Annotated in this window: 55 protein-coding genes and 1 tRNA gene (1 of these 56 running past the window's edge); 6 read left to right on the forward strand and 50 right to left on the reverse strand. The window is 60.6% G+C overall.

The annotated features are described in order from the left end of the window. The 4 genes from BMX62_RS08715 to BMX62_RS12665 form a co-directional block, all read right to left on the reverse strand. A partial coding sequence (locus BMX62_RS08715) for a helix-turn-helix domain-containing protein (protein WP_202906236.1) occupies window positions 1-147 on the reverse strand: 147 nt, incomplete at its 3' end. Window positions 148-568: 421 nt separating this feature from the next. Next, a complete protein-coding gene (gene orn / locus BMX62_RS08720) occupies window positions 569-1114 on the reverse strand; it encodes an oligoribonuclease (RefSeq protein ID WP_090207677.1) in 546 nt (181 codons plus the stop codon). A 62-nt stretch (window positions 1115-1176) separates the two neighbouring features. Further along, window positions 1177-1353, reverse strand: coding sequence for a hypothetical protein (locus BMX62_RS12845; protein ID WP_156055386.1), 177 nt, complete (start codon window positions 1351-1353; stop codon window positions 1177-1179). After that, complete coding sequence (locus tag BMX62_RS12665; RefSeq protein ID WP_143339719.1) at window positions 1350-1580, reverse strand: RRXRR domain-containing protein; 231 nt, start codon at window positions 1578-1580, stop codon at window positions 1350-1352. The genes BMX62_RS12845 and BMX62_RS12665 overlap by 4 nt, the downstream gene beginning before the upstream one ends. Before the next feature lie 483 nt (window positions 1581-2063). Between BMX62_RS12665 and BMX62_RS08730 the strand changes: the two genes are divergently transcribed. Continuing rightward, window positions 2064-2138: transfer RNA gene (locus BMX62_RS08730), tRNA-Val, on the forward strand. Window positions 2139-2268: 130 nt separating this feature from the next. On the opposite strand, the gene BMX62_RS08735 is transcribed toward BMX62_RS08730, so the two are convergent. Then, complete coding sequence (locus BMX62_RS08735) at window positions 2269-6057, reverse strand: magnesium chelatase subunit H (protein WP_090207497.1); 3789 nt, start codon at window positions 6055-6057, stop codon at window positions 2269-2271. Between the two features lie 174 nt (window positions 6058-6231). Here BMX62_RS08735 and BMX62_RS08745 point away from each other — a divergent pair, with 174 nt between their 5' ends. Beyond that, on the forward strand, window positions 6232-6828 hold the full coding sequence (locus tag BMX62_RS08745; RefSeq protein ID WP_090207503.1) for a DUF502 domain-containing protein: 597 nt from the start codon (window positions 6232-6234) through the stop codon (window positions 6826-6828). Between the two features lie 10 nt (window positions 6829-6838). On the opposite strand, the gene BMX62_RS08750 is transcribed toward BMX62_RS08745, so the two are convergent. From BMX62_RS08750 to BMX62_RS08760, 3 genes are read right to left on the reverse strand one after another with little or no spacing between them, the layout of a single operon-like run. Next, window positions 6839-7816 carry a S49 family peptidase gene (locus BMX62_RS08750; protein ID WP_090207680.1) on the reverse strand — a complete coding sequence of 326 codons (978 nt, stop codon included), beginning with the start codon at window positions 7814-7816 and terminating at the stop codon, window positions 6839-6841. Window positions 7817-7874: 58 nt separating this feature from the next. Continuing rightward, window positions 7875-8558: an HAD-IA family hydrolase gene (locus BMX62_RS08755; protein ID WP_090207506.1), complete on the reverse strand. Its 684-nt coding sequence runs from the start codon at window positions 8556-8558 to the stop codon at window positions 7875-7877. Between the two features lie 12 nt (window positions 8559-8570). Continuing rightward, a complete protein-coding gene (locus tag BMX62_RS08760; RefSeq protein WP_090207511.1) occupies window positions 8571-9539 on the reverse strand; it encodes an RluA family pseudouridine synthase in 969 nt (322 codons plus the stop codon). 428 nt (window positions 9540-9967) lie between these two features. Between BMX62_RS08760 and BMX62_RS08765 the strand changes: the two genes are divergently transcribed. Then, window positions 9968-12919 (forward strand): Rne/Rng family ribonuclease, encoded by a 2952-nt coding sequence (locus BMX62_RS08765; RefSeq protein ID WP_090207514.1) that lies wholly within the window; start codon window positions 9968-9970, stop codon window positions 12917-12919. 45 nt (window positions 12920-12964) lie between these two features. Here the strand turns inward: BMX62_RS08765 and BMX62_RS08770 are convergent, their stop codons facing one another. Next, a complete protein-coding gene (locus BMX62_RS08770) occupies window positions 12965-13450 on the reverse strand; it encodes a low molecular weight protein-tyrosine-phosphatase (RefSeq protein WP_090207517.1) in 486 nt (161 codons plus the stop codon). Between the two features lie 103 nt (window positions 13451-13553). Here BMX62_RS08770 and fliK point away from each other — a divergent pair, with 103 nt between their 5' ends. After that, entirely contained in the window at window positions 13554-15236 is a 1683-nt protein-coding gene (gene fliK, locus BMX62_RS08775) for a flagellar hook-length control protein FliK (protein ID WP_143339721.1), read from the forward strand. Then, complete coding sequence (locus tag BMX62_RS08780) at window positions 15236-15550, forward strand: EscU/YscU/HrcU family type III secretion system export apparatus switch protein (protein WP_090207522.1); 315 nt, start codon at window positions 15236-15238, stop codon at window positions 15548-15550. The genes fliK and BMX62_RS08780 overlap by 1 nt, the downstream gene beginning before the upstream one ends. Here BMX62_RS08780 and BMX62_RS08785 read toward each other — a convergent pair. The 34 genes from BMX62_RS08785 to BMX62_RS08950 all read right to left on the reverse strand — a co-directional run bounded on the left by BMX62_RS08785 (window position 15535) and on the right by BMX62_RS08950 (window position 48361). Then, complete coding sequence (locus BMX62_RS08785) at window positions 15535-15927, reverse strand: DUF2802 domain-containing protein (RefSeq protein WP_090207525.1); 393 nt, start codon at window positions 15925-15927, stop codon at window positions 15535-15537. The genes BMX62_RS08780 and BMX62_RS08785 overlap by 16 nt on opposite strands. Window positions 15928-16175: 248 nt before the next feature. Then, window positions 16176-16646, reverse strand: coding sequence for a chemotaxis protein CheW (locus BMX62_RS08790; protein ID WP_090207528.1), 471 nt, complete (start codon window positions 16644-16646; stop codon window positions 16176-16178). A gap of 85 nt (window positions 16647-16731) precedes the next feature. Next, on the reverse strand, window positions 16732-17433 hold the full coding sequence (locus tag BMX62_RS08795) for a chemotaxis protein CheW (protein ID WP_090207531.1): 702 nt from the start codon (window positions 17431-17433) through the stop codon (window positions 16732-16734). Further along, window positions 17430-18227 carry a ParA family protein gene (locus BMX62_RS08800; protein ID WP_090207533.1) on the reverse strand — a complete coding sequence of 266 codons (798 nt, stop codon included), beginning with the start codon at window positions 18225-18227 and terminating at the stop codon, window positions 17430-17432. The genes BMX62_RS08795 and BMX62_RS08800 overlap by 4 nt, the downstream gene beginning before the upstream one ends. Continuing rightward, a complete protein-coding gene (gene motD, locus BMX62_RS08805) occupies window positions 18224-19117 on the reverse strand; it encodes a flagellar motor protein MotD (protein WP_090207536.1) in 894 nt (297 codons plus the stop codon). The genes BMX62_RS08800 and motD overlap by 4 nt, the downstream gene beginning before the upstream one ends. 54 nt (window positions 19118-19171) lie before the next feature. Continuing rightward, complete coding sequence (locus tag BMX62_RS08810; protein ID WP_090207539.1) at window positions 19172-19912, reverse strand: flagellar motor protein; 741 nt, start codon at window positions 19910-19912, stop codon at window positions 19172-19174. Between the two features lie 3 nt (window positions 19913-19915). After that, window positions 19916-21067: a protein-glutamate methylesterase/protein-glutamine glutaminase gene (locus BMX62_RS08815; protein WP_090207541.1), complete on the reverse strand. Its 1152-nt coding sequence runs from the start codon at window positions 21065-21067 to the stop codon at window positions 19916-19918. 65 nt (window positions 21068-21132) lie between these two features. Next, window positions 21133-23217 (reverse strand): chemotaxis protein CheA, encoded by a 2085-nt coding sequence (locus BMX62_RS08820; RefSeq protein WP_090207544.1) that lies wholly within the window; start codon window positions 23215-23217, stop codon window positions 21133-21135. 105 nt (window positions 23218-23322) lie between these two features. Continuing rightward, entirely contained in the window at window positions 23323-24078 is a 756-nt protein-coding gene (locus BMX62_RS08825; protein ID WP_090207546.1) for a protein phosphatase CheZ, read from the reverse strand. Between the two features lie 7 nt (window positions 24079-24085). Next, on the reverse strand, window positions 24086-24466 hold the full coding sequence (locus BMX62_RS08830; protein WP_090207683.1) for a chemotaxis response regulator CheY: 381 nt from the start codon (window positions 24464-24466) through the stop codon (window positions 24086-24088). Window positions 24467-24573: 107 nt separating this feature from the next. Further along, window positions 24574-25296, reverse strand: coding sequence for an RNA polymerase sigma factor FliA (locus tag BMX62_RS08835; RefSeq protein ID WP_090207548.1), 723 nt, complete (start codon window positions 25294-25296; stop codon window positions 24574-24576). A gap of 11 nt (window positions 25297-25307) precedes the next feature. Beyond that, window positions 25308-26201 (reverse strand): MinD/ParA family protein, encoded by an 894-nt coding sequence (locus tag BMX62_RS08840; protein ID WP_162273524.1) that lies wholly within the window; start codon window positions 26199-26201, stop codon window positions 25308-25310. Continuing rightward, entirely contained in the window at window positions 26185-27657 is a 1473-nt protein-coding gene (flhF, locus tag BMX62_RS08845) for a flagellar biosynthesis GTPase FlhF (RefSeq protein ID WP_090207553.1), read from the reverse strand. Before flhF ends, BMX62_RS08840 begins: the two co-directional genes overlap by 17 nt. Window positions 27658-27735: 78 nt before the next feature. Beyond that, window positions 27736-29829, reverse strand: coding sequence for a flagellar biosynthesis protein FlhA (gene flhA, locus BMX62_RS08850; RefSeq protein WP_090207556.1), 2094 nt, complete (start codon window positions 29827-29829; stop codon window positions 27736-27738). Beyond that, the gene (gene flhB, locus BMX62_RS08855; protein WP_090207558.1) at window positions 29830-30987 is read right to left on the reverse strand and encodes a flagellar biosynthesis protein FlhB; all 1158 of its coding nucleotides are present in this window, start codon (window positions 30985-30987) and stop codon (window positions 29830-29832) included. Window positions 30988-30990: 3 nt separating this feature from the next. Then, window positions 30991-31767, reverse strand: a complete 777-nt coding sequence (gene fliR / locus BMX62_RS08860) for a flagellar biosynthetic protein FliR (RefSeq protein WP_090207688.1) — start codon at window positions 31765-31767, stop codon at window positions 30991-30993. An 11-nt stretch (window positions 31768-31778) separates the two neighbouring features. Next, entirely contained in the window at window positions 31779-32048 is a 270-nt protein-coding gene (gene fliQ / locus BMX62_RS08865; protein ID WP_090207562.1) for a flagellar biosynthesis protein FliQ, read from the reverse strand. A gap of 16 nt (window positions 32049-32064) precedes the next feature. After that, the gene (gene fliP, locus BMX62_RS08870) at window positions 32065-32814 is read right to left on the reverse strand and encodes a flagellar type III secretion system pore protein FliP (RefSeq protein WP_090207566.1); all 750 of its coding nucleotides are present in this window, start codon (window positions 32812-32814) and stop codon (window positions 32065-32067) included. Beyond that, complete coding sequence (fliO, locus tag BMX62_RS08875) at window positions 32811-33179, reverse strand: flagellar biosynthetic protein FliO (RefSeq protein ID WP_238375923.1); 369 nt, start codon at window positions 33177-33179, stop codon at window positions 32811-32813. Before fliO ends, fliP begins: the two co-directional genes overlap by 4 nt. Before the next feature lie 74 nt (window positions 33180-33253). Beyond that, window positions 33254-33814 (reverse strand): flagellar motor switch protein FliN, encoded by a 561-nt coding sequence (fliN, locus tag BMX62_RS08880; RefSeq protein WP_090207573.1) that lies wholly within the window; start codon window positions 33812-33814, stop codon window positions 33254-33256. 160 nt (window positions 33815-33974) lie between these two features. Next, window positions 33975-34955, reverse strand: a complete 981-nt coding sequence (gene fliM, locus BMX62_RS08885; RefSeq protein WP_090207578.1) for a flagellar motor switch protein FliM — start codon at window positions 34953-34955, stop codon at window positions 33975-33977. Window positions 34956-34964: 9 nt separating this feature from the next. Continuing rightward, window positions 34965-35462, reverse strand: a complete 498-nt coding sequence (locus BMX62_RS08890; protein WP_090207581.1) for a flagellar basal body-associated FliL family protein — start codon at window positions 35460-35462, stop codon at window positions 34965-34967. A 425-nt stretch (window positions 35463-35887) separates the two neighbouring features. Further along, window positions 35888-37207, reverse strand: a complete 1320-nt coding sequence (locus BMX62_RS08895) for a flagellar hook-length control protein FliK (protein WP_090207584.1) — start codon at window positions 37205-37207, stop codon at window positions 35888-35890. A gap of 80 nt (window positions 37208-37287) precedes the next feature. Beyond that, entirely contained in the window at window positions 37288-37731 is a 444-nt protein-coding gene (gene fliJ, locus BMX62_RS08900) for a flagellar export protein FliJ (protein ID WP_238375924.1), read from the reverse strand. Window positions 37732-37733: 2 nt separating this feature from the next. Beyond that, the gene (gene fliI / locus BMX62_RS08905; RefSeq protein WP_090207590.1) at window positions 37734-39152 is read right to left on the reverse strand and encodes a flagellar protein export ATPase FliI; all 1419 of its coding nucleotides are present in this window, start codon (window positions 39150-39152) and stop codon (window positions 37734-37736) included. After that, window positions 39145-39948 carry a flagellar assembly protein FliH gene (locus BMX62_RS08910; protein WP_090207593.1) on the reverse strand — a complete coding sequence of 268 codons (804 nt, stop codon included), beginning with the start codon at window positions 39946-39948 and terminating at the stop codon, window positions 39145-39147. The genes fliI and BMX62_RS08910 overlap by 8 nt, the downstream gene beginning before the upstream one ends. 67 nt (window positions 39949-40015) lie before the next feature. Further along, complete coding sequence (gene fliG / locus BMX62_RS08915) at window positions 40016-41029, reverse strand: flagellar motor switch protein FliG (protein ID WP_420795819.1); 1014 nt, start codon at window positions 41027-41029, stop codon at window positions 40016-40018. Next, entirely contained in the window at window positions 41013-42677 is a 1665-nt protein-coding gene (fliF, locus tag BMX62_RS08920; RefSeq protein ID WP_090207600.1) for a flagellar basal-body MS-ring/collar protein FliF, read from the reverse strand. The genes fliG and fliF overlap by 17 nt, the downstream gene beginning before the upstream one ends. Before the next feature lie 19 nt (window positions 42678-42696). After that, the gene (gene fliE / locus BMX62_RS08925; RefSeq protein ID WP_090207603.1) at window positions 42697-43020 is read right to left on the reverse strand and encodes a flagellar hook-basal body complex protein FliE; all 324 of its coding nucleotides are present in this window, start codon (window positions 43018-43020) and stop codon (window positions 42697-42699) included. Between the two features lie 50 nt (window positions 43021-43070). Beyond that, window positions 43071-44084 (reverse strand): sigma-54 interaction domain-containing protein, encoded by a 1014-nt coding sequence (locus BMX62_RS08930; protein WP_090207607.1) that lies wholly within the window; start codon window positions 44082-44084, stop codon window positions 43071-43073. A gap of 168 nt (window positions 44085-44252) precedes the next feature. Further along, entirely contained in the window at window positions 44253-45713 is a 1461-nt protein-coding gene (locus tag BMX62_RS08935; protein WP_476588299.1) for a sigma-54 dependent transcriptional regulator, read from the reverse strand. A 138-nt stretch (window positions 45714-45851) separates the two neighbouring features. Then, window positions 45852-46427 carry a PilZ domain-containing protein gene (locus tag BMX62_RS08940; protein ID WP_090207612.1) on the reverse strand — a complete coding sequence of 192 codons (576 nt, stop codon included), beginning with the start codon at window positions 46425-46427 and terminating at the stop codon, window positions 45852-45854. A 12-nt stretch (window positions 46428-46439) separates the two neighbouring features. Beyond that, window positions 46440-47840, reverse strand: coding sequence for a UDP-N-acetylmuramate:L-alanyl-gamma-D-glutamyl-meso-diaminopimelate ligase (gene mpl, locus BMX62_RS08945; protein ID WP_090207615.1), 1401 nt, complete (start codon window positions 47838-47840; stop codon window positions 46440-46442). Beyond that, window positions 47837-48361 (reverse strand): hypothetical protein, encoded by a 525-nt coding sequence (locus BMX62_RS08950; protein WP_090207618.1) that lies wholly within the window; start codon window positions 48359-48361, stop codon window positions 47837-47839. Before BMX62_RS08950 ends, mpl begins: the two co-directional genes overlap by 4 nt. Before the next feature lie 95 nt (window positions 48362-48456). On the opposite strand from BMX62_RS08950, the gene BMX62_RS08955 reads away from it, so the two are divergent. Further along, window positions 48457-49677, forward strand: coding sequence for a phospholipase D-like domain-containing protein (locus BMX62_RS08955; RefSeq protein WP_090207621.1), 1221 nt, complete (start codon window positions 48457-48459; stop codon window positions 49675-49677). A 4-nt stretch (window positions 49678-49681) separates the two neighbouring features. Here BMX62_RS08955 and BMX62_RS08960 read toward each other — a convergent pair whose 3' ends face one another. The 7 genes from BMX62_RS08960 to aceE all read right to left on the reverse strand — a co-directional run. Further along, window positions 49682-50437 (reverse strand): MlaA family lipoprotein, encoded by a 756-nt coding sequence (locus tag BMX62_RS08960; RefSeq protein WP_090207625.1) that lies wholly within the window; start codon window positions 50435-50437, stop codon window positions 49682-49684. A 93-nt stretch (window positions 50438-50530) separates the two neighbouring features. Further along, complete coding sequence (locus tag BMX62_RS08965) at window positions 50531-51745, reverse strand: argininosuccinate synthase (RefSeq protein ID WP_090207629.1); 1215 nt, start codon at window positions 51743-51745, stop codon at window positions 50531-50533. 91 nt (window positions 51746-51836) lie between these two features. Continuing rightward, window positions 51837-52511, reverse strand: coding sequence for a methyl-accepting chemotaxis protein (locus tag BMX62_RS13275; protein WP_090207634.1), 675 nt, complete (start codon window positions 52509-52511; stop codon window positions 51837-51839). A 49-nt stretch (window positions 52512-52560) separates the two neighbouring features. Then, entirely contained in the window at window positions 52561-53409 is an 849-nt protein-coding gene (locus BMX62_RS08975) for an OmpA family protein (RefSeq protein WP_162273525.1), read from the reverse strand. Between the two features lie 56 nt (window positions 53410-53465). After that, window positions 53466-55217 (reverse strand): dihydrolipoyl dehydrogenase, encoded by a 1752-nt coding sequence (gene lpdA / locus BMX62_RS08980; protein WP_090207645.1) that lies wholly within the window; start codon window positions 55215-55217, stop codon window positions 53466-53468. Window positions 55218-55256: 39 nt separating this feature from the next. After that, window positions 55257-56588, reverse strand: a complete 1332-nt coding sequence (gene aceF, locus BMX62_RS08985) for a dihydrolipoyllysine-residue acetyltransferase (protein WP_090207649.1) — start codon at window positions 56586-56588, stop codon at window positions 55257-55259. Window positions 56589-56672: 84 nt separating this feature from the next. Continuing rightward, window positions 56673-57671, reverse strand: partial view of a pyruvate dehydrogenase (acetyl-transferring), homodimeric type gene (gene aceE, locus BMX62_RS08990; protein ID WP_090207653.1) — the 3' end only. It continues 1665 nt past the right edge of the window; 999 of the gene's 2664 nt are visible here — the last part of the coding sequence; its start codon lies off the right edge, out of view; the stop codon is at window positions 56673-56675.

Raw genomic sequence — 57671 nt, forward strand, 5'->3', positions numbered from 1 at the left:
CAGCTTCTTGATGTCGTGTTTGGCGCTCAACGACTGGCCGTGGTGTTGGTAGCGATGGGATATGATGCGAAGGCCGGTGTTATAGACAAAGCGCACCGCGCCGAACTGGCAGTTCAGAAATGCCGCCTGTTCGGTCGTGGGGTAGATGCGTAATCTTTGTGGCCTTCAGCATGTCAGTGCTCGCTGCTACAATAGCCATAGATTAACAGCTATAATGGGGTATTTCAAGTGAGTGCGGATGCAGTCTACCGACGAGGGCGGCACAGCGTCACAACGTTGAAAGCCTATGTTCAGGGGCAGAAGACACAAAAATAGGGCCGCCTGCGCGGCCCCCGCTGACCTCCCCGCCCGAGTGGGCGAGGGTTCACGCGGGTTTTTGCTGAATCTGGATGCCAACATCGTGCAGGACATCATCCGGCAGCGTCACTACCAGCAGCTCGTCGATTTTGCCTCTGCACAACTGGGACAACATTGAACATTCCCCTGCGCATTTCACCTGCCAGGGGAATTTATTAACCCGGCAATCAAATAGGTCCATATTGTGCCGTTTTAGGAGATGCCCAATTGATCACACCTTGAGCATATGCTCCCGGTAATGGCGTAATTCGGTGATGGAATCGCGGATATCCTGTAATGCCTGATGAGTGGCGTCTTTGGACAGACTGTTGAGCACCCCTGGCGCCCAGCGTCGGGCCAGTTCCTTGAGGGTGCTGACATCCAGATTGCGGTAATGAAAAAATGCCTCCAGGTCCGGCATACAGCGAAACAGGAAACGTCGGTCCTGACAGATGCTGTTGCCGCACATGGGGGATGCACGGGGCGGCACATATTGTCTTAAAAAGCGCAGGGTTTCTTCCTCGGCCTCAACCTCGTTATACAGGCTCATTTTCACCCGCTCCACCAGCCCGGAGCGACCGTGGGTGGTGCGGTTCCAGTCATCCATCCGACTGAGGATTTCCTCGGTCTGATGAATGGCGATCACCGGGCCTTCTGCCAGGACGTTTAGCTCCTTGTCCGTGACAATAGTAGCAATTTCAATAATGTAATCAGACTGTGGGTCCAGGCCTGTCATTTCCAGATCGATCCAGACCAAGTTCTCCGGATTGGGATTCATCATTTTGCGCGAGAAACCCCGTCCTTCAGGGCGGGAGGGATAGCGCATCGTGCGCAGCACGATCACGCGGCCCTGGTCGCGTCCTCCTGTATGGGTTTGGGTTGAAAGGCATAGCCATCGGCCCTTTGCAGCAGACGGCAATGGCGGTGTGAAATCCCCTGAACCACACCCTTTCGGGTCTGGATATTGAAACTGCCGGTGGCGCGAATGGCTACCCGACCCATGGCTCGTACCGTCAAGGAGGGCACATTCCAGGGGTGGTGGCAGTGACTGGCCCGACACAAGCTGCATCCAGGGCGTGGGTCTTGGGAATGCCCAGCCGCTGTCGATTGTATTTGGTGCGGCCACCGCTACTGGTGATCACCGGCAGGCCCGTGGCCCGGTCCCGCTCCAGCAGCAACCGTGCCCGCTTCTCCGAGCAGGGCATCAGGGGCTTTTTCCTCTTGTCCAGTACCAGAATCGCCATTTCAAATCTCCTAAAACAGAACCCTTACGGGTCCAGTGACGCAGGGCTTGCGCCTCATCTCCCCTCGGGAATGTCTGCAACCGGCTCCCGCTGACGCGGCGGCTGGAACCTTCGGCGCTTTACCTTTCGCCAGCATGATCCTAACCTTCCAGAGCGGCAGACTGAGGCAGCATCCGCCGGTGGGTCTTGACGACCTGTTGCAAACGTAGCGGGTTTTCACCGCTGACCCTGGTCAACCCGGCTTGCTTTCACAAGCTCCGGCCTTCAGGGCGGGGTAGTTGACAAGATAGTCCTTTTTTGTGCCGTGGGGCACGATCTGGGCACGGGAAACCACGGGGCGCTGCCAATGGCAAGGTGATAGTCTACACCGAAAACGGGGACCCGATCGAAGCGCGGGCGCGAGTAGAAGACGGTGCTGGCCGGCGGGCAGAAACACTTGACTTACCTGCCCGCGCCCCATAAAATGCGCCCTTCTTCGCATTTGGGCGGTTAGCTCAGCGGTAGAGCACTGCCTTCACACGGCAGGGGTCAGTGGTTCGATCCCACTACCGCCCACCAAATTTAGCGACAAAAAAAGCGACTTACGGGAAACCGGAGTCGCTTTTTTTGTGCCTGATTTCTCAATGAATCAGGGAAAGGACACAGGGAGGGCGGCGGCTCTGTGGCCGCCGCACCTCCGCCACCCTTATCATGCCGCGGGCGGCTGCTCGTAGGTCCCTTCCAGACGGTCCTCCAGTTCCTCGCCGGCACGGCGCAGGGCCTCCAGGGTCTCCTCGTCGGGCTGCCAGTAGTTGCGCTCCGAAGCCTCCAGCAAACGATTGGCCATCTTGGCCGAGGCAGTGGGGTTGAGGGCGGCCAGACGCTCACGCATCTCCGGGTCCAGCATGAAGGTTTCCGACAACTGCTGGTAGACCCAGGGCTGTACCTGACCGGTGGTGGCGGACCATCCCATGGTGTTGGTGATATGCACCTCGATCTGGCGCACGCCCTCGTAGCCATGCTTGAGAGCCCCTTCGTACCATTTGGGGTTGAGCATCCGGGTCCGGGTTTCCAGGGCCACCTGCTCCGACAGGGTGCGGACGGTCCCGTCACCCTTGGTCTGGTCCCCAATGTAGACCGGGGTATCCTGGCCGCCCCGGGCCTGACGCACGGCCCGGCTAATACCGCCCAGGGTATCGAAGTAATTGTCCACCGTGGTGATGCCCAGCTCCACCGAATCCAGGTTCTGGTAGGTGAGCTGCACGTCCGCCAGCATGCTCTTGAGCAGGGCGTCCTGCTTCACCGGACGGCCGGACAGGCCGTAGGCAAAGCCCTTGCGCTGGGTGTAGGTGTCGGCCAGTTCGTCCTCGTCGTTCCAGCGGCCATTTTCCACCAGGTTGTTGACGTTGGAGCCGTAGGCGCCATCAGCGTTGCCGTAAACCCGCAGGGCGGCGGTTTCCAGATCGCAGCCGTGCTTCTCCTGGTAGGCCAGGGCATGGGCACGGACGAAGTTCTGATCCAGCGGTTCATCGGCGCTGGCGGCCAGGAAGGTGGCCTCGGCCAACAGCTTGATCTGCAACGGCAGCAGGTCGCGGAAGATGCCCGACAGGGTGATCACCACGTCGACCCGGGGACGCCCCAGCTCCTCCAGGGGAATCAGGGTGGCGCCGGCCAGGCGACCATAGTTGTCGAACCGGGGTCTGGCACCCACCAGGGCCAGGGCCTGACCGATCTGGCTGCCCTCGGTCTTGAGGTTGTCACTGCCCCACAGCACCAGGGCGATGGACTCCGGCAACGGGTTGCCTTCTTCCACATGGCGGGCCAGCAGGCGTTCCGCCTGGCGGGCGCCATCCTTGAGGGCATAGGCACTGGGGATCCGGAAGGGATCGAAGCCGTGCAGGTTGCGGCCGGTGGGCAGCACCTCGGGGGTACGCATGACGTCACCGCCCGGGGCCGGGCGCAGGTAGCGTCCGTCCAGGGCCTTGAGGATGCCTTCCAGCTCAGTTTCCTGGGCCAGCAGATGGTCGGCGTTGGCCAGTTCACGCAGGCGCTCCAGGGTGGCGTCGTCCACCTGGGCGCCGGTCTGCTTCACCGCCTTGTCGGCGGAACCGGTGCGGACCAGGGCCTCGATCAGGTCACGGTCGGGCCGACTCTCGTCGGTGGCCTCGGCCATGGACAGGAGCATGTCCACCCGCTCCTCTTCGGACAGGGGCTGCCCCACCACGTGCAGGCCGTGGGGAATGAGGGTGTACTCCAGTTCCAGGATCTGTTCGTTGAGCTTGAGGATCTGCGTGTCCGCATCCCCGGCATCGGAGACATCCCACAGGGGCTCGGCCTTGCACAGCTCCAGCTCGGCGGCCTGGGACTGGATCAGGGCCGCCAGTTCCTCCCGCTGATGGGCCTGCTCGGGCTCCAGACCGCGCCAGCGCTCCAGGGAGCTTTTCAGGTCCAGCAAACCGCGATACAGCCCCGCATGGGCCACCGGCGGGGTCAGGTAGCTGATCAGGGTGGCACCGGCCCGGCGCTTGGCGATGGCCCCTTCCGAGGGGTTGTTGGAAGCGTACAGGTACAGATTGGGCAGATCGCCGATGAGACGGTCCGGCCAGCAGGTGCCGGACATGCCCACCTGCTTGCCGGGCATGAACTCCAGGGCGCCGTGGGTGCCGAAATGCAGCACCGCGTGAGCCTTGAAATCCTCCCGCAGGTAGCGATAGAAGGCGGAGAAGGCATGAGTGGGGGCAAAACCGTGCTCGAACAGCAGGCGCATGGGGTCGCCTTCATAGCCGAAGGACGGCTGCACGGCCACCAGCACGTTGCCGAACTGCCGTCCCTGGACCAGGATGGAGCTGCCGTTGCTGAGCAGCTTGCCCGGCGCGGCGCCCCACTGGGATTCGATCTGCTTGAGCCAGCGTTCCCGGCGCACGTGCTCTTCGGCGGGGATCAGGGTATGGACGTTGGCATCGGAGCCGTACTGCTCCCGGTTGCCGTTGATCACCGCCTCCCGCAGGGCGTCGGCGTTCTCGGGCACATCCACCTGGTACCCTTCCGCCTTCATGGCCTTGAGGGTATTGAAGAGGGATTCAAACACCGCCAGGTAGGCGGCGGTGCCGGTATTGCCCGCATTGGGCGGAAAGTTGAACAGGACGATGGCCACCTTGCGCTGGGCGCGCTCGGAGCGGCGCAACGCCACCAGCTTGCAGATCCGGGCCACCAGCATGGTGGTGCGTTCCTTGCAAGTAAACATGTCCTGGGGATTCTCGACCTGGGTGAAGGTACAGGGGGTGTCACAGCCCTGACAGGTGGCGCCTTCGCCACCGGGACGTCCCCCATAGACCATGGGCACGGTGCTGCCATCCAGTTCCGGGATGGCCACCATGATGGTGCTTTCCACCGGCAACAGGCCGCGGTCGGAGTTGCCCCACTGGTCCAGGGTCTGGAATTCCACCGGATGGGCGGCCACATAGGGCACGTCCAGCCTGGACAGGATCTCCTCGGCGGCGCGGGCATCGTTATAGGCAGGACCGCCCACCAGGGAAAAACCGGTCAGGGACACTACCGCATCCACCGTGGGACGGCCATCCTTCATGAAAAACTTTTCGATGGCGGGACGGGCATCCAGGCCGGAGGCAAAGGCCGGCACCACCTGCATGCCTTCCTCTTCCAGGCGACGGATGACCGGATCGTAATGGCCCGCATTACCCGCCAGGACATAGGAGCGCAGCACCAGCACCCCGACCCGACCCTTGGCATTCTTGTCGGACCAGCGGGCCGGCAGGTCCTGCAGGCGGTCTGAAATGCGGGGCTGCATGTCCGGGTGATAGATGCCGGTCTCGGGATATTCCACCGGCATGGAGGACGACACCTTGCCCTTGAGGGCGGCGCGAGGACCGGCGGCATAGCGGTCGACAAGGAAGCGAATCATGTTGCTCATGTTCTCTTCCGAACCGCCCAGCCAGTACTGCAGGGTGAGGAAATAGGCGCGGACGTCTTGGGCGGTGCCCGGGATGAAGCGCAGAAGCTGGGGAATGCGCCGCAGCATCTTCATCTGCTGGGCGCCGGCGGTCCCGCCGGATTCCTTGTCCTTGTTGCCCCGCAGGCGCTTGAGCAGGGTCATGGGGCCGCTGCTGGGCTTGGACATGTCGAAGCTGCCCATGTGGGTCAGCTTGGTCACATCAGCAGCGGACATGGCGCAGATCAGGGCATCGCAGGTGTCGCGCCGGGCTTCCAGGGCTGGCACGATGGGCTTGTACTGGTCTTCCAGGAACAGCATGGTGGCGACGATGATGTCCGCCTGCTCGATGTCCGCCAGACAAGCATCCAGGGCCTCCTGGTTGCCCTGCCACTCGGAGGCGGCATGCAGGCTCAGGGTCAGGCCCGGCAGGTCTTTTTGGAGCTTGATCCGTGCTCGATCCGTGGCACTGGCCAGATGAGTGTCCATGGTCACGATGACAACCCGGACGGGAGTATGATCAACTGTGGACTTGGGCTTTGTTGCCATGATGCTCTTGGTGCCTGTTGATAAATTGGAGCCGGGTGAGGCGGTGGGCGGATTCACCCTGATGATGGATGTCAAATTAGATTGCCCTGCCCCGAGTGTCAACCAAGCCAGACAACAACCCGGACTATCCTTGCGTTTTATCCTGTTCTTGGCGCTTAAAACTGGAGGCTGCTCTTGAAAGGCATAACCCGTACCTTCCTCACCGGTCTGGCGGCCATCCTGCCCCTGCTGGTCACCATTGTGCTGCTGCTCTGGCTGAGCAATACCCTGGAAAACCTCTTGGGCACGATACTGCAGTGGGTGCTGCCCGAGATGCTCTACTTTCCGGGCCTGGGACTGATCACCGGTATTGGCCTGATCTTTGCGCTGGGACTGCTATTGCGGGCCTATGTGGTACAGGGCATCTTCAACTGGGTGGAAGGCTGGATGCAGCGTATTCCGGTGGTGAAGACCATCCATGGCACGGTGCGGGATGTCACCCGCCTGTTTTCCAGTGATATCCGGCAACGGTTCGGTGAGGCAGTGCTGGTTACCCTGCCGGGCCTGGAGGGCAAGCTGGTGGGCTTTGTCACCCGGGAAGACTTTAGCGGGCTGCCCGATAACCTGGGCGGTGAAGGGGTGATCGCCGTCTACCTGCCCATGAGCTACCAGATTGGCGGCTACACCCTGATGCTGCCCAAAGAACGGGTGGAGCCGCTGAATCTGTCTCTGGAGGATGCCATGCGCTATACCCTCACCGCCGGGGTTTCGGCCCGCAAGCACGATAACTGATTTCAGGCCGTTATCTCAGGGTGCCCTGGATGCTCTCCTGGAACACCCTGAGGGTCGCCACCCCAAAACCTTCCGCCAGGCGGGTAAAGAGATCCTGGCGTCGGGTGAAGTCGACGATTTTTTCTTCACCGATCACTTCCCGGGCCACATAACCGGCACTGCCCAAGCCGTCGATCAGGCCCAGTTCAACCCCTTCCTCGCCGGTCCAGATCAGGCCGGTGAACAGGCGGGGATCATCCGCCAGCCGGTCGCCCCGGCCCGCTTTCACCGCCTCCACGAATTGCATGTGGATGCGATCGAGCATGGCCTGGACGTGGGCTTTTTCATCCGCCTGCACCGGCATGAAAGGATCCAGCAACCCCTTGTTGCCACCCGCCGTCATCAGGCGACGCTCGATGCCCAGGCGGTCGATGGCATCCACAAAACCGAAGCTGTCCATGCGCACGCCGATGGAGCCGATGATGCTGGCCCTGTCGGCATAGATCTGGTCCGCGGAAACGGCCACATAGTAGCCCCCGGAAGCCCCCACATCGGAGATCACCGCATAGAGGGGAATGTCCGGGTGCTGTTCTCGCAGGTGCCGGATGGCATCATTGATGTAGCCGGCCTGCACCGGGCTGCCCCCTGGGCTGTTGATACGCAGGATCACCGCCACGGTATTGCGGTTCTCGAAGGCGGCCCGCAGCCCCCTCACCACCAGATCAGCACTGGCGGCGCCCCCCTCGGCAATGATGCCCTGGACATCCACCAGGGCAGTGTGGGGCACCTTGCGATCCGCGTCCCGGCCCGGCATGGAGTCCATCACCGCAAACAGGATGAAAAAGAGATAGGCAAAGCCCAGCAGCTTGAAGAAGATGCCCCAGCGGCGGGCAGCGCGACGCTCCTTGACGCCTGCCAGGGCAATTTCCTGCAGGGCCTCCCGTTCCCAGTTTTCGGGAGCGGGGGGATTTTCGGGCGCAGAACGGCGCTGGCCGTCATCAGGTTCCATGGAAGCATTCATCAGTTAAAGTATCCTTGATTGCAGATGATGTTTTTGACCACAGGCCCTATGAGGACTGCCCCTGACACCGGCACTTTAGCCATTTTGGCAATTGGGCCACCCCGTCCACCAACCCCTTGGGTCCAAGGGACAGCAGTTCCTGGGCAGAATGGACACCGGAGGTCACACCCAGGGCGTCGGTGCCAGCATTGCGGGCCATCAGCAGGTCGTGGGTGCTGTCGCCAATCATCAAGGTCCGCGCCGGCATCACGCCCAGCTCGTCCATGATATCCAGCAACATCTGGGGATGGGGCTTGGATAGGGTCTCGTCCGCGCAACGGGTCGTTAAAAAATGGATATCCAGCCCCGTTTCCTCCAGCACCCGATCCAGCCCCATCCGGGATTTGCCGGTGGCTACGGCACACCAGTACCCCTGTTTGCGCAGATCATCCAACAGTTCCGGCACGCCTGCAAACAGGGGCATGGGGACGTCGTCATTGAACAGGAACCGTTCCCGATAGGCTTGAGTGAAGGCATGGAGCAGATCGTCGTCCGCATCCGGATAAAGCTGCAGGATGGCCTCTTGCATGCCCAGTCCGATCACATGACGCAGACGCTGTTCCGGCAATGGGGCAATGCCCAGGGTTTCGATAGTGGATTGCATGCAGGCCACGATGCGCGCCACCGAATCCATCAGGGTGCCATCCCAGTCAAAAACCAGCAGTTGATAGGGATTTTCTTCAGATGTCATGGGCAAAAAACCTCAATCCAACGGTGCAAGCCGCTCCAGCACCTGGGCCAACGCCGGTTCCAGCGGCGCTTCAAGGGTATAAGTGCGACCACTGCACGGCAGGGTAAACGTCAAGGCTCGGGCATGCAGGAACTGACGCTTGAGCCCTAACTGTTTCAAACGGCGATTACACTCAAAATCACCATAATGCCGATCACCGGCCACCGGGTGTCCGGTATGGGCTGCATGTACCCGAATCTGATGGGTACGCCCGGTGCCGATACGGACATCCATCAGGGTGGCCTGATCAAAACGTTGCAACGGAATAAACAGGCTGTCCGCATCACGGCCCTCTTCCTCGTCCACCTGTACCCGCCGGATGCCGTCACGGCGCATATGACGGGCCAGGCCCGCGTTCACCCGGCGTTCCTCCCCTTGCCATTGCCCCACCAGCAGCGCCAGATAGATTTTGTCGATCCCGCCGTCTCGCAGCAGTTCATGAAAGGCCAGTAACGCCCGGCGGTTGCGGGCCAGGACCAGGCAACCACTGGTTTCCCGGTCGAGACGATGGGCCAGTTCCAGGAAAGGCTCGCCCCGGCCCATCTTGCGCAAGGCCTCAATGACCCCCACGGCCACCCCACTGCCCCCGTGCACCGGCAATCCAGCGGGTTTATTGAGCACCAGCAGGTCATCGTCCGCCAGCAATACCGATTGCTCCAGCCGATCAGCCAACCCCGGCGCCAAGGGGCGGTCGTCCCGGCGCGGCTCATCGCGGCTAACCGGCGGAATCCGCACCTGATCGCCGGTCACAACCCGGTAATCGGGTTTGGCTCGGCCCTTGTTGACCCGCACCTCACCTTTGCGCAATAGCCGGTAGATCCGGGTACGGGGCACCCCCTTGAGGTGGCGCATCAGGAAGTTATCCAGGCGCTGGCCGGCATCGACCGCACTGACCTGGACGTAGACAACCGTCAAAGGGCTGGACTGGGGGGCTTTGGACATCGCTGAATAATAACAGGTCACTCAAAGGTTTGATGGATTTTTGCCGGATTTGCTATGATGCCCTGTCGCGCTGGGTTGACTCGGCAGATATCGGAGCGGTTCCCGCAACCTGGTGGTTGCCGCAAAGCCCCCCGCATCGCCCACCTCCCGCGACCGACAGAACACCAAACGGAGAACGCTCGCCCTTGGGCCGGATCGTTCCCCGTCATGGATATTCACGCTCCAGAACACGGTTTCCTTGATCATTCTGAGCGGACTTTTAAACCATTCTGCCCCCACGCCCCCGTGTGCGTCACAGGCGGGCGCCGTGCTCCCGTGGCTGCTCACATGGGCCCTGGTGACCGGCGGCGTACGCCCCTTCCATGGGACATCCCCCATACCGGTTGCCCACCGGGTCGTGGTCGGGCCTTGCATCCGAGATACCCTTCATGAAGCGAATCCTTGTCAATGCCACGCAGCCCGAAGAGCTGCGAGTGGCTATGGTGGATGGCCAGAAGCTCTACGATCTGGACATCGAACTGCCTTCCCGGGAACAAAAAAAAGCCAACGTCTACAAGGGGGTGGTTACCCGCGTCGAACCCAGCCTGGAAGCCGCCTTTGTCAATTACGGCTCCGAACGGCACGGATTTTTGCCCTTCAAGGAAATTTCCCGCACCTATCTGGGCCAAAATGGTGAAGGCGCCGAAAATACGCCAAAGACCACCCTCAAGGAAGGCATGGAAGTCATCATCCAGGTGGAAAAGGAAGAACGGGGCAACAAGGGCGCTGCCCTGACCACATTCATCAGTCTTGCCGGGCGTTATTTGGTGCTGATGCCCAACAATCCCAGGGCTGGCGGGGTCTCCCGCCGCATCGAAGGGGAGGAGCGCAGCGAAATCCGCGAGGCCCTGGCCCAACTGGATGTGCCCCAGGGCATGGGGCTGATTGCCCGCACTGCCGGGGTGGGGCGCAGTGTGGAAGAACTGCAATGGGATCTGGAATACCTCAAAACCCTCTGGAATGCCATTGCCGAAGCCGCCGAAAGCCGCAAGGCGCCGTTTTTGATCTATCAGGAAAGCAACGTGATCATCCGCACCTTGCGGGATCACATGCGCAATGAAATTGCCGAGGTGATCGTCGACGATCCAGGGGTGTTTTCCCAGGCCAGGGACTTTGTCCAGCAGGTGATGCCCAACAACCTGCGCAAGCTCAAGCTCTACGAAGATCATGTGCCCCTGTTCAACCGCTACCAGATTGAAACCCAGATTGAGGCCGCGTTCCAGCGGGAAGTGACCCTGCCCTCTGGCGGTGCCATTGTCATCGACCATACCGAAGCCCTGATCTCCATTGATGTCAATTCCGCCCGCGCCACCAAGGGCAGCGATATTGAGGAAACCGCCCGCAATACCAACCTGGAAGCTGCCGAGGAAATCGCCCGGCAACTGCGGCTGCGGGATCTGGGGGGGCTGATTGTCATCGACTTTATCGACATGGCACCCAATAAAAACCAGCGAGAAGTGGAAAACCGTCTGCGGGCGGCCCTGGAAGTGGATCGGGCCAGGGTCCAGGTGGGTCGTATCTCCCGCTTTGGCCTGCTGGAAATGTCCCGTCAGCGTCTGCGTCCTTCCCTGGGGGAGTCCAGTCAGATCGTCTGTCCCCGTTGTAACGGTCACGGTCATATCCGTAGTGTGGAATCCCTTTCCCTGTCGGTACTGCGGCTGCTGGAAGAGGAGGCCATGAAGGAAAAAACCGGTCGGGTGCTGGCCCATTTGCCGGTGGATGCCGCCACTTTTTTGCTCAATGAAAAGCGGGATGTGATCGCCACCATCGAAAACCGCTACAACGTGGACATCACCCTGGTGCCCAGTCCCAACATACTCACCCCCCATTTCACCGTGCGCCGCATGCGTGGGGAAGAGGTTTTAGAGGAACTGGCCGGCAAAAGCAGCTACCAGATGCTGGCTGAAGAAGAGCCGGAACTCACCACCCAGACTCCCCGCAAGGGCCATCTGGAAAAAGCCCTGGTGCAAACCATCACCCCTGCTGCCCCCGCGCCGCTGGAACTGGAACCTCAACAGCACACGCCCCGGCGCAGTGTTTCGCCAGTTTCCCTGCCGGGTCTGTTCAGCCGCATCTGGAACAGCCTGTTCTCCAACAGCGAACGACCGGACAACACGCCTCCGCCGCCCCGACGACTCAAATCCTCCGTGCGTAGCCTCTCCTCCAAGGCCGAAGGTGAACCACAATCCGGTCGAACCACCTCGCCAACCCCCTCACGCCGTGAACGCCCTTCCCAGGATGATCATGAAAACAACCGGGGGTCACGGTCCCGGCGCAACACGGTCCGGGGTCGACGCACTCCAAAAGAAACCGGCTCCGAGGACAAATCCCGTCCGCTGAATGGCCCGCGTCAGGGCAATGAAGTCAAGGGCAAGGATCCGCGGGAGGATAACCCCACCGCAGAATCCAGGGCGACGGAAACCGGTACCGAATCCCCCCGGCAGACCGAGACTACCGACAACCCGCCAACGACCACCCCCCAGGACACCACAGGCCGGGATCATCAGGGAGGCAATCGAGGTCGGGGCCGGCGAGGAGGTCGGCGGCGCAAGCGTACAGGCAATGAAAGCCGAAATGGTGAAGCAGCCTCTCCATCCTCACGGCAAACCCAGGACAAGGAAGGCACTGCAACATCCCAGGACACGCCAAAACCAACACCGGATGCAGCCTCTCCAGCTCCGGCAACCGCTGCCCAGGTGACCGCCTCTGGCAATGAAGAAACCCGCAAGCTCCCGCCACCGGCGTCGGCAAAACCGCTGGCACCTGTGGGCGACCATGGGCCGGCATCCAGACCCGATCACCCCCCCGTCTCCGCCGGGGCTGGCGATGAGGGTAAATCCGTGGCACAAGCATCCAGGGATACCGTCAACAAGAACAGCGACAACAAGGACGCCACCAGCCCGCCGCCTCCGGCAGCCCGTCCTGATCCGGGCGCAAAGGACACCCCGCCTTTGGCAGAGGACAGGGCCCGTCCCTCGGGATCGGTGAAAACCCAGCGACCAGCCTCCCGGCGCAGCAGTAAGGCGGGGGCCACCGCCAAGGCTTCCCCTCAGACTGAAAGGGAGCATGACGGAGAAGCGCCCTCCAAAACCACCGCCGCCAAGGTCACATCCCATAAGGTGTCGTCCGAACAGCCATCGGCACCGGCAGCACCAGCAGCACCGGCAGCACCGGCAGCACCGGCAGCACCAGCGGCACCAGCGGCACCAGCGGCACCAGCGGCACCAGCGGCACCAGCGGCACCAGCGGCACCAGCGGCACCGGCAGCGCCCGCCCCTGCTCGGGAACCGTCAAAGCCGACAGCAGCAGAGGGCAGCCCCTCCAAGGATGCCGGGGATTAAGCAAAACCCCCAGGCCGGATCAGAAGGAGGCTTGATCCGGCCTGGCTAATCTGTCAGGCCATGGGCCTGACGGATATGGGCCAATAATCCCGCCGAAGCATCCTCGATCATGTCCATCACCCGCTCAAAGCCCGCCTCCCCACCATAATAGGGGTCGGGCACCTCCTTCTCCTGATGCTGTTGGGCAAAGGTCATCAACAAGGACAGATGCAATCTCTGTCCAGCCTCCCCCAAACGGCGCATGTGGGCCAGGTTGTCCTCATCCATGACCAGCACATAATCGAAATGCTGCAAATCAGCAGGGGTGGCATGCCGTGCTCGCTGGCTCGATAAATCAAGCCCTCGGGCCTTTGCAGTGCGGCGAGCCCGGCTGTCGGGTAACTCCCCCACGTGATAAGCATGGGTTCCGGCAGAATCCACTTCAATCCGATCTGCCAAACCGGATTGCAACACCAGATGTTCAAACACCCCATGGGCTATTGGAGAACGGCAAATATTACCCATGCAGACAAATAACACTCTGATTTTCATGTTTTTTCCTGAAAGTTTTTTTGCTTGCTGTTAAGGATGCAGGATTGAAGGCATCAGAGGCGCGTTGCCAGATGCCAGGGGCACAGGCTATGGTAACGTGGTCATGGACATCACCTCTCCCCCCCCAGTCCGCCTGCACCTCTCTCCATTGCAGACCACTGCTGTCGGCCATGTCCGTCAGGCACTACAGGCCGGAGAAATCATTCTGGCCCAAGTGGTCACAGGCCACCCGCGGCCAGGAGAAACGGTGCAACTGAGACTGGCAGGAGAGACCCTGGAGTTCAGGCTGCCCATCCCGGTGCAGACGGGCGATCAACTCAAGTTGCTGGTGAATGCCGTCACCCCCCGACTGGAATTGACACTTCTGCGGGAAATGCCAGCCCCCCCCCCGTCCCCGATGCCACCCACGACCACGGTCATACCCCATCTGGTCCGGCAATGGGCACCTCTGCAAGCCGCTCAGGGTCCCCTGCTGGCCAGCATCCATCATCTGGTTCAACCTGACAACGCCAGGGCCGCTCCCCTACCCGAAGGCGTCAACCAGGCCCTGCAACGGCTCTGGCAGGTTTTGCCCACTGCCGAGCAGGTGACCACACCCCAAGGCTTGCGCCAGGCAATACTCAACTCCGGCCTGTTTTATGAGGCCCGGCTGGTGCAGGCTACAGGTATGAGCACACCAAGGATGGACGTGGCTCAGGATCTCAAGGCCAGACTGCTGTCCCTGGCAGAACAGCTGCGCGCCCTGCCGGTCATCCGGCCACGCCATGCTGCCGGTGAGTCGGTTCGAGGCCCGTTCAATGAACTGCTCCGTCCACCCCAGCAGCCTCCCCAGGGTGAATCTCCGCGCCCTTCCAGCGATGCCCAGACCCGCAGCAACCCGAACCGGTCACCCGGCCCTATCCTCACCAGTGAGCAAGCTCGGGATCTGGCCAGGATGCTGGCCCGCAATCTCACCAGTGAACAGGCCCGGGATCTGGCCAGAACCCTGGCCCGCAATCTGACCAGCGAGCAGGTGCGTCATCTGATCAACGCACAGCTGCGCACCCTCAACTCGCCCCATCATCCTCAGCTTCGTACCCTGAACAACCAGCAGGCCCGTGAGTTGACGGGGGCACTGTCCCGCACCCTGCCCCGCGACCCGCCTCGTACCCTGCCATTGCCAGAACGGGGGGCAACCCCGGAACGAACCCTGGCCTCCAGGGGCCGGTTACCCGCCGGGGATATTCCTCCCCCCTTGAAACACAGCAACCCGGTGCCCCAGGCCAGAGCCCCGGTGGCCCCCGTGGCCATGCTCATGCGGGAACCCCTGCTGGACCTGCTGCGGCAACAGGTGGAACAGTCCATGGCACGGCTGGTGATTCATCAACTCTCTGCCAGAGACAGCACAGACGACAGCCCGCTACCGCGCTGGTTGCTGGAACTTGCCCTGCGGGGCGAGCAGGGGGTGGATGTGGTACACATGCGCCTGGACCGGGATGCCCGGCGCAACAAGGACCAGGAAGATGCGGATGACTATGCCTGGAAAGCTGATCTGGCCATGGATCTGCCGGAACTTGGCCCCCTGCGCATCCGGGTCATGGTGCGGGAAAATAGCGTCAGCATACAGTTCTGGGCGGTTTCAGCCACAACCCAACAGCACATCGACCAAGCCCTGCCCCAGCTCAAGACCCATCTGGAATCCAGAAATCTGGAAGTCCAGGGACTGACCTGCCGACAGGGCACCCCACCGAACACCCAACCGGGTCGTCAGGATGGAGATGATGCCCTGATCGACAGTCACGCCTGATGAAAAAAAACACCACACAGCCTCCAGGTCAACGACAGGCCATTGCCCTGCATTACGGAGGACAGGGAGGAGCACCCCGACTGACCGCCAAGGGGGAAGGGGAACTGGCGACCCAGATCCTGGACATTGCCGAGCACCACAATGTGCCCATACACCAGGATCCCACGTTGAGCATGACCCTGTCTAAAGTGCCTCTGGGCGCGGAAATTCCTGAAAATCTCTATGTGGCAGTGGCGGAGGTGCTGGCGTTTGTGTACAAGCTCAGCGGCAGGACCCCCGCCGATGCCGGCAAACCCCGTCAGGACAGGGACTGATCCCGATGCATGGCCAGCAGTAACTCCGCCTCTCCAGCAGACAAGCCACAGCCGGCCACCAGATCATCCCGGGTGGCACCCTGTCTGACCATCCGCAAAGCCTGCCGGTAGGGGCCTTCATCGGCATCCCGCATCAGTACCTGTTCCTGTTGCTCGGAGAGCCGCTGCAATTGCTGATCTACCCGTTTGCGATAGGCTTCAAACTGGTGCTCCTCGCTATGCAGAGCGCTCAGAGCGCCCTTGAGGGCCAGCATGGAAGTTTCCTGCAGGCTCAGTCTTCTGCGCAGGTCGTCCAGTTGACGTTTAAACCAAAAACAGACCACTCCGCAGGCCAACGCGGTCAACAGGGACAAAGCCAGGGCAATGTAAGCAATCATGCGTATTCGTCTATGTGATCGGGATCATCATTGTGGTTATGGCGATCCGATGAATCGGATCGGCCACGGGCATCCCCGCCCTCGTCGTCAGATTCCTGGTCCCGAGGTCGCCGACGCCGGGGAGCGGGGGGGATCACCTGCTGTCTTGCATCACCCTCCTCCGGCACCGGACGACCAGGAATCGTCGGATGGGTGGGCAAAATCGGAATATCTGCCACCTTCTCTGCCTCCCCTTGTCCACCATCCGGTCAGAGTGACGCCACCTCGGCCCATTCGTCATCGGTGAGGAGCTTGTTGAGATCCACCACAATGGTCAGCTCGCCATCACGGCTGGCTACCCCCTGAATGTACTTGGAACTTTCATCATTACCCACATTGGGTGCCGGTTCCACGTCTCTGGTGGCCAGTTCGATCACCTCGGCCACGCTGTCCACCATGATACCCACCACCTGACCGCCCACTTCAATAATAACAATCCGCGAAGCATCGTCTGAATCCTTGTCCATCAAGCCCATACGTCGGCGGGCGTCGATGACTGTGACAACATTGCCCCGCAGATTGATGATGCCCAGCACATAATGGGGTGCCCCCGGCACCGGAGCTATCTCCGTGACCCGGAGTACCTCCTGAACCTGCATCACATTGATGGCATAGGTCTCATCGGCAAGACGAAAGGTGACATACTGGGTGGCGGATGCCGCCTGGGGTTCTTTGGCCATTCACTCAAACCTCGTGTTACATGCCGGAGGCGCCTGCCGGCGGATATCATAATCTGCACACCAGGGGCACCGACGCCGCGTGCCCTCAGCCCCAGTCACCCTGCTCCAGGGTCCGAGCCAGAAAATCCACGTCAATTATGGCACACAGGTGCTTGATCACCGTACCGGATAGCCAGGGACGTCGTCCACTGGGGGAACGCCAGCGCACCAGATCCGGCGTGAGCATCAAGGTTTCCTCCACCCGGTCACAGGCCAACCCCCAGCGCCCCTCATCAATGAGGATCAGGTTGGCAGGCGGGGGTTTTTGTGCCTGACGATCCGGTGGCAACACATGGGCACCGATATCCACCACCTTGACCTTGCGACCGTGGTGATTGACCAGTCCCAGAAACATGGGGCTGTGACCCGGCATCGGGGTGATGTCCCGCGGCATGGTCATAATGCCGGTCAGTTTCACCAAGGGGACTGCCAGGGCCAACCCTCCCAGACGGAATAACAGACATTGAAAGGGCACCTGCCCCCAGGCCGGAGGGACATCCTGGCGAGGGGGGGGAGCCGGAGGGGGTGGGGTTGCCACCACCGGCTTAATGGGGGTCACCGTGGCCTTGACCGGTGCTGGCGCTGGCGGCGGCGGCGGTGGAGAAACCTCCACCACCGGCGGCAACGGCTCCACGTCGGCGATTTCCTGCAGTAGATCGTCCAGATAGGCGGTCAACGCCTTGGGTTCATCCACCACCAGCAGGCGCTGCTGCTTCTCGCTCCGCTCCGGTCTTGCGTCCTGATTCATGAGGCGACCCTATGACGGTAGAGATCCTGGCCCAGCAAGGAATCCAGCAACCGGCCATAGGCTTCAGTGCCCTTGGCGTCGGGGATCATGATGGGTAGCGGCATACCGGCCATGGCCGCTTCCCGAAATTTGGTATCTACGGTGATCACCCCCTTCCAAAGACAATCACTGTAGTTATCCCGCAGTTCCCAAAGGGCCTGGGTCGAGGCCCGGGTACGACAGTCAAACAGGGTGGGTACCACCACATGATTCAAAGGATCCCGACGGGAACGCTGGATCATGCGCAAAGTCTGCAACATGCGATCCAGGCCGCGGATGGCCAGATATTCGGTCTGTACCGGAATCAACAACGTGCTGCAGGCCGCCAGGGCATTGACCATCAGCACCCCCAGCATCGGTGGGCAGTCCAGCAACACAAAATCGAAGGAGTCCTCCAGCCCCTGAATCGAGCGTTTGAGCACCAGCCCCATGCCTTCACGGGTTCCCAACTGACGGTCCAGCGTGGCCTGGGCCGTGGAAGCGGGCAACACATACAAATGATCAAAACGGGTAGCCCGCACTGCGTCACTGGCCTGGATGGGTTTACCCTGTGCCACCCGGTGAAAAAGACTATAGACCCCGCCTGTAGCGCTTTCCGGGTCGCCACCAAAATAGGCGGTCAATGAGCCGTGGGGATCCAGGTCCACCAGCAAGGTTTCATATCCTCTGGCAGCCAGCAGACCACCAAGAGATACGGTGGTGGTGGTTTTGCCCACCCCACCTTTTTGGTTGGCAACGGCCCAGGTCACGGTCATGGCACACCTCCCACGGTACCTCCACCCTGATTGAGTAACATTTCCATGTCCTCACGCAGCATCTCCGGCGGCGCACCGGCACCAATCCTGGGACGCTGCCCGGCCAGAACCACGATATTGACCCGCCGGTTTTTCATTCGTCCTTCCGGGGTATCGTTGTCGGCCTTGGGCCGATATTCACCAAAACCAATGGCAGCCATCTGCTCAGGATTGACGCCGTTGCGGGCAAACAGATTGACCACAGTGGCAGCACGGCCCGAAGACAGTTCCCAGTTGGAAGGATAGATCGGCGTACTGATGGGCACATTATCGGTATGTCCCTCCACATGCACCCGGGCGGGGAACTGGCTCAGGATGGCGGCCAACTGCTGCATGATGGGCACCGCATCCGGAGACAATTCCGCACTGCCGCTGGCAAACAGGATACTGGTGTTGATCTGGACCTCGATCCACAGACGATCCCGTTCCACCTCGATCATGCCCGCCTCGATGAGAGGAGCCATTGCCATCTCGATCTCATCGGCCAGGGCATTAATGCCTACAATGGCCAAAGACAGTCCTTCCAGATCCATATCCACCAGAATCTCTTCCAGACTGCGGCTCATATGTGCCATTTCGATGGGGGAAGTGATGGGGGGTGTCTCCACCACGGAGGACAGGGGCGAGCGGGTCAACTCCCCGGTTTGAATCGGGTCGATGGACCTGGGGGTTGACCTGAAAGCCTCCACCAAAGAACTGGACAAGATGCGGTATTTGCCCTCATTGAGGGAAGAGATGGCATACATCACCACGAAGAATGCCAACAGCAAGGTCATCAGATCCGCATAGGGAATGGCCCACGCCTCGTGGTTGACGTGATCCTCATGTTTTTTCTTGCGACGCCTTGGCATGACACAGTTCCCATGGACATTGCAGACGGGCAGACACGCTGCCCCCCTTGCAAATCAATGCAGGTACCCCTGCAACTTGGTCTCGATATTGCGCGGGTTCTCTCCCTCGGCAATGGAAATGATGCCTTCAACAATCATTTCCCGATAAGCATTCTGACTATGAATCACGGCCTTGAGCTTGTTGGCCACCGGCAGAAAAAACAGGTTGGCAGAAGCGATGCCGTAGATGGTGGCGACAAAGGCCGCTGCAATACCCGCCCCCAGGCGACTGGGATCTGCCAGGTTCTGCATCACCGCCATCAAACCCATCACCGCACCGATAATCCCCATGGTGGGCGCGTAAACCCCCATGCTTTCGTACACTTTGGCCGCCTGGGTATTGAACTCCTCCCGGGTTTGACTATCCACCTCCAAAATGGTGCGAATGGCCTCCGGCTCGGTGCCATCCACCAGCAATTGAAGGCCCTTGCGGGCAAAGGCATCTTCTTCGGTCTCGATCATGGATTCCAGTCCCAGCAATCCTTCTTTGCGGGCCACCTGGCTCCAGCCCACAACCCGCTCGATCACCGCTTCCGGGTCCAGGCGCGGCGGAACAAATACCCAGGGAATGATCTTTATGGCCTGAAGAAATACCGCAGGCCGGGCCTGCAGGAATGCCGCCGCAAAAGTACCGACGATCACGATCACAAAAGCGGCCAGGTTCCATAGGGCCGCCAGACCGCTGCCCTTGGCCACCGTGCCGCCAAAAATGGCCACCAGGCCCAACAAAATACCGATGAGGCTCAAAATATCCATGCATCAACTCCCCTCGGCCAGCAATCTGCCAATCTGAGACAAAGGCAATACCCGATCTGCCAGGCCCGCTTCCACCACGGCGGCGGGCATACCGTACACCACACAACTGTTTTCATCCTGGGCCCAGATTTTGGAGCCACAGCGCTTGAGCAATCTGGCCCCTTCCCGACCATCGGCACCCATGCCTGTCATGATGATGGCCAGGGCATCCCCGCGAAAGATTGCAGCAGCGGAATTGAACGTGACATCCACACAGGGCCGATAATGCTGGTCCGGTTCGCTGTCGGTGATCTTCACCCGCACCTGCCCTGCCCGTGACTCCAGTACCATCTGCTGACCACCCGGGGCCAGCAGCGCCAATCCCGGTGCCAGTAAATCCCCATCCACGGCTTCCTTGACCCGAATCCGGCACAACTGATCCAGACGCTGGGCAAAGGCGGGGGTAAAACTGGCCGGCATATGCTGAATCAGCAGCAACGGCAGGGGAAAATGAGCTGGCAACTCAGCCAGTACCTTCTGCAAGGCCAAAGGCCCCCCGGTGGATGTGCCGATGAGAACCACACGAAAATCATTGATCATCACAGGCTTGCGATCATAACTTGACCGCTCTGAACGTACAGCCGCACCCTCTGAACGCACCGCCGTCCCGGTTGCTGTCGGTAGGTTGCGGGCCGGCGGGGGGGTGGGTGGCCGGGATTCAGAAGTGGACGCAGCCGCCCCCGGAGCCGGTGATGGGCCAGAGGGTGGCCGGGACAGGCGCCGGCGGCCCACTGCCTTGACCCGACGCCGCAGCACCTCTTTGGCCTGCTCCTGGTCCCGGGCGATATCCTCAAATTTTTTCGGTAAAAAATCCACTGCCCCCGCCTCCAGGGCATCCAGGGTTGCCTTGGCCCCTTCCGTGGTCAGGGAGGAAAACATCAAAATCGGGGTTGGATTGCGCGCCATGATACGCCGCACAGCAGTAATCCCGTCCATCACGGGCATCTCGATATCCATGGTGATCACGTCCGGACGCAATCGGGCAGCCTGATCCACCGCCTCCTGACCGTTGACGGCACTTCCCACCACCTCGATGGACGGGTCCGCATTCAGGATATCCACGATGCGACGCCGAAAAAATCCGGAGTCGTCCACCACCAGAACGCGAACCGCCATCAAGTCTCTCCACGTATACCCGCGCCCTGGCGGGATGAGAAAAACACCAAAATACCAGGCCGGCCTTAAAACCGTCTGGCATAATTTTTCAGCAATCCGGGAATATCCAGGATCAGGGCAATACCACCATCGCCGGTGATGGTCGCACCCGCCAGCCCTGGCACGCCATGAAGCATGTTGCCCAAGGGCTTGATCACCACCTCTTCCTGTCCGATCAGGCTGTCCACCACAAAACCCACCCGCTGGTTGCCGCTGAATACCACCACCACATGCCCCATTCCCCGGTATTCATCGGTACCGCCGGCCACCAGCCAGCGACGCAGATAGTACAGGGGTAAGGAACGATTGCGAACCATAATGACCTCCTGATCGTCCACCCGGTTGGTGCGGGAGAGGTCCAGATCGAAGATTTCGCTCACATTGGCCAGGGGCAGGGCAAAGCGCTGCTTGCCCAGGACCACCATCAGGGTCGGCAGGATCGCCAGGGTCAGGGGCAGGCGAATACTCAATGTGCTGCCCTTGCCCAGTTCTGAGGTCACTTCCACCCGACCATTTAGCTGGGCAATGCGGGTTTTCACCACATCCATGCCCACACCCCGCCCGGAGACATCGGAAATCTCCGTCTTGGTGGAAAATCCCGCCCGAAAAATCAGATTAAAGGCATCATGGTCCGACAGACGGGAGGCGGCATCCTCGTCCATCAAGCCCTTTTCCACCGCCTTGCCGCGCAATACATTGGGGTCCATGCCCTTACCATCGTCGGAGATGGTCAGCAGGATGTGATCCCCCTCCTGGGCGGCAGACAAAACCACATGACCGGCACGGGGCTTACCGGCAGCAACCCGCTCCTCCGGCGACTCGATGCCGTGATCAACCGCGTTACGCACCAGATGGACCAGGGGATCTGCCAGGGCTTCCACCAGGTTCTTGTCCAGGTCGGTATCCTCCCCCCAAAGCTCCAGATTGACTTCCTTCTTGAGGCTCCGGGCCAGATCCCTGACCACCCTGGGGAAACGACCAAACACCTTCTTGATGGGCTGCATGCGGGTTTTCATCACCGCTGCCTGCAGATCCGCCGTCACCACATCCAGGTTGGTGACCGCCTTGGATACCTGCTCATCCCCCATGCGGGATCGCAGGGTAGCCAGCCGGTTACGCACCAGCACCAGCTCCCCCACCAGATTCATGATGTCATCCAGACGCCGGGTATCTACCCGTACCGACGTATCGGCAGGGGATGGCGCTGGCTTGGTGGGAGCCGCCTTTTCCGGGGCAGCAGGCTTGGCTGGTGCTGCCGGGGCGGGCTTGGGTGCCGGCGCAGGGGCTGCTGGAGAAGGAGGGGGTGAGGCCCCTGCGGCAGCAGGCTTGTTTTTGCCGTGCAAGTTATCCAGCAGATTTTCAAACTCATCGTCGGAGATCAGCGCTCCGCTGTCCTGGCCACCGGCGGCAGGGGCAGGGGGCTGGGCTGGCTGGCTTCCGGCGCCGCCCTTGTGCCCCTGGAGTTCATCGAGCAATTGATCAAATTCATCATCGGTGATCACATCACCCGCAGCCCCACCCTGGCTGCCAGCAGCACTGGGGGCCGCAGGGGGCGGCGGTGCAGCCCCCCCCTGCTTTTGATCCTGCAGGGCATCGAGCAGGGCTTCAAACTCTTCATCGGTAATATCACCACCGCTACGGCCACCCGCTGCCGGGACTGCTGCCGGGGGAGGGGGAGGTGGGGGTTCGGGAGCTGCCGCCACCGGCTCGGGAACCTCACCAGGGGGCTGGGCCAAAGGCTCCAGGGCTGCCATGAGATCATCTGGGGCCGGGGAAGGCATTTCACCGGAACGGACCTCATCGAACATCTGATTGAGGATATCAATCACCTGCAGGATGATATCCATCAAGTTGCTGTCCACCTGCCGCTGTCCCTGACGCAGCAGATTGAACACGTCCTCGGCTCGATGGCAGATCTTGACCAGGTTTTCCAGATTCAGAAAACCCGCACCGCCCTTGATGGTATGAAAGCTGCGAAATACCGCATTGAGCAGATCCTTGTCATCCGGGGTCTGCTCAAGCTGCACCAACTGCTCACTGAGGCCCTCCAGCAATTCACCGGCCTCTACCAGAAAGTCCTGCAGGATTTCGTCGTCGGTATCCAGACTCATGTCCGTCTCTCACGCCTAGGGCAAATGCACCTTGATACTCTGGTTTGGCGGCCAGACCGGAAAAATCTGAAATGCACCTGCACCCTCTCGACAGCCGAACACAACCTAGAATCCAAGGCTGGACAACAGGTCATCCACATCGTCCTGGCTGTTGACCGCGTCGCCACGGTCTGAGGTGCCCTTGACCGCAGGACCACTGGGCTCAATGTCCTTGTTACCCTTGTCCTCACCGCCAGACAGGCGCTGGCCGGAAATACGCACCAAACCCACCAGATTGTCTTCCAGATCCTGCACCAGGGTCATGACACGGCGAATGACCTGCCCTGTCAGATCCTGAAAATCCTGAGCCATGAGAATTTCCGACAACTGGCTGCGCAGGATTTCCGCGTCCCGTTCTGTACTTTGGAGAAAATCCGCCAATGCCTGACTCACCGCCCGAAATTCGTCTACGGACATCTCCCGCTGACGAAATCGTGACCAGTCCGCAGACAGGGTACGCGCCCGATCCGCCAGATCCTCGGATACGGGCAACGCGGCCTCGATGGCATTGAGCGTGCGATGAGCGGCCTGATCGGTCATGGCCACCACATAGTTAAGACGCTCCTTGGCATCAGGGATGTCCTGATGGGTCAGTTCGGAGAGACGGGAATCCATACGAAAACTGTTCAAGGCTTCATGCAGATCCCGGGTCAGCTTGCCCAATTCCTGAAACAGCAGGGTCTCGTGCATGCGACCCAGTTCCTCAATGAGGCGACCGGCGGCGTCTTCATCGCCGGACTCCATGAGGTGGACCAGTTCGCGGGCATGGGCCAGCTGCTGCTGCTTGAACTCACGTGCTTTTTCGTCTTCCTGATTCCCCATCACATCGCTACCCCTGTTCCTGAAGTCTCTCGAAGATCTTGTTGATCTTCTCCTTCAAGGTTTCTGCCGTGAAAGGCTTGACAATATAGCCGTTGACACCAGCTTGGGCCGCTTCCACGATCTGCTCGCGCTTGGCTTCTGCTGTCACCATCAGCACCGGCATGTCTTTAAGACGGGGATCGGCACGGACCGCCCGCAGCAGGTCGATGCCCGGCATGCCCGGCATGTTCCAGTCGGTGACCAGGAAGTCATAGTTACCGTTCTGCAGCATGGGCAACGCTGTGTTGCCATCATCAGCCTCAGCGGTATTGTTGTATCCGAGATCCCGCAGCAAGTTTTTGATAATGCGGCGCATCGTGGAAAAATCATCCACGATCAGGATCTTCATATTCTTATCCACAATAACCTCCCGATTAAACAGATACCCAAGGGATGGCTGACAACAGCCATCATGCTCCGGCATTCATTCTCATTCAATTTTGGCGAGAGAAGGGGTCAAACCCGCTCCCCATCCGCCACCCATTCCGTCATGCGCGCCCTGAGACGAACCAGAGCCTGCCCGTGAAGTTGACATACACGGGATTCGCTGACGCCCAGCACCTCGCCGATCTCACGCAAATTCAACTCGTCATCATAATACAGCGACAAGATCAAGCGCTCCCGCTCAGGCAAGGCATCAATGTGATTGGCCAGAGCCCTTTGAAAATCAGCGCGGGTCACCGACTCCAGGGGCGTTGGCCCCTGACCGGGAAGGAAATTATCCACATCGCCGTCGGCGTCACACAGGTCATCAAATCCCAGTACGCGACTCCCCACCGCATCTCTCAACATATCGTGGTAGGTGTCCAGATCCACGTTCAGCGCCGCTGCCACCTCTGGACCTGTGGCTTCGCGTCCCTCGCGGTTCTCGATTTCCCGAATCACCTCGCTGATGCGACGGGCATTACGATGGACAGAACGGGGCGTCCAGTCACTGCGCCGAACTTCATCGAGCATCGCGCCACGAATCCGAATACCGGCGTAGGTCTCGAAACTGGCCCCCTGGGATGGATCGTAATGTCGGGCAGCCTCCAGCAGACCGATGACCCCGGACTGAATCAGGTCCTCGACCTGCACATTGGCAGGCAGACGGGCGAGCAGATGGTAAGCGATTCGCTTGACCAAGGGAACATGCTCATCCACCAGCCGGGTATGGTCTACCTCGATACAGGAATACATGGCTAGCACGCTTATGTTAATGGCTCTGGGTCATTTCGACCGCCTTTAATCAACCTTTCCACGAAAAATTCAATACCACCACGAGCGGCCTTGGGCATCGGCCACTGGTCAATACGTCCGGCAATGCCACGAAAAGCCCGGGCGGCCGGACTGGACGGATAGGCATCCAACACGGTTTTTCGGCGCTGCACCGCCTTGCGCAACATGTCGTCATGGGGCACCGCGCCCACATAATCCAGAATCACATCCTCCAAAAAGCGGTCACAGACCGCCACCAGCTTCTTGAACAGGGTCCGGCCTTCGTTGTCATTGTCGTTACGCACCATATTGGCAAGGATACGAAAACGCATCAGGCCATGATCACGGTATAGCACCTTGATCAGCGCATAGGCATCGGTAATGGAAGCCGGCTCGTCACAGACCACCACCAACACTTCCTGGGCAGCCCGGCAAAAACTGGTCACGCTGTCCTGCAGACCGGCGGCAGTATCCACCACCAGAACATCCAGGGGGTGAGAAAGCTCGCTAAAGGCACGAATGATGCCTACATGCTGGGCTGGCTCCAGATCGGCCATACGGGCAATCCCCGAAGCAGCCGGTACAATCAGCATCCCGCCAGGGCCTTCCAGCAGAATGTCCTCCAGGCTGCATTCACCGTTGAGGACATGGTACAGGTTTGACTTGGGCTGTAACCCCAACAGTACGTCAACATTGGCCAGGCCCAGGTCTGCATCCAGCAACATCACCCGCTTGCCGCTGGCTGCCAGGGCAGCACTGAGGTTGACCGATACGTTGGTCTTGCCCACTCCGCCCTTGCCACTGGACACCGCCAACACGCGCACCGGCGCTGCAGCAGCAGACGCGGGGGACGGGCGCATCACCGCTAAATCACTGGTTGAAGGCATGGGCGTACCTGGCATTGGGCTGATTGATGGGCTCTCTGAATACTGGCGATACCATCTGGGTCTGACAGGTGTCATTGCGTTCCATACCCGCATCCGCCATTTTCGCAGCGGAAGCCACCAACCGGGCGGCCCGGGCAGGACGCAAATCGTCGGGAATCCGCTGACCTTCACTGACGAAGGTCAGGGGCAGACCGGCACCGATCAGGGTGGACAGGGCCTCCCCCAGGGAAGCGGTTTCATCCACCTTGGTCAGTACACAGCCTTCTGGCTGGAGCCGGCCAAAGGCAGTGACGGTTTCCATCATGACCGACTTTTGCACATTGGCCGCCATCACCAGCAACGTCTTGGAGCGGGTCTGGGTGGTCATGGATTCCAGTTCAGTGAGCAAACGCATATCCCGCTGACTGGTCCCTGCAGTATCAATGATGACCAGACGCTTGGATTTCAAGCTTTCCAGCATGTCACCAAGCTGACGGGCTGTCTGGGCCAGGTAAACCGGGACGCCCAGAATCTGACCAAAGGTCTGCAATTGGCGATGGGCGCCAATGCGATAGGCGTCCGTAGTCACCATGGCCACGGAATCATGCCCGTGACGCAAGCTCTGAAGGGCCGCCAGCTTGGCCACTGTGGTGGTCTTGCCCACGCCGCTGGGGCCTACCAGGGTCAAAATACCGGCCTGATCCAGAATGCCATCGGGTGTCACCCGCAAACGGGCAGACAGGTGGTTGAGGGCTTCCTGCCAGGCTTCGGCTGGCTCATCAGGGGCGGCAATCTCAAGCGCTACCGCCTTGGCCAGGTCCAGTTCCAGTCCCATACGCTGAAGCCGGGCCACCACGCCGGCCCGGGCTGGATCCCGGCGCATGAATTCCTGTCCGGCCAGACTGGCCAGCTGATCCTGCAACATGGCCCGCAGACCCTGGATTTCCTTTTGCATGGCCATCAGGGTAGGTTCCTGGGACCATTCAATGCTGACTACTTTTTTCTTTGCAGAACGGGAACTGGAAGCCGGTGTGGCAGACGCCTCCTCTTGAGGGGAGGCCGGCGGTGGTTCCACCACAGGGGTCATCAGGGCCGGCAAACCTTCTTCCGCCCAGGCGGAGTCCCGGCTGGCGTGGAGATCGGGAAATGCCTTGGCCGGAGGGGTTTTCCTGGGGGCTGATGCCGACGGTGAGGCCGGTGTCCTTGCCGAGGCTACCGGAGCCGGCGGCTTGCTGACCGATGCCGGAGCATCCTCGGGCAAGGCGACCCTGGGCGCCGGTTTGGCGGGAGCGGTCTGCCCCTCGGCCTGACGGGCCATTTCCAGCACCACATCCTCGTCATAATCCATCGCTGCGACGAGTTCGATACCCCCCTCGACACTGCGGCTGGAAAGGATCACCGCGTCCGGCCCTTGTTTTTCCCGCACTAGGCGGATGGCCTGGCGCATATCCGGTGCAAAATAGCGTTTTATTTTCATGACGGTAACCCATTATTCCCGTTGCGCTGGTGTTGAACCGCTGCACACGTCTGACTGCCTGTTCTTAAATTCGCCCCGTCAGTCCGTCTCCCTGCCTACGGTGGCCACCACCCGGATCTGCTTGTTATCCGGAATTTCCGTGTAGGCCAGGACATGGAGCCCACGCACGGCGGAACGCAACCAGCGGGACATCCAGGGCCGAATGTCCGGCGATACCACCAGCACGGAAGGCTCGCCTGACATCTCCTGACGTTGGGAGGCCTCGGCAATGGAACGCTGCAAGCGTTCGGCCAGACCCGGTTCGATACCCAGACCGGCACCGGCGCCTCCCTGTGAAGACTTCTGCAATATCTGTTCCAACCCTGGATCAATGGCCAGCAAAGGCAGTTCTGTCGCGGTACCCACGATGTTCTGGACAATGGCCCGGGACAGGGATACCCGCACTGCGGCAGTCAAAGCGTCAGGATCTTGACTCTTTGCACCATGTTCCGCCAAGGTTTCGGCGATAGTGCGCATATCCCGCACTGGAATCTGCTCTGCCAACAGGTTCTGCATGACCTTGAGCACCACGCCCAGGGGCAGGGTCTTGGGTACCAGGTTTTCCACCAGCTTGGGGGAATGCTTGGTCAGGGTATCGAGCAGGTGCTGAACCTCCTCATGGCCCAACAGCTCATGGGCATGATCCTTGAGGATCTGGGATAGGTGGGTTGCAACCACCGTACCTGCATCCACGACGGTATAACCCAGCCCCTGGGCCTCCTCCCGCTGTGCAGGATCAATCCACAGGGCATCCAGACCGAAGGTGGGGTCCTTGGTGGGGGTGCCCCGGACCTGGCCAAAAACCTGGCCAGGGTTGATGGCCAGCTCCTGATCGGGGAATACTTCTCCCTCTCCCACCGTGACGCCCATGAGGGTGATCCGGTAGTGATTGGGCCCCAGATCCAGGTTGTCGCGGATATGCACGGGCTGAATCAAAAAACCCAGTTCCTGGGAGAGTTTGCGGCGCACGCCCTTGATCCGGGCCATCAGCTGCCCGCCCTGGGCACGATCCACCAGCGGGATGAGGCGATACCCCACCTCCAGTCCCACCAGATCGACCGGCGGTACATCATCCCAGGTCAACTCCTTCATTTCCGGACTGGTCGGTGGCGGCTCTGCCTCTGCCATCGCCTTGTCGATGACCGCATCCTCGGCAGCACGTTGCTGGCCGATCAGATAGGCACTGGCCGCCATCAGCGCACCCAGGGTCAGGAACACCACGTTGGGCATACCCGGTACCAACCCCAGGGCCGCCACGATACCGCCGGCCACATAAAGCACACGGGGGTTGCCAAACAGCTGTTTGAACACCTGCTGCCCCATGTCCTGAGCCGCAGAAACCCGGGTCACGATAATGGCCGTGGCCGATGACAGCACCAAAGACGGGATCTGCGCCACCAGACCATCACCAATGGTCAGCAGTACGTAGTTGGTGGCCGCATCCCCTACACTCATGCCATGTTGCAAGGTGCCGATCACCAGACCGCCGATGATGTTGATGAACAGGATCAAAATGCCGGCAATGGCATCCCCCCGAACGAACTTGCTGGCACCGTCCATGGACCCATAAAAATCCGCTTCCTGAGCCACTTCTTCCCGGCGTTTGCGGGCCTCATCCTGGGAGATCAATCCTGAATTGAGGTCAGCGTCAATGGCCATCTGCTTGCCGGGCATGGCATCCAGGGTAAATCGGGCGCTCACTTCCGAGACCCGACCTGCCCCCTTGGTCACCACCACGAAGTTGATGATCACAAGAATGGCGAATACCACCAGACCCACGGCATAGTTGCCCCCCACCACAAAATCGCCAAAAGCCTGAATCACATTACCGGCCGCATCGGTACCGGTATGGCCCTCCAGCAGAATCACCCGGGTGGAAGCCACATTCAGGGCCAGACGCAGCAGGGTGGCCACCAGCAAAATGGTGGGAAATACCGCAAATTCCAGTGGGCGCGGGGTATATACCGCCACCAGAATCACCACCAGGGAGAGGGCGATGTTGAAGGTAAACAACAGGTCCAGGGCCAGGGGCGGGAGCGGAATGACCATCATGGCCAGCAACGCCATCAGCAGCAGGGGCGCACCCAGGCCGACCCGATTGAGACTCTTGAGACTGTCTGCAAGGCTCGCCATTTATACATTCTCCGCCGGCGGCACATCACGTTTGAGAAATTCATCCGGCACCGGCAGATCGGTGGGCGGTACCGGCACCGCCTCACCTTCTTTCACCGCTGCCCGCAACTGGTAGACATAGGCCAGCACCTGGGCCACGGCCACATAAAGACCGGCGGGGATTTCCTGGTCCAGGCGGGTGTTGTAATACAGGGCACGGGCCAAAGGCGGCGCTGACAACAGGGTGACCCCGGCCTGACGGGCCACGTCCCGGATCTCTGCCGCCACCAGGTCAGCCCCCTTGGCCACCACCTTGGGCGCGCCGCCCTTGGTCTGGTCGTAGCGCAGGGCCACGGCAAAGTGGGTGGGGTTGGTCACCACCACATCAGCTTTGGGCACCTCGGCCATCATCCGACGCCGGGAAACTTCATACTGCAACTGGCGTACCCTGCTTTTGACTTCCGGCTTACCTTCGGTCTGCTTGAACTCATCCTTGACCTCCTGCTTGGTCATGCGTAACTGGCGCTGATGGTTCCAGAGCTGGAACGGTACATCGATCATCACCACCAAAATCAAGGTGGCACTCAGGGCCACGAAGGTCCAGGCAATCATATAACCGGCACTCACCAGCCCCGGCAACATATCCTGGGCGGCCAAACCCAGCAGCCGGTCGGAAAATTGCCACAGGATGGTCACCGCCATGGTGGCAATCAAGGTGAACTTGGCCAGGGTCTTGGCCAGTTCCATCAGGCCCTGGGGACCAAAAATCCGCTTGAGGCCCTTGATGGGGCTGAGTTTATCCGGCTTGGGCTGCAGCCCCTTGGCGCGAAACCGCCCGCCCCCCATCACCACCGGACCAATCACTGCCGTGATCACCAGAATCAGAAACATGGGGGCCAGGATCATCAGCGCATCACCGATCCGCGCCTGTAATGCCACCTGCATGAAGGCCGGATCAAAAATACGTTCCCGGTCAATGATCAAACTGTTGCGGATCAGGGCCTGGATGTGATTGAGGATGGTGCCACCAAACACCAGCAATGTGGTGGAGCCGGCCAGCAGTACCAGGGTGGTATTGAGTTCCTTGGAACTGGCCACCTGCCCCTTGTCCTGGGCATCCCGCAGGCGTTTAGGGGTCGGTTGTTCAGTTTTTTCCTGTGAGGATTCATTCTCGGCCATGGCCTAGCCTCCCAGAATACGCTGAATGAGCCCGAACCCGGCCATGGCCAGATCCCGGATACGGGGTTCCAGGGTGGGCAGGTTGAGCATAATGAGGATAAACCCCAGCAGGATCATCATGGGAAAGCCCACCGCAAAGATGTTGAGTTGGGGCGAGGCGCGGGTGATCACCCCCATGGAGAGGTTGACCATCAACATGGCGGCCACAATGGGCAACCCCACCAGCAGGGCTCCCACATACATGGTGGAACCAAAACTGGCCACCCACCAAAAATCCACCCGGGTGAGTCCATCCACCCCGATGGGCATCAGGTAAAAGCTCTGCAGCAGCATATCCAGCAAGGCAATATGTCCATTCATGGCCAAAAACAGCAAGGTGCCCATGATCATGAACAACTGGGAGACCACGGGGACCTGTACCCCCATGCCAGGGTCCACCATGGAGGCGTAACCCAGCCCCATGGACAGGGCAATGGATTCACCGGCCATGGTCAGGGCACTCATGACCATCTGCAGAATGAACCCCATGGTCACGCCAATCAGCACCTGTTGCAGGGTCACCAGCAATCCTTCCATGCTCAGCGGCGCCACGGCGGGGGCTTCAGGCAGCAAAGGGGCAATCAGTGCCGCCAGCACCATGGCCAGCACCAGCCGCACCCGCAGGGGCACCGTACCGGCACCAAAAATCGGCGCCGCCAGCAACATGGCGCTGATACGCACAAAGGGCCAGATAAAGGCGGTGACCAGAGCAATCAGTTCGGTATCGGTGAAACTGAACATGGACCACATCCCTATCCAATCAGTCCAGGGATGCTCTCATAAAGTCGCAGGCAGTAATTGAGCAGCATATCCAGCATCCAGCCACCGGCAATCACCAAGGCAGCAAACATGCCCAGCAGTTTGGGAATAAAGGACAAGGTCATTTCTTGGATGGACGTGGCTGCCTGCACCATACCAATGAACAGGCCAATGGACAGGCCGGTCAGCAATGGCGGCGCCGCCACCAGCACGATCACCCATACAGCCTGCTGTCCCACTTCCACTACGGTATCCGGTGTCATCAGCGCATCCCCAGGGTCAGACAATGAAACTGGTGGCCAGGGTGCTCATGATCATCGCCCAACCATCCACCAGCACAAACAGCATGATCTTGAACGGCAAGGAAATGATGAGGGGTGAGAGCATCATCATCCCCATGGACATGAGTACACTGGCCACCACCAGATCGATGATCAGGAAAGGAATCAGGATCAAAAAACCGATCTGGAAGGCAGTTTTCAGTTCACTGGTAATAAACGAGGGCACCAAAATGGAAAAGGGCACATCCTGGGGCGTCTCAAAACTGTCATGGCCGGCAATCCGGGCAAACATGCTGATGTCGGTCTCCCGGGTCTGTTCCAGCATGAAGTCCCGCAGTGGTATCCAGGCCCGCTGGACCAGTTCTTCCTGATCAATCTCCTCGGCCATAAAGGGCTGGATGGCCTCCTCATTCACCGCCTGAAACACCGGCGCCATGATAAACAGGGTCAAAAACAGCGCCAAACCAATCAGGATCTGGTTCGAAGGGGTCTGGGTGGTGCCGATGCCCTGACGCAAAATACCCAGCACAATGATGATGCGGGTAAACGAGGTCAGCATGATGAGCGCCGCTGGCAGCAGGCTCATCAAGGTCATCAGAATCAGAATCTGTAACGTGACCGAATAGGTCTGACCACCGCCAGGATCCTGCTCTACCGATAACAGGGGAATACCCACCTGGGCCAGGGCCTGCCCTGCAGGCAATCCCATCAGCCCGATCAGTACCACCAGGGATATCAGGCCCCTCATGGGGTTTCTCCCCGGCGCCCCATGGCCTGACGCAGACGCTGGGCAAATGCCCCGGTGGTGGGCGCCGTCCCGGTACCCGACTCAATGGGTTCTGCCATCACATGCAAGGTCTGCACCCGACCCGGCGCCACGCCGAGCAATAACTGGGTCTTGCCGGCCTGCACCAGCACCATTCGCTCCCTGGCTCCCAGGGAAACCGCACCGAGCACCTTGAGCTCACCTGCCGCACCACTTTGGATCCCCCCCATGCGCCGCAGCAGAAAACCCAATACCAGGATCAGTGCAATCACCAGGGTCAGCCCCAGGATCATCTGCCCCAGATAGGCCGCTGAATCAGTGGCCGCTCCGCTGGCTGCAGTGGACATTTCTGCCAATGCTGCCGGTGGCAGGCAAAACACTCCCCCCCCGATCATCAACCTGAACACAGACATGGGACGCCTCACTTGAGCTTGCGGACCCGTTCCGCCGGACTGATCACGTCGGTCAGGCGAATACCGAATTTTTCGTTCACCACCACCACTTCACCATGTGCCACCAAGGTGCCATTCACCATCACATCCAGCGGCTCCCCCGCCAACCGGTCCAGTTCCACCACGGAACCCTGGTTGAGCTGCAACAGATTGCGAATGGGAATCCGGGTGCGACCAATTTCCATGGAAATGGTCACCGGAACATCCAGGATCACCCCCAGGTTCACCTCCGCCCCACCTTCGGCACCCCGTCCCAGGGCATCGGCCCCCAGATCCTCAAATTCCAGTTTCGGGGCAGGATCCTTCCAGCCAGCCCCTTTTTTGCCCTTGCCACTGCCGGCAGCAGTATCCGCCTTATCCCCATCGGCAGCGGTGTCGTTGGTATCGGCTTTGTCAGCCGGAGCCGCCTTGGGCGGAGCCGCTTCCTGAAGAGGGTCCGGCTCCGGCGAAGCGCCCTGTTCGGCCAGGGCCGCTGCCCAGATGTCTTCTTCTTCGGCTTCTGGCTTGTTGTCCGTGTCTTTATCACTCATAGAACCTCCGCAAGGAAACCCACGATTTCAATCGCGGGAGAAATTGCGGCTGCGGTATTGCAACCGCCGAAAAACGATGTGGCTTTCTACCCACTGGGCCATGAGGCTCTGCCCAGTAAAGGGCCCGGTGGGGTCGTTGACGGAATCATGCTCTCTTGCGTCATTCACTGAGCCTGATGGGCCCGGAGATCCTGATGGCATTGAACTCGTTGGAGGTACCGAATTTTCCCCGGAAAACAGGAACATCTTCGGCCCGGACAGTCACCAGGTCAGGTAATTCCACAGGAATGATGTCGCCAGGTTTCAAGTTGAGCATTTCTGCCACCGTCAACTCGGCTTCCGTCAGCTTGGCGGTCAGTTCCACCTCCACCTGCTTGAGTTCTTCCCGCAGGGCCTTGACCCAGCGGTCGTCCACATCCGCCCGGTCACTTTGCAGCCCGGTATCCAGCTGTTCGCGAATGGGTTCGATCATGGAGTAGGGCATGGTCACATGAAATTCACCGCCCCCCCCGTCGAGTTCCACATGGAAGGTACACACCACCACCACTTCGGTGGGGCTGACAATGTTGGCGAACTGGGGATTCACTTCCGAGCGGTTATACTCAAACTCCAGATCCATCACCGGTGCCCAGGCTTTTCTCAGATCCGAAAAGGATTGATCCAGCAACATGCGGATCACCCGCAGTTCCGTCGGCGTGAATTCACGGCCCTCGATCTTGGCGTGATAACGTCCGTCCCCACCAAAAAAGTTATCCACCAAAATGAATACCAGCTTGGGGTCCAGCACGAACAGCGCCGTCCCCCGCAGAGGTCGTACCCGCACCATATTCAAGCTGGTGGGAACGTACAGGGAATGGACGTATTCCCCAAATTTCATCATCTTGACCCCGCTTACGGCAATTTCCGCCGAGCGGCGCAGCAGCTCAAACAGACCAATGCGCATATAACGGGCAAAACGCTCATTGATCATCTCCAGGGTGGGCATGCGCCCCCGAACGATGCGGTCCTGGGTGGTCAGGTCATATTCCCTGGCAACCCCGTCATGGGCAAGCAGGTCGTCCTCGGTTTCCACCAACCCGCTGTCCACCCCGTGCAACAGGGCATCAATCTCGTCCTGGGAAAGAAGATTACTGGTGGCCATCACACTGCCTCATTGCATCACAAGACTATTGAAGTACACCGCTTCCACCTGGGTGGACTCCCCTCGCCGCGACAACACCTGCAGCACCTCCTGCAGTACAGCTTCGCGCACCTGCTCCTTGCCTTCCCGGGTGATCAGGTCATCGTAGGTTTTATTGCCGATGAGAATCATCAGATCATTTCGGATCACCGGCATGTGGCGGTTCACACCGTCGAATACTGCCGGGTCACGGGCCATCAGCACGATGCCCACCTGGACAAACCGAATCCGCCCCGAACCCTGGAAGTTCACCACCAAAGGAGGTTCCAAAGGCAGGTAGATTGCCGGTCTTGGGGCTTCCGGGCGGTCCCGGTCCAGATCAAGTCCCCCCAGAAGATACCAGGCAGCACCGCCGCCGGCGGCAGCTGCCACCAAAGTGATCAACAATAAAATGATGATCAGCTTGAGCTTGCCGCCCTTACCCTTGGCAGGCTTGGTTGCTGCGGTTTTTTCAGGTTTTTTGGCCATGCCTGTGCAACCCTCCGTTTTGCGCTTATTTTAAGCAATATACATACCAAAAACGCAAATTACTTTAAAATCAAAATATTAAAAATGATGACATTGATGGCGTGACGAGCTATTGACGATTTGCCCGCGGCCAAAAACGACAGCATACCGACACCTGGAAACCCAGGGCGACCAGGGAGAGGGAATTATACGGCGGGAAGATGGCCAAGGCGGGAAAAACAAAAGGCCGTTGTTGACACCCTACCCACGGCTAAAGCCGTATAACCACAGCACGAACAGGGTGGGAGCAAAAAACAGGTACACGCCGGGTTGATTTTCTCAAGCCCAACGCCCGGCACTCAGGACATTCACAACGACCCTGTTCAGCAGATGCTGCTGAACAGGTTTTGGCAGGTATGCATGATCAGTTTGCGCGGCACACCCCGTCAGGCATAGGCATCCAGCAGTCCAGTACCCGAGGCCCGATCATCCCCTTCGCCCCTGGCGGCTGACTCCAGATCATCCCCCTGATCTGCCCCTTCCCCCTGCAAACCGCCATTGGCCAAAGCATCATCCCCACCCTGTCCCCCGGACTGACGCCCGGAAACATCCACGTTGACCAACTGGATACCCTGCTCGGAAAACATCTCCCTCAATCGGGGCAAGGCTGCATCAAGGGCTTCCCGGGTCTGGGCATGATGGGCCAAAAACTGAATATTGGCCCGATCCCCTTCCATGGCGATACGCACATCCACCGGACCTAGCTGGGCTGGATTGAGCCGCAGTTCTGCAGCCTGCATGTTGTGGTTCACCATCCACAGCACACGACTCCCCACCGCCTGCCCCCAATTGGGCCGGGACAGGGGCACCGTCACCTCCAGGGGACGGGGGGCGGTGGATGAAGTCTGGGACGAGAGGGTGGTCTCGCTGGCCAGGGGGGTCAGTGGTGTGGTGTCACGGCCTGCCGGGGTGGATTCCGTAGACATACGCCCCACCAGGGCATGTAATGCCTGGGGCATCACCGATCGCTCTTCCCCCGCAGGGACGGACTGGGATTGCAATACCTGGGCCACCGCCGCCGCCAGGGCATTGAGTTCGGGACGATGACCCGCCCTCGGAGCACGGGATTCATCAGTCAGGGCCACAGGCTCTGCCCCTGGATTCCCGACAGACCGCCAGGCCGCTGCCAGGGTGGCCAGGGCCGTCTCGGGCGACTTTTGGGCCAGCGCATCGGCATCCACCCCGGCCTGATTCATCAACGATTCCAATAGCCGACTCAGACCCTCCTCGGGAGACAGGGTGGCCCATGCTTCATCATCCACATCAGCCTGGGCCAACAAGGATTCCAGCACCAGAATCAAACCGTCCTCGGGGGGCAGCAGGGCCAGGGATTCCCTGTCAATCCCGGTCTGAATCATCAAGGCCTCCAGGACTGGCAACAGATCATTCTCGGGAGACAGGGTCGCCAATGCCTCCGCATCGATACCCACCTGATTCATCAATGCTTCCAGAATCGGCAGCAAAGGTACGGCATCCTCCAGTCCATCCATCTCCGACGAGACCATCGGCTCTCCTTCCTTGAGCCATTTCGACAACGCTTCCGCTGGCACAGCCCCCTCCTGAGGATGGCCCGGCCCCAGCAATGCCTTGAAACTTTTGTGAAAATCCTGACCGTCTTCCCCAGCGGCCTGGAGCCACAGGGGCATCCCCGTATCCAGGCCACCGGCAGACGACTTGCCCAATACAGAAAAAGGAATAAGTGACATATTGATCAATCCTCTGCAAGGAAACCTGCAAATCACGAAAGGGGGTGTCAGGGAAGCGGCAGATCAGCCGGGGAACCCCGTCAACCGATGCTGCGGGATACCCGCCCGCTACGATCATCCTGTTCAAACTGTTCGCGCCGATCCTGCTGCCTGAGCTCTTCCCGCTGAAACTGTTCCACCACCCGATTCAGGGCGGTGGTCTTGCCCCGCGCTTCCACCCAGTGACCACGACTGGTTTCCAGTTCCCGACGGGCCGTTTCCACCAGCCGGGCCTGCTGCTCGATGGCCTCATTGAGACGGTGCAGGAACAGACGATAATCCCGGGCCGATAATGCAGTCATACCCAGCCCGCTACGGGATTCAAAATGCAGGGCATATTCATCCCGGTAGCTGCTCAGTTCCTCAAGCCGGTTCAGCCGCTCATCCAGGGTCTGCTGGGATTGGCCCAGACGCTGGGCCGCCTGCTGCTGACGACCATCGGCCACCTGCAATACCGGTTCCATACGCTTGGATCGAGTAACCATGCTCAAGACCTCTGCTGTTTCATCCGTGCCTCAGGCACGGGAGGGGGGGGCGGTGTCTCCATCAAATGATCGAGAGCCTTGAGGCTCTCCTTGAAATTCACCGACTGCCGCATATCCTGCTGCAAGTACTGTTCCAGTCTGGGCTGCAGAACAATGGCCTCATCCACCCTGGGATCAGAACCCCGCTGGTAGGCACCGACACTGATCAGATCCCGGTTTTGCTGATAATGGGAATACACCTGCTTGAACCGCCGGGCCACCTGGATGTGGCCGGGGTCTACGATGTCGTTCATGACCCGGGAGACGGAAGATTCGATGTCGATGGCGGGATAACGCCCTGTGTCGGCAATCCGGCGCGACAGCACCACATGGCCGTCAAGAATGGCCCGGGCGGCGTCGGCAATCGGATCATTGGTATCATCCCCTTCTGCCAGTACCGTGTAGAACGCCGTGATGGAACCATTGCCCTGATCTCCATTACCAGCCCGTTCCACCAATTGAGGTAACTTGGCAAATACCGAAGGGGTATACCCCTTGGTGGCCGGTGGTTCACCGATGGCCAGGGAAATCTCCCGCTGGGCCTGGGCAAAGCGGGTCAAAGAATCCATCAGCAGCAACACATCATGGCCCTTATCACGAAAATACTCGGCAATACTGGTGGCCAGCATGGCGCCGTGCAGGCGCATCAGCGGCGGATGGTCTGCCGGTACCGCCACCACCACCGCCCGGGCCAACCCTTCTGCACCGAGAATATTCTGTACAAATTCATTCACTTCCCGGCCCCGCTCACCGATCAAGCCAACCACGGTGATATCGGCGGTGGTATATCGGGTCATCATCCCCAACAGCACACTCTTGCCCACGCCACTGCCGGCAAACAGGCCCATCCGCTGCCCCCGCCCCACGGTGAGCAATCCGTTGATGGCCCGTACCCCCACGTCCAGAGGATCGTGGATTGGACGCCGGGACAGGGGATTGACGCTGCGGCCATTGAGTGAAACATGATCATCACAACGGGGCGGGGGCCGACCATCCAGGGGACGGCCTGAACCATCCAGTACCCGCCCCAGCAAGGCATCGCCCACCTGGACATCATGGTTATGGCGAATGGGCACCACCCGGGCACCTGGGGTCAGGCCACTCACCTCCCCCACCGGCATGAGAAAAGTTCGCTCACCGGAAAAACCCACCACTTCCGCTTCAACCCCGTGGCCCCCCGGACACACAATCCGGCAGCGGCCACCAACGGAAATTTGACAGCCCTCCGCTTCCAGGGTGAGTCCCACCATCCGCACCAGGCGACCTTCCGCCACCACCGCCTGGGCCCGATTGGCTCTGGCACGATAACGGGACAGGTTTTCCATCAGTGCGGCGGTCCGCACCGCCGGGCGCAGGGCCTGGGGCAAGCCAGCATCAGACATGGGGATGGGTCTCCTGCCGGCCTTCTGCGGCCTGTTCTGATTCTGAATCGGAACCGCGCTCTCCCCCCCAGGCGGCGGTAATCACCGCGTTCAGGCGAGACTCCAGGGTGGCATCCACCCGTGAAGTGTCGGTCATGACCCGGATACCCCCGCGACTCAAGGCCGGATCCTCCACAATGGACCAGGGCCGCTCCAGCTCGTCCAGCCGCAGGGTTTCCCGCACCAGCCGGGCATCTTCCGGATGCAGGTGCAGACGGAGCTTGCGCTCGGCACTGGGCAACGCCTCCAGAGCCTGGCGCAGTACGGCCACGATGGCCCCAGGGTCAGTCTTGAGTTCCCGGCGGACCAGTTGACGGGCCACAGCCATGGCCAGTTGCACCAGTTCTTCCTCCACTGCCGTATCCAGTGCCTTGTAGGGCTGTTCCAGTCCCTGGATCAAGCCATCCAGCAGAGCCAGTCGCTCCTGGATCTTGTGGGCACCCGCCTTCATCCCCTGGGCATGGCCTTCAGCCTGACCTCTGGCCAGTCCCTCCTGACGCCCCTCCTCCAGCCCTTGGGCATGACCCGCCTCCCGCCCCAGACGCAGCCCTTCCTCATAGGCTTGACGCTCAATCTCCAAAATGCGCTCAGCGGTTGGCAGGCTGGTCGGGGTGTCTTCCCCGGCACCGTCCTCATCGGTCTTTGGTGCCTTGGTTTCGGTCACCAGCTCACAGTCCGCCAAAGGCCCGTGAACGTCGGGAACCTCCCAACGCTGCGCCCCCTGACCCTGCTCCGATGTAATGATACGTTCAGCCATAACACCTTATTCTCCGCACCCACGCCGACCGGGTTTCAACCGGGGACCATAACCTGCAGCAGACTGCCTACAGCATCTGCTCGCCGCCCTTGTTGCCCAGTACGATTTCTCCTGATTCGGCCATACGGCGGGCAATACCGAGAATTTCCTTCTGTGCCACCTCGACCTCGCTCAGACGCACCGGCCCCTTGGCTTCCAGGTCGTCCAGCAACATCTCGGCAGCTCGCTTGGACATATTTCTGAAAATCTTGTCCTTGACAGCATCGTCGGCACCCTTGAGGGCCAATACCAAAGAATCAGTAGATACTTCCCGCAGCAGGGACTGAATGCCCCGATCGTCCACATCCACCAGGTTGGCAAAGACAAACATCAGGTCCTGAATCTTCTGGCCCAGGGATTCGTCCAGCTCCCGCACCTTGTCCATGATCTCGCCTTCGTTGGTGGAATCCATGAAATTGAGGATGTTGGCCGCACTCTTGACCCCCCCCACGGAAGAGGACTTGACGTTCATATTGCCCGCAAACTGACGCTCCAGAATATCGTCCAGTTCCATCAGGGCCGACGGCTGCACCCCGTCCAGGGTGGCAATGCGCATCAGCACATCCGGCTGAATACGGCCCGGCAGGAATGACAACACGGCAGCGGAATGATCTGGATCCAGATAGGACAATACGATGGCAATGATCTGAGGATGTTCCAGACGAATGACCTCAGCCACGGCACGGGGGTCCATCCACTTCAATGATTCCAGTCCCTTGGAATTGCGGCCCAGCAGGATGCGATCAATCACACCATCAGCCTTGTCCTTGCCCAAGGCTGTGGTCAGTACACTGCGTATGTACTCATCCGACCCCATGCCCAGGGCAGTCTGCTCTTCCACTACGGCAATGAAATCATCCAGTACTTCGCCCACCTGGGTCTTGGAGACATTGGCCAGGGTAGCCATGGCGGTGCCGATTCGCTGCACCTCCTTGGGCCCCATGTGCTTGAGTACCTCGGCGGCGGATGCCTCACCCAGACTCATCAGGAATACTGCGGCCCGGTCCGGGCCTGCCAAATCGCTCTTAGTTTCCATCGTCAGCCACCCAGTTCTTTACCACTTGAGCCACCAGTTTGGGGTCTTCCTTGATCAGTTCGCGCACCCGTTGCAGATTTTCTTCATAGGTTGCCGGCTTCTTGCCCGGCAGATGCAGGGGATCTCCTGCGTCATGGGTCAGACTGAGTTGATCCTCACCCACTTTTTCGCCCCCTTCCAGTTGCTTGATGCCACCGGCCTCATCGGTTTGTGCCTCAGAGGCGCCCTTGGCCGCCAGACCCTTGAGCATGGGCCGTACCACCAGCAGGATCAACAGCAGGGCCAGCAAAGCCACCAGAGCCAGTTTCGCCAGATCCTGTACCCAGGGTTCCTGCCAGATGGCCGGCTCAGGGAAAACATCGGTTTCAGCCACCATGCGGAACGGGGCATTCATCACATTAACACTGTCACCCCGGCGGGCATCAAATCCCACTGCCTCCCGAACCAGCCGTTCAATGCGCTGCAGTTCTTCCTCGGGGATGGGGGCGCGGATCAGCTCACCTTCCTCGTTGGTCTGATCACGGAAGTCCAGCACCACCGCCACCGACAGACGACGCACAGTACCCGGCGCCTCCCGTACATGGCTGATGGTACGATCCACCTCGAAATTACGGGTCATGCGGCGGCTGCTGGAACCAGGCAGGGTATCACCGTCCGGTCCAAGTACCCCCTCCCCCTCGGCGTCCAGGGCGCCACCAGCAGGCGGCTGGTTGGTCAGGGCGCCGGGTATGCCCATCATGCCCAGATTGCCCCGGGTTTCTTCCTCGGCCAGCTGTTCACTGCGCAGGGCCGTCAGCTCCGGGTCATAATTTTCGATGGTCCGCTCGATGCGGGAAAAATCCAGATCGGCGGAAACCTGAGCACGCACCCCATCGGGACCGGCAATGGGAGTCACGATCTCCATGATACGCCGTACATAGCTTTCTTCCACCCGGCGGGTAAATTCCAGGTTGCGGGTGGACAGGTTCATGCCCTCGTCCTCATCCCTGGGGGTCAGCAACCGGCCCTGCTGGTCCACTACGGTGACCCGCTCCGGTTCCAGCTCCGGAATACTGGAAGACACCAGATGGACGATACCTGCCACCTGACGTTCTGTCAGGCTCCGGCCCGGATGCAGATTCACCAACACCGAAGCGCTGGGCTTGGTACGGTCGCGGACAAAAACCGATTCCCGGGGTTGTGCCAGATGCACCCGTGCGAATTCCACGCTGGAAAGGGTGGCCACCGAGCGGGCCAGTTCACCTTCCATGGCCCGGTGATAGCGAGCGGTCTCCACCAGACGGCTGGTGCCGATGCCCTGATCCTGCTGCATCAGCTCAAACCCAAAGCCAGTGTCCTTGGGCAAGCCCTCTGTTGCCATTTGCAAGCGGGCTTCGTGGACCCTGGTGGCGGGCACCTGAATGGCACCAGAAAGCGGGTCGATGCGATAGTTGATGCCCTGACGCCCCAGGGCCTCCATGACTTGGGCCGACTCCCGCTCCCCCAAACCGGGGAACAGTGTGGCGTAACTGGGGCGGGTTGCCCAAATGAACAGGCTCACCACCAGTGCGATGGTCGCGGCCACCCCCACCAGCAAGCCGATCTGGCTCTGGCGGGGCAGACTGGTGAAGCCCTGCATCTGCTGATTGAACGTTGTGGTCAATGAAGTGGCCATGATGATTCCCTGATAAGACCTACACCTGCATGTTCATGATGTCCTGATAGGCGGACACCAGCCGATTGCGCACCTGGGTGGCAGCTTCAAAGGAGACACTCGCCTTTTGCGTGGCGATCATCACCTGAGCCAAATCCACATCCGGGTCACCCATTTCAAATCGGGTGGACAAGTGATTCCCCTTCTGCTGGGCGCCGTTCACCTTGTCCAGGGATTGTTTGAGTGCTGCAGCAAAATTGGGCTGAACCGGGGTTGTGGCTGTGACTTTCGGCCCTTCCAGACCCGCACTGGCCGCCAGAACCCGCATTTGCTGAAGTACCTGATTAATTTGCATGTCGCTCATTTTAAAGCCCTCCCATCCTCAGCCATGGGGCCAAGAATCGATATGATCAATCAATAGGGAATGGTGACCCCGGCATCCCGCAACCTGGCCAATTTGTAGCGCAGGGTACGCGGGCTGATGCCCAGGCGGGCTGCAGCGTCCTTGCGACTGCCGTCTTCGACCCTCAGGGCATCCAGGATCAACTGCTCCTCCCTGGAGCGCAGGCTGTCCCCAAGACGGCGGTTCTCGGTTCGCGGGGCCAAAGGGACAGAACGGGTCTGTACACCCTCGGGAGGGGCCATGGATTCAAACTGGATGGCTGCAGCGTCCAGGGCCTCCCCGTCACGCAGGATCATGGCCCGCTGGATGACGTTATCCAGTTCACGCACATTGCCAGGCCAGGTATGGTCCATCAGCCGGGCCGCCGCAGCTGCAGACAGGCGAGCCTGATCGATACCACGACCGTGGATGTAAATCAGGCGTCTGGCCAGGGGCAGGATGTCACCGGGACGTTCCCGCAGGGGGGGGATGACCAAGGGAAAGACATTGAGACGGTAAAACAGATCTTCACGGAATTGACCGTCGGCCACCGCCTGCATGAGGTTGCGGTTGGAAGTGGCCAGGATACGCACATCCATTTGCACCGGACGGCGGCCTCCCAGTCGTTCCACTTCCCGCTCCTGCAACACCCGCAGCAGCTTGGCCTGCAGGGACAGGTCCATTTCCGAAATTTCATCCAGTAAAAGGGTACCGCCTTCTGCCAGCTCAAATTTGCCGGGACGGGATTCGTAGGCACCGGTAAAGGCACCGCGCTCATGCCCAAAGAGCATGGCTTCAAGCATATTTTCCGGGATGGCTGCGCAATTGACAGCCACGAAGGGACCAGCGGCGCGCAGGGAGTGAGCATGAATGAACCTGGCATAAACCTCTTTGCCCACCCCCGACTCACCGTTGAGCATCACGGTCGCCTCCGAGGCAGCCACACGACGGGCCAGCTCCACCAATTCACGGCTCCGGGGATCTTCCGCCACCAGCTCGGCTGTATCCTCCAGAGAATCCATTGTCAGAAGTGTCGACTGGGTCATCTTACCTGCTCCGAGATGTTGTCCGGTTATCGATTACCCCTGATGGTGACGAAACACCGACGAGGGATAAGTCTTCAACCAGACTAAAGCAGGTATCGTGCCAGACACTTAAAATGCTTTTAAAACAAAAATTTAAAAATTAAAAATATTCAGAGTGCCATTATTTCGTCATCCATCCTCTCGCTGGATGCTGTATTTCCGCATTTTTTCCACCAGGGTGGTACGACGCATCCCCAGCAACTTGGCCGCATGGGCCACCACCCCCTCGGAACGGTCAAGAGCCTGACGGATCAGATTGATTTCCAGGTCATTGATATATTCCTTCAGATCAATTCCCGATGGGGGCAGGTCAGTAGGCGACGGTATCCCGTCACCGGGTCCGATCCCCTTTTCGGCGTCTTCCAGTTCCTGATCCGTCAAACCGGCACGGAAACGGGCCGGGAGATCGGCGGGGGATACGGTTTCTCCCGGATACATGATGGACAGGCGCTCCATCAGATTGGCCAATTCCCTGACATTACCCGGCCAGTCATAGCGTTCGAGGATCTGCAAGGTGGCCGGAGCAAATCGCACACCGGGCCGGCCCTCGGCTTCCATACGCACGATCAGTTCGTCGATGAGCAAAGGCAGATCCCGCCGGCGGTCCCGCAGGGGGGGCACCTCAATGGGGAAGACATTGAGGCGATAATAGAGGTCTTCCCGAAAGGACCCTTCACCGATGGCGGCTTCCAGATCCCGGTGAGTGGCGGCAATGATTCGAGCATCCGTGGTCAGGGTTTTGGTACTGCCCACCCGCTCGTAGGTGCGTTCCTGCAACACCCGAAGAATTTTCACCTGCATGGGCAGGGGCATGTCACCGATTTCATCCAGAAACAGGGTACCCCCCTGGGCCAGTTCAAAGCGACCTGGCCGGGCACTGATGGCTCCGGTAAAAGCACCTTTTTCGTGACCAAACAGTTCACTTTCGAGCAATTCGCCGGGAATGGCACCGCAGTTGACCGCCACAAAAGGCTTGCCACGTCGGGCGGAGCATTCATGGACATTGCGGGCCACCACCTCCTTGCCCGTACCGGTTTCCCCCAGAATCAGCACATTGGCATCGGTCATGGCCACCTGCTGAATCAGTTCGCGGATACGTTGCATGGCCCGCTGGTATCCCACCAGGGAACGATACAGGGCCGGGTGCTGGATCTTGTCCGGGGCAACGCCGTTCACTGCCAGATGCCGGGCGGTCTGCAGACTGCCGGAAAGGGCCGGATAACGCAGGGGAAAATCCAGCCGGCCCAGCAGACGGGTCCGCAAGGTATCGGGCAACTCGGCAAACTCGCCTGCATCCCCGGCCAGAATCAGGGGAACCGGGGAGGCCAAATCGGCCACCTGTGTCAGCAAGGCCGGCCTCTGGCGGGCCACACAACCGCTGAGCATCACCGCCAGCCAGGGCGTCTGCACGATGTCGTCATTCCAGTGGGCCGGATCGATCACCCTGGGCCTGCAGCCGAGAAAATCCAGTACCGTTTCCAGGCGCAGGGCACGATCTTCATCCTGTGCCATCACCAGCACCTGATCCGGGACGGCCTCCACCGGATCGATATCCTTGTCCTGCAATAACGATGTGTCATGAGTTTTCATCATTTTGCCCGGGAAAACCCGTCCTTTTTTTCCAGTAAAAAAACCGCCATCATCTCAATACTCCAAAAATAAACCCTGACAGATCCGGTCATGTACCCCACGGCTCAAGCCGGAGGCTTTGGCTGTCAATGGGCTGACTCATTCGCCAGGGTTACGCTCTGTTTTGCAACGGCTCAGGGCGATGCCACGACGATGGCGCCGGAATATCATTTTCTGAATACCATCTTCCAGGACAGGACTTAGCCCCTGGAACAGCACCGACACCGCAAAACCGTCACCACGGGACTCACAGGCAATCACCCGCGCATACAGCAGCAATGGCCGCGGTAGCTGCGGACAAAGATAAAAATCAAGCCGTAAATTTTGACCCGGCGACAATGGCTCAGGCTGTACCCAGCCCATGCCCTCCATGGAAAGCTGAACCGGCACCGCCGGCGGCAGCAGGGTTTGGGCATGCAATAGCGCCCCCACCATCTCCACCAGAAAATTAAGTTTGGATTCAATGCGAATCAGCTCCTGGCTGATGTCGCTTCCATCTTCGGTACGGCGAGGCGGCGAATCGTCCATGCTGGCACAGACCCGCAGCAATCCTTCGTTTGTTTCATTGATACGGGCCATTTCCTCAACGGCAGGCACCTGATCAACAGACTCAACCACCAGCGGCAAACGATCGCTGATGACCAGCACATCCTTGAAGGGATCATCTTGGGTCATAACATCATTGGATCAGCATGTGGGCACCGTTGCAAGGCGGCTGATATCACCCGATGGGTCCAGGGCGGCCAGTAGCCGCTCGTGCAACCCACCAAAGCTGCCATTGCTCATGATCAGGATATGGTCGCCAGGCCGGGCAACCGCCACCAACCTCGTGATGAGTGCATCCAGAGTAAAGGCCGATTCGCCCCGTTCGGCCAGGGCATCCAACACCGTCTGGATATCCCATCCCAGGTCCGGTGGTGCAAACACAAACGCCCGATCCGCCTCGGTCAGCGCCGTGGCCAGGGTCTGTCGATGGACCCCCAGGCGCATGGTGTTGGAACGGGGTTCCAGCACCGCCAGGATACGGGCCTTCCCCACCCTGGCCCGAAGGGCCTCAAGGGTGGCGGCAATGGCAGTGGGATGGTGGGCGAAATCGTCATGGACCGTCACCCCGCCCACCGTGCCCCGCACCTGCAGCCGCCGCTTGACCCCGGCAAAGCGGGACAGCGCCGACACACCGGCCTCGACCGGCACCCCCACATGCCTGGCCGCCGCCAGGGCCGCCACCGCATTGCTCATGTTGTGATGTCCGGGCATGGACCAGCGGGCCTCGCCCACCGGGAGGTCCCGATGGTGGAGACGAAAATGGCTGCCGTCGGGGCTCAGGGCCTCTCCCCGCCAGTCCATCCCACCATCGGTTCCGAAACGCTCCACCGGCGTCCAGCACCCCATGGCCAATACCCTTGAGAGCGCGGCGTCATGACCCTGGCACAGGATGCGCCCCTCCCCCGGCACGGTGCGCACCAGATGATGGAACTGCCGCTCGATGGCGGCCAGATCCGGAAAGATGTCGGCGTGATCATATTCCAGATTGTTCAGGATCAGGGTTCTGGGATGGTAATGGACAAACTTGGAACGCTTGTCGAAGAAGGCGGTGTCGTACTCGTCGGCCTCCACCACGAAGAAGGGCGTCTCCCCCAGTCGGGCCGAGACCTGGAAATTATCCGGCACACCGCCGATGAGAAACCCCGGAGACAGTCCCGCGTCCTCCAGTATCCAGGCCAGCAGGCTGGCGGTGGTGGTCTTGCCGTGGGTCCCGGCCACCGCCAGCACCCAGCGATCCTTGAGTACGTGCTCCGCCAGCCATTGGGGACCGGAGGTATAGGGAATACCGCGATTGAGCACGAACTCCACCGCCGGATTGCCCCGGGTCATCACGTTGCCGATGATCACCTCATCTGGTGCCGGGTCCAGGTGGGCAGGATCGTAACCCTCGCTGACCGGGATGCCCTGGGCCGCCAGCAACGTGCTCATGGGCGGGTAGACCTGCTGGTCTGAACCGGTCACCCGATATCCAGCAGCCCGGGCCAGCAGGGCCACGCCGGCCATGAAGGTGCCGCAAATCCCCAAAATATGTACATGAATCATGACGGCATGAGCGCCGTGTAGAGCATTTCACCGGCAATGGCCGCCAGCATCAGATACAGCACCGCCAAAGCCACCCCACCGGCGACGGTCTGCAACCCCAGGGCACTGCGCAGAATATTGCCATACACCGTAAGCAACCAGCCCAGCAATACCAGGTAACCGACAGTGATATAGAGGGGAATCTCGGCGGGCACTTCCGCGCCCCGCAGACTGTACACCAGGGGCAGCATCATCAGCCCCAAAATCACCCCGGTCCCCAGCAAGGCAGTCAAGGTCTGGTTGAACCGGGCCGGCAGCCCCCGCCAGGACAGCAACAGGGCGGTATAACCCGCCAGCATGGCCAGATCCATCCCCGTCTGCAGGATGGCCAGCTGGAAGGGATAGAACGGCAGGGCCACGATCAGACCCACCACCAGGTAGGCGATGATGCACAGCCATAGCAGCAGGGCCGAGGCCGGCAGGTCCTCTGGTCCTTTCTGCATGAGGGTCAACTGGATGAAGGGTTTGATCAACGCGTACATGCACGGCCCTTGTATGACGTCCCGATGATTCGATGACGGTCGCGTGAGATTCGTGCAAGGATATCATGTTGCCCCCGGCGCACAGCACACCCCACATGAACACACCCTTCAAGACTCACCGCTCGCCCCCGGCCCGGGGGCCTCACCGTTATCGGCTCAGGGTCGATGGTGATGATTTCTTTCCCGCCATGGTGGAGGCCATCGAATCGGCGCGGGAGCGGGTGCTGCTGGAGATGTACCTGTGCAGTTCCGGTGCGCTGACCACCCGATTCATCGATGCCCTGTGCCTGGCCGCGACCCATGGTGTGGAGGTTTGCGTGCTGCTGGATGATTTCGGCAGCCTGGCCCTCTCCGGTAGCGATCGGGGGCGTCTGCTGGCCCATGGCGTGCAGCTGGGCATGTATAACCCACTGGGTCTGAAGCGGCTCCATCTGTCCCTGTTCCGGGATCACCGCAAGCTGCTGGCGGTGGACGGCAAGGTGGCCTTCGTGGGCGGTGCCGGGCTGACCGATGACTTTGATCCGCGCTTTGCCGGCGACCAGGCATGGCACGAGGTCATGCTGGAGATACGGGGGCCCTGCGTGACGGACTGGGAACACCTCTTTGCCAGAACCTGGTCCCGATGGCATGCCCATCCCCTGACAGTGCCTGCCACGCCGACCGGTGACCACGGTCCGGTGGATGGCCGGATGGTGGGCAACAGTCTCCTGGGGGGGCGCCCGGTGATGCGCTCGGTGATTGCCGCCGTCAAGAAATCACGGCGGCGGGTATGGATCACCACGGCCTATTTCGTGCCCACCCTACGTCTGCGCCGGGTGCTGGCCCGGGCCGCCCGCCAGGGCGTGGATGTGCGGTTGCTGGTGCCGGGACCGAAGACGGATCAGCCGGCGGTCCGGCATGCGGGGCGGCGCTTCTACGGGCGGCTGCTGCGGGCGGGGGTCAGGATCTTCGAATATCAGCCCCGCTGCCTGCATGCCAAGTACGTGATCTGTGACGACTGGAGCAGCGTGGGCTCCAGCAATCTGGATCACTGGACCCTGCGCTGGAACCTGGAGGCCAACCAGGTGGTGACCGCGCCGGACACCGTGGCGACACTGGCCGGGCTGTTTACCGGCGACCTGGACCAGGCCCGGGAATGGACCCTGGGGGAGTGGCAGGCCCGGAGCCGCTGGCACCGGCTGATGGAGCGGTTTTTCGGCGCCCTGGACGAATGGCTGGTGCAACTCAGTTACATGCGGGATATCCGCGGCGCAGACAAGGCCCTGCGCCGGGGCATCCATGCCCCGACGCCGAACCCGGCCTCCCGGGCGCGGTGACGACTCAGAAGTCGTCGTCCCAGTCCTCCAGTTCCTGCAATAAATCGTACTGGTCCTGACTGGGGGCACCATCGCGCACCAAAAATTCCCGGCGCTGCAGATAGGCATTGCGCAAGGCCATGTAGCGGTCGGTGGCCACCTCTTCCAGGGCACGTTCGGTGGGCAGGAAACCGGCGCGGATGTCAATGATGTCCACCACCAGCAGGGTATTACGGACGGCAGTTTCATCGTAGTAGTACAGCGGATGGGTCACTCCGTCCACCACCCGGGCCGGGGCATCCCGCAGGGTGCTTGGCCCCAAAAAGGGCAGTACCAGATAAGGGCCTGAAGACACCCCCCAGCGCCCCAGGGTCTGTCCGAAGTCCTCGTTGCTCTTTTCCAGCCCCATGGGGCTGGCCACGTCGAACAGCCCGAACACCCCGAAACTGGTGTTCATGATGATGCGGGTCAGATCCGAGGCGGCGTCATGGAACTTGAACTGCAGGGTATTGTTGGTCATGTTGACCACATCCCGCAGGTTGGAGAAGAAGTTGGTGACGCCGGTCTGTACCGGCTGAGGTACATGGCGCTCATAACCCTGGGCCACGGGCTTGATCACGGCGGAATCCACCGCGTCATTGAACTGGAACATGGCCCGGTTATAACTCTCCCATGGGTCCCGGGGATCACGGGATTCCGGGGGGACGGTGGCACAGGCGGGCAGTAGCAGGACGGTCAGCAGCAACAACCAGACCGGATGACGAGGCTTGGACAGCTTCACGGGCAATACCTGTGGCAGCGATGAATGCGTGGGGGTATCCCTACCCTCACCCACCCCCTCTCCCCTCAAGGGGAGAGGGGGACTTGCTTTCCCCTATCGTCCGCGCTGGGCGGCGATGCGCATGCGCAGGGCGTTGAGCTTGATGAAGCCTTCCGCGTCCTTTTGATCATAGGCGCCGGCATCGTCCTCGAAGGTGGCGATATGGGCATCGAACAGGCTGTCGGACTCGGACTTGCGACCGGCGACGATGACATTGCCCTTGTAGAGCTTGATCCGCACCACGCCGTTCACATGCACCTGGGAGGCGTCGATCAGGGACTGCATCATCCGTCGCTCCGGACTCCACCAGTAGCCGTTGTAGATCAGGCTGGCGTACCGGGGCATCAGCTCGTCCTTCAGGTGAGCGGCTTCCCGGTCCATGGTGATGGACTCGATGGCGCGGTGGGCCTTGAGCAGGATGGTGCCACCGGGGGTTTCGTAGCAGCCGCGGGACTTCATGCCCACGTAGCGGTTTTCCACCAGGTCCAGGCGACCGATGCCATGGGCGCCGCCGATCCGGTTGAGGGTGGCCAGCAAGGTGGCGGGACTCATGGGTTCCCCGTTGAGGGCCACCGGGTCACCCTTCTCGTAGGTGATCTCCAGGTATTCCGGCTTGTCCGGGGCGGCCTCGGGGGAGACGCTCCAGCGCCACATGTCTTCCTCGGCCTCGAACCAGGGGTCTTCCAGGGGACCGCCCTCGTAGGAGATGTGCAGCAGGTTGGCATCCATGGAATACGGGGACTTCTTGCCCCGCTTCATCTCCACCGGGATACCGTGCTGATCGGCATAGGCCAGCAGCTTTTCCCGGGAGTTCAGGTCCCATTCCCGCCAGGGGGCGATGACGCGGATACCGGGCTTGAGGGCATAGGCACCCAGTTCGAAACGCACCTGGTCATTGCCCTTGCCGGTGGCACCGTGGGAGACGGCGTCGGCGCCGGTCTCGTTGGCGATTTCCACCAGGCGCTTGGCGATCAGGGGACGGGCGATGGAGGTGCCCAGCAGGTATTCACCCTCGTAGAGGGCATTGGCGCGGAACATGGGGAAGACGAAATCCCGCACGAATTCCTCGCGCAGGTCGTCGATGTAGATTTCCTTCACGCCCATGGCCTGAGCCTTGGCCCGGGCCGGTTCCAGTTCCTCCCCCTGACCGATGTCGGCGGTAAAGGTCACCACCTCGCAGCCATAGGTATCCTCAAGCCACTTGAGGATGACCGACGTATCCAGCCCGCCCGAATAGGCGAGGACGACCTTTTTCACATCATTGGCCATGTAAGGCAACCCCTGGGAAAGACGTAAGTGGTACAGGGGCGCAAGTATAGCGAAACTGGAGCCGGGTAAGGAATGGACAACACCACCGTTGTCAGATTTGACGCTTGAGTTCCTGTTCCAGCTCCACCATGAGATTGCTGATGTTGCCGGCAAACAGCCCGGTCTGATCCGCCAGACGGTTCACTTCCTTGGCCACCACCGCAAAACCGCGCCCGTGCTCTCCCGCCCGCGCCGCCTCGATACTGGCGTTGAGGCTGAGCATGCGCAGCGCCTTGAGCACGATCAGGATCTGGTTGGACTCGGTGATGATGGAATTGCTCAGACGGCTCACGGCAGCAATCTGTTCATGCCGTGCGGATTCCACATCCTTGCGCCGGCGGATATCAATCACCACCCCTTCCAGATATTGCGGCTTGCCGTCCTGATCCAGCACCGGGCCGCCGTTTTCATTGACCCAACGGACATTGCCGTCACGGTGGCGAATACGATAATCCACATCCCAATGGCCGCCCTTGGCCACGGCCTGGCTGACGGCCTCATGGACGATGGCCGAGTCTTCTGGATGAATCAGCGAGGCATAGGACACCGCCTTGTTCTGCCGTAGCTCATCCTGACTATATCCAGTCAGTTCCCGACAGCGACCTGACACCCACTGCATGGTGTACTGATCATTGTTGCGACACCGGTAGAGAAATCCGTTCAGGCGGCTGATGATGCTGTTGAAGGCATCCAGTTCAGTGCTGTCATCGGCCTTATGGTTGGGCATGTTCGGTGTGCTCCGCGGTGATGAGAGACGATGGATGACGCCCGCCCCCCTATCGGGTCAGCCAGATGTCCACCCGGCGATTGAGGGCCCATGCTGCTTCCGTGGATGCCGGGTCCAGAGGCCAGGACTCACCAAAGGCCCGGGGTTCGATCCGGTGAGCGGCAATTCCCTGCCCCCGCAGATAGGCTTCTACGGCCCTGGCCCGACGCAGGGACAGGGCTTCATTATAGGCCACTGTACCCCGTTCGTCCGCATGCCCCCCCAATACCACCCGGGCGTCAGGGTTATCCCGAAGCACAGCCAGGGCGCGCCGTAGTTCTCCATGTTGATCGGAACGAATTCGGGATTCATCAAAATCGAAATGGATGCGCCAGTCATCAAGGATCTCAAAATCCAGGGTTCTTAACTCCCCCTGACAGGCCCGAAAATCCGCCAGCACCTCCCGAAAACGCAGGGGCGAGAGGGTGACCCGAATCTCCCGGGCACCCCGGCCAGGATCGGGGTGCTGAACCAGAATTTCATGACCGGTTTCCAGGCCATAATACAATTCCAGAGCCTGAGTCCGTCCCAGCCGGAGCAGGGTATCTCCAGCCATGGCCGGCACCGGACCCAGACTTCGGGAGCCAAGATCATGTCGCCACTCGGGAGGCTGCAGGGACAGCCGTCCCATGCCGGGTACAGTCAGTGGCAGTTGCGGCTCCAGGTAAAACCGCAGGGTACGGCCCGGGCTGGCGTGAAAACGGGCGATGCCATAGCGGGGAACGGGCTGCACCAGCTCACACAGGTCTGGCTCCTGGGTCACAACCCACTGGGCCTGTTCCATGCGCGGGCCAAAGTCAGCGGCCTGAAGGGCAACGGGCAGCAGACAGAACAACAAAATGGCGTAACGGGCGTTCATGCCCAGAATTATCGGCAGCCAGCGGGGGAAGTTGAGGATTCCCCCGCCCGAATGCATCAACGCCGCCGGGGCGGCAGAATGTCGGTGATGGAGCCGTGGGCCACCTCTGCGGCAAAGCCGAGGGTTTCCGACAAAGTGGGATGGGGATGCACCGTCAGCCCCAGGTCTTCCACGTCCGCCCCCATTTCCAGGGCCAGCAGGGCCTCGGCGATCAGTTCCCCGGCGTTGGGACCGACGATCCCGGCACCGATGATCCGCTGCTGATCATCCAGCAGCAGCTTGGTCAGACCGGCCTCGCCCCCCACGCTGAGGGCACGACCACTGGCCGCCCAGGGGAAGACCGCCTTGGTGTACTCGATCCCCTCCGCCTTGGCCTTCGTCTCGGTCAGCCCCATCCAGGCCACTTCCGGATGGGTATAGGCCACGCTGGGGATGGCTCGGGCATCGAAGTGGGATTTTTTCCCGGCCGCCGCCTCGGCGGCCACCTTGGCTTCATGGGTGGCCTTGTGGGCCAGCATGGGGCCACCCACCACATCGCCGACGGCGAAGATGTGTTCGACGTTGGTCCGCATCTGCCGGTCCACCTTGATGAAGCCGTGTTGGTCCACCTGAATGCCCGCCGCCCCCGCGTCAATCTGACCGCCGTTGGGCAGACGCCCCACCGCCACCAGTACCCGGTCAAAGGTGTCCTGTTCCGGGGCCTTGCCGCCCTCGAACCAGACCCGGATACCCTCGTCCACGGCCTGGGCGCGTGCCACCCGGGTACCGGTGAAGATGTTCTCGTAACGGTCCTTGAGCCGCTTTTCCAGCGGCTTGACCAGATCCCGGTCGGCGCCAGGCATCAGATCCCTGGACAGCTCGCAGACCGTCACCTTCGACCCCAGGGCATCGTAGACGCAGGCCATCTCCAGCCCGATGATGCCGCCCCCCACCACCAGCAGACGATCGGGGATGTCCTCAAGCGTCAGGGCGCCGGTGGAATCCATCACCCGCGGATCCTCCCAGGGCAATCCGGGCAGATGCACGGGCCGGGAACCCACGGCAATGATGGCCTGTTCAAAACGTATTCGCTGTTCGTCACCCTCTGCGGCCACAGTCAGGGTATGGGGCGAGGTGAAACGTCCCACACCCTGCACCACCCTGACCTTGCGCTGTCCGGCCAGATGCCGCAGACCGCCGGTGAGCTTGCCCACCACACCGTCCTTGTAGGCCGCCAGCGCGGGCAGATCGATGCGGGGCGTGCCGAAATGGATGCCGTGGCGGGCAAAGTCCTTCGCCTCGTCGATCACCTGGGCCGCGTGGAGCAGGGCCTTGGAGGGGATGCAGCCCACGTTGAGACACACGCCGCCGATCTGTGGATACCGCTCCACCATGACCACGTCCAGGCCCAGATCGGCGGCGCGAAAGGCAGCGGTATAGCCCCCGGGGCCAGAACCCAGCACCAGCAGATCACAACGGATATCCCCATCAGCCATCGGCTCGGGAGCCGATCGAAGAGGCTGGGTGTCGGGATGGGACGGCGCAGTGGCTGATGCTCCGGTGTCTTTCCCTGGAGGGGCGCCGGCGGCGTCGATGTCCAGTTCCAAAATGGCTGCCCCCCTGGAAATCTTATCCCCCTTGCTCAATAGTAATTTCACCACGGTGCCATCCAGAGGCGCGGGGATATCAATAGATGCCTTGTCCGATTCCAGGGTAATCAGCGGGTCTTCCGGCCTGACCGTATCCCCTGGTGCCACCACAATGTCGATGACCTCCACGTCCTTGAAGTCACCGATATCAGGGACGTAAACGATGCGTGTCCGAGCCATGAATTCAAAACTCCTCGTCTGCAATGGGGAACCAGCCTGCTACAGCAGCATGCGCCGCATATCCGACAGCAGACCACTCAGGCAGGTGGTGAAACGGGCACCCAGGGCGCCATCGATGACCCGGTGATCATAGGACAGGGCCAAGGGCAGGATCAGCCGGGGCACAAACCCCTGACCATCCCATACCGGCTGCATTCTGGCCCGGGAGACAGCAAGAATCGCCACCTCAGGCCCATTGACAATGGGCGTGAACTGGGTGCCGCCGATCCCCCCCAGGCTGGTGATGGTGATACAACCGCCTTGCATGTCATCGGGCTTGAGCCGCCGCTTGCGGGCCTTCCCGGACACCTCGGCCACCTCCCTGGCCAGTTCCACCAGGCTCTTGCGATCCACATCCCGGATCACCGGGACCACCAGACCATCCGGGGTGTCCACGGCAATCCCCAGGTGAAAGTACTGTTTCAGGATCAGGTGTTCTCCGGTGGCATCCAGCGAGGCATTGACCCTGGGATACGCCTTCAGGGCCGAGACCAGCGCCTTCATCAAAAACACCAAAAAGGTGATTTTCACGTCCTTGTCCTTGTATTCCGCCGCCAGGGACTTGCGGAAAGCATCCAGTTCGGTGATGTCTGCCTCGTCGAACTGGGTAACATGGGGGATACTCACCCAGTTGCGGTGCAGATTCTCGCCGGTGAGCCGGTTGATGCGGGTCAGGGCCTGGGTTTTGACCGGGCCAAACCGGGAGAAATCAATCTCCTTGGGAGGCGTCAGTCCGGGCAGGGCCGGTGGCGCGGTCAGGCTGCGCTTGACGAAGGCCTGCACATCCTCCTTGAGGATGCGACCCTTGCGGCCCTTGCCTTCCACCTTGCCCAGGTCCACCCCCAGTTCGCGGGCGAACCGGCGCACCCCCGGCGAGGCCAGGGCCTTGCGAAAGGCCGCCTCGTCCACCATCCCTGCCGTGGGGGAAGGTCTCGGAATGGATGATGACCCGGCGGTTTCATCCCCGGCATTCTCATGGGACGGTGCCGACTCCACCGGCTCGGCATCATCCCTGTCCGATGGGGCAACAGTCGTCTGCCGTGGCGAGGGCTGTTCCTCAGTCCTGTCCACGGCCATTGCCTTGCCCTCCTCCACCGGTTCCAGATCCAGAATGGCCGCCCCCTGGGAGACCCGATCCCCCACTTTGACCTTCAGCCCCTTCACGGTCCCGGCCCGGGGGGCCGGGATGTCGATGGATGCCTTGTCCGATTCCAGGGTGATCAGGGAATCTTCCGGTTTGACTGTATCCCCCTCGCCCACCAGCACCTCGATGATTTCCACGTCCTTGAAATCACCGATGTCGGGAACCTTGATTTCAACCACGTTGCCCATGACGCAACTCCTTTGAAAAATTGGATACACTGCCGGCAAGTCACAACCCGCCGCCAGTGATGCATGTCAATGGATGCGCCCCCTTCAGGCGCGCAGGGGATTGGGTTTGTCCACGTCGATCTCGTACCTGGCGATGGCCTCGCTGACCCGTGCCATCGGGATACGCCCCTCATCGGCCAACGCCTTGAGGGCGGCCAGGGCGACGTAGTAGCGGTCCACTTCGAAATGGCGGCGCAACCGGGAACGCAGGTCACTGCGGCCAAACCCATCGGTGCCTAGCACTGTGTAATGTCCCGGCACCCAGGCGCGGATCTGATCGGCAAAGGCGCTGACATAATCGGTGGAAGCCACCACCGGCCCCTGACGACCCGCCAGGCATTGACTGACCCAGCTTTGGCGGGGTTCGGCCTCGGGATGCAACAGGTTCCAGCGTGCCGTATCCCGGCCATCCCGGGCCAATTCGTTGAAGCTGGTGGCACTCCAGATATCCGCTTCCACGCCGAAATCGTTGAGGAGCAGGTCGGCAGCGGCCATCACCTCCCGCAGGAGGGTGCCCGACCCCATGAGCTGGACCCTCGGCTCCCCCGATCCGCCTTCCCGGAGCAGGTACAACCCCTTGCAAATCCCCTCCCGTGCCCCTTCCGGCATGGCCGGCTGGGGGTAGTTCTCGTTCATCACGGTGATGTAATAGAAAACACTGTCCTGATCGACGTACATGCGGCGCAGGCCGTCATGGAGGATCACCGCCAGTTCATAGGCAAAAGTGGGGTCGTAACTGATGCAGTTGGGCACGTTGGCCGCCATCAGGTGACTGTGGCCATCCTGATGCTGCAACCCTTCGCCGGAAAGCGTGGTACGGCCAGCGGTGCCCCCGATCAAAAAGCCTCTGGCCCGCATGTCACCGGCGGCCCAGATCAAATCCCCCACCCGCTGAAAACCAAACATGGAATAAAAAATGTAAAAGGGGATCATGCTCACCCCGTGGACACTGTAGGCCGTGGCCGCTGCCAGCCAGGAGGACATGGCACCGGCTTCGTTGATGCCCTCCTCAAGAATCTGTCCCTTTTTGTCCTCCTTGTAGAA

The organism is Ectothiorhodospira magna (assembly GCF_900110965.1).
GTDB lineage: Bacteria > Pseudomonadota > Gammaproteobacteria > Ectothiorhodospirales > Ectothiorhodospiraceae > Ectothiorhodospira > Ectothiorhodospira magna.

Coding starts and splice junctions, on each gene's coding strand:
- orn (WP_090207677.1), bottom strand. CDS start 1,114: ATGAATCCCAATCCGGAGAACTTGGTCTGGATCGATCTGGAAATGACA.
- BMX62_RS12665 (WP_143339719.1), bottom strand. CDS start 1,580: ATGGCGATTCTGGTACTGGACAAGAGGAAAAAGCCCCTGATGCCCTGC.
- BMX62_RS08735 (WP_090207497.1), bottom strand. CDS start 6,057: ATGGCAACAAAGCCCAAGTCCACAGTTGATCATACTCCCGTCCGGGTT.
- BMX62_RS08750 (WP_090207680.1), bottom strand. CDS start 7,816: ATGGAACCTGATGACGGCCAGCGCCGTTCTGCGCCCGAAAATCCCCCC.
- BMX62_RS08755 (WP_090207506.1), bottom strand. CDS start 8,558: ATGACATCTGAAGAAAATCCCTATCAACTGCTGGTTTTTGACTGGGAT.
- BMX62_RS08760 (WP_090207511.1), bottom strand. CDS start 9,539: ATGTCCAAAGCCCCCCAGTCCAGCCCTTTGACGGTTGTCTACGTCCAG.
- BMX62_RS08765 (WP_090207514.1), top strand. CDS start 9,968: ATGAAGCGAATCCTTGTCAATGCCACGCAGCCCGAAGAGCTGCGAGTG.
- BMX62_RS08770 (WP_090207517.1), bottom strand. CDS start 13,450: ATGAAAATCAGAGTGTTATTTGTCTGCATGGGTAATATTTGCCGTTCT.
- fliK (WP_143339721.1), top strand. CDS start 13,554: ATGGACATCACCTCTCCCCCCCCAGTCCGCCTGCACCTCTCTCCATTG.
- BMX62_RS08780 (WP_090207522.1), top strand. CDS start 15,236: ATGAAAAAAAACACCACACAGCCTCCAGGTCAACGACAGGCCATTGCC.
- BMX62_RS08785 (WP_090207525.1), bottom strand. CDS start 15,927: ATGATTGCTTACATTGCCCTGGCTTTGTCCCTGTTGACCGCGTTGGCC.
- BMX62_RS08790 (WP_090207528.1), bottom strand. CDS start 16,646: ATGGCCAAAGAACCCCAGGCGGCATCCGCCACCCAGTATGTCACCTTT.
- BMX62_RS08795 (WP_090207531.1), bottom strand. CDS start 17,433: ATGAATCAGGACGCAAGACCGGAGCGGAGCGAGAAGCAGCAGCGCCTG.
- BMX62_RS08800 (WP_090207533.1), bottom strand. CDS start 18,227: ATGACCGTGACCTGGGCCGTTGCCAACCAAAAAGGTGGGGTGGGCAAA.
- motD (WP_090207536.1), bottom strand. CDS start 19,117: ATGCCAAGGCGTCGCAAGAAAAAACATGAGGATCACGTCAACCACGAG.
- BMX62_RS08810 (WP_090207539.1), bottom strand. CDS start 19,912: ATGGATATTTTGAGCCTCATCGGTATTTTGTTGGGCCTGGTGGCCATT.
- BMX62_RS08815 (WP_090207541.1), bottom strand. CDS start 21,067: ATGGCGGTTCGCGTTCTGGTGGTGGACGACTCCGGATTTTTTCGGCGT.
- BMX62_RS08820 (WP_090207544.1), bottom strand. CDS start 23,217: ATGAGTCTGGATACCGACGACGAAATCCTGCAGGACTTTCTGGTAGAG.
- BMX62_RS08825 (WP_090207546.1), bottom strand. CDS start 24,078: ATGGGGAATCAGGAAGACGAAAAAGCACGTGAGTTCAAGCAGCAGCAG.
- BMX62_RS08830 (WP_090207683.1), bottom strand. CDS start 24,466: ATGAAGATCCTGATCGTGGATGATTTTTCCACGATGCGCCGCATTATC.
- BMX62_RS08835 (WP_090207548.1), bottom strand. CDS start 25,296: ATGTATTCCTGTATCGAGGTAGACCATACCCGGCTGGTGGATGAGCAT.
- BMX62_RS08840 (WP_162273524.1), bottom strand. CDS start 26,201: ATGCCTTCAACCAGTGATTTAGCGGTGATGCGCCCGTCCCCCGCGTCT.
- flhF (WP_090207553.1), bottom strand. CDS start 27,657: ATGAAAATAAAACGCTATTTTGCACCGGATATGCGCCAGGCCATCCGC.
- flhA (WP_090207556.1), bottom strand. CDS start 29,829: ATGGCGAGCCTTGCAGACAGTCTCAAGAGTCTCAATCGGGTCGGCCTG.
- flhB (WP_090207558.1), bottom strand. CDS start 30,987: ATGGCCGAGAATGAATCCTCACAGGAAAAAACTGAACAACCGACCCCT.
- fliR (WP_090207688.1), bottom strand. CDS start 31,767: ATGTTCAGTTTCACCGATACCGAACTGATTGCTCTGGTCACCGCCTTT.
- fliQ (WP_090207562.1), bottom strand. CDS start 32,048: ATGACACCGGATACCGTAGTGGAAGTGGGACAGCAGGCTGTATGGGTG.
- fliP (WP_090207566.1), bottom strand. CDS start 32,814: ATGAGGGGCCTGATATCCCTGGTGGTACTGATCGGGCTGATGGGATTG.
- fliO (WP_238375923.1), bottom strand. CDS start 33,179: ATGTCCACTGCAGCCAGCGGAGCGGCCACTGATTCAGCGGCCTATCTG.
- fliN (WP_090207573.1), bottom strand. CDS start 33,814: ATGAGTGATAAAGACACGGACAACAAGCCAGAAGCCGAAGAAGAAGAC.
- fliM (WP_090207578.1), bottom strand. CDS start 34,955: ATGGCCACCAGTAATCTTCTTTCCCAGGACGAGATTGATGCCCTGTTG.
- BMX62_RS08890 (WP_090207581.1), bottom strand. CDS start 35,462: ATGGCCAAAAAACCTGAAAAAACCGCAGCAACCAAGCCTGCCAAGGGT.
- BMX62_RS08895 (WP_090207584.1), bottom strand. CDS start 37,207: ATGTCACTTATTCCTTTTTCTGTATTGGGCAAGTCGTCTGCCGGTGGC.
- fliJ (WP_238375924.1), bottom strand. CDS start 37,731: ATGGTTACTCGATCCAAGCGTATGGAACCGGTATTGCAGGTGGCCGAT.
- fliI (WP_090207590.1), bottom strand. CDS start 39,152: ATGTCTGATGCTGGCTTGCCCCAGGCCCTGCGCCCGGCGGTGCGGACC.
- BMX62_RS08910 (WP_090207593.1), bottom strand. CDS start 39,948: ATGGCTGAACGTATCATTACATCGGAGCAGGGTCAGGGGGCGCAGCGT.
- fliF (WP_090207600.1), bottom strand. CDS start 42,677: ATGGCCACTTCATTGACCACAACGTTCAATCAGCAGATGCAGGGCTTC.
- fliE (WP_090207603.1), bottom strand. CDS start 43,020: ATGAGCGACATGCAAATTAATCAGGTACTTCAGCAAATGCGGGTTCTG.
- BMX62_RS08930 (WP_090207607.1), bottom strand. CDS start 44,084: ATGACCCAGTCGACACTTCTGACAATGGATTCTCTGGAGGATACAGCC.
- BMX62_RS08935 (WP_476588299.1), bottom strand. CDS start 45,713: ATGAAAACTCATGACACATCGTTATTGCAGGACAAGGATATCGATCCG.
- BMX62_RS08940 (WP_090207612.1), bottom strand. CDS start 46,427: ATGACCCAAGATGATCCCTTCAAGGATGTGCTGGTCATCAGCGATCGT.
- mpl (WP_090207615.1), bottom strand. CDS start 47,840: ATGATTCATGTACATATTTTGGGGATTTGCGGCACCTTCATGGCCGGC.
- BMX62_RS08950 (WP_090207618.1), bottom strand. CDS start 48,361: ATGTACGCGTTGATCAAACCCTTCATCCAGTTGACCCTCATGCAGAAA.
- BMX62_RS08955 (WP_090207621.1), top strand. CDS start 48,457: ATGAACACACCCTTCAAGACTCACCGCTCGCCCCCGGCCCGGGGGCCT.
- BMX62_RS08965 (WP_090207629.1), bottom strand. CDS start 51,745: ATGGCCAATGATGTGAAAAAGGTCGTCCTCGCCTATTCGGGCGGGCTG.
- BMX62_RS13275 (WP_090207634.1), bottom strand. CDS start 52,511: ATGCCCAACCATAAGGCCGATGACAGCACTGAACTGGATGCCTTCAAC.
- BMX62_RS08975 (WP_162273525.1), bottom strand. CDS start 53,409: ATGAACGCCCGTTACGCCATTTTGTTGTTCTGTCTGCTGCCCGTTGCC.
- lpdA (WP_090207645.1), bottom strand. CDS start 55,217: ATGGCTCGGACACGCATCGTTTACGTCCCTGATATCGGTGACTTCAAG.
- aceF (WP_090207649.1), bottom strand. CDS start 56,588: ATGGGCAACGTGGTTGAAATCAAGGTTCCCGACATCGGTGATTTCAAG.